The sequence below is a fragment of the Peribacillus faecalis genome, assembly GCF_014712675.1.
In the GTDB taxonomy this organism is placed as follows: Bacteria; Bacillota; Bacilli; order Bacillales; family DSM-1321; genus Bacillus_AD; species Bacillus_AD faecalis.
This window is the reverse complement of sequence record NZ_JACXSI010000069.1, coordinates 57,672-115,342: the sequence shown is the minus strand read 5'-3', so window position 1 is coordinate 115,342 and position 57,671 is coordinate 57,672. Positions and strand designations below refer to the sequence as shown.

The 57,671-nt window shown below is 39.6% G+C and carries 52 protein-coding genes, 1 other RNA gene, 1 pseudogene and 1 riboswitch (2 of these 55 cut by a window edge); of the genes and pseudogenes, 11 read left to right on the top strand and 43 right to left on the bottom strand.

Annotated elements, in window-relative coordinates:
- The 8 genes and pseudogenes from IEO70_RS19240 to IEO70_RS19205 form a co-directional block, all read right to left on the bottom strand.
- Window positions 1–189 (bottom strand): annotated as a pseudogene (locus IEO70_RS19240) (ABC transporter ATP-binding protein); its annotated part reaches 714 nt to the left of the window's first position; the annotation flags it as partial.
- Between the two features lie 297 nt (window positions 190–486).
- Window positions 487–1,014 (bottom strand): DUF2179 domain-containing protein, encoded by a 528-nt coding sequence (locus IEO70_RS19235; RefSeq protein WP_190999993.1) that lies wholly within the window; start codon window positions 1,012–1,014, stop codon window positions 487–489.
- Between the two features lie 117 nt (window positions 1,015–1,131).
- Window positions 1,132–2,394, bottom strand: a complete 1,263-nt coding sequence (locus IEO70_RS19230) for a D-serine ammonia-lyase (RefSeq protein ID WP_190999992.1) — start codon at window positions 2,392–2,394, stop codon at window positions 1,132–1,134.
- Window positions 2,395–2,470: 76 nt separating this feature from the next.
- Complete coding sequence (locus IEO70_RS19225) at window positions 2,471–3,640, bottom strand: serine hydrolase domain-containing protein (RefSeq protein WP_190999991.1); 1,170 nt, start codon at window positions 3,638–3,640, stop codon at window positions 2,471–2,473.
- A 46-nt stretch (window positions 3,641–3,686) separates the two neighbouring features.
- Window positions 3,687–4,790, bottom strand: a complete 1,104-nt coding sequence (locus IEO70_RS19220) for a nitric oxide synthase oxygenase (protein WP_190999990.1) — start codon at window positions 4,788–4,790, stop codon at window positions 3,687–3,689.
- 106 nt (window positions 4,791–4,896) lie between these two features.
- The gene (locus tag IEO70_RS19215) at window positions 4,897–7,122 is read right to left on the bottom strand and encodes a tetratricopeptide repeat protein (RefSeq protein WP_190999989.1); all 2,226 of its coding nucleotides are present in this window, start codon (window positions 7,120–7,122) and stop codon (window positions 4,897–4,899) included.
- A gap of 39 nt (window positions 7,123–7,161) precedes the next feature.
- The gene (locus IEO70_RS19210) at window positions 7,162–8,913 is read right to left on the bottom strand and encodes an Hsp70 family protein (protein WP_190999988.1); all 1,752 of its coding nucleotides are present in this window, start codon (window positions 8,911–8,913) and stop codon (window positions 7,162–7,164) included.
- A gap of 183 nt (window positions 8,914–9,096) precedes the next feature.
- The gene (locus IEO70_RS19205; RefSeq protein ID WP_190999987.1) at window positions 9,097–9,522 is read right to left on the bottom strand and encodes a PaaI family thioesterase; all 426 of its coding nucleotides are present in this window, start codon (window positions 9,520–9,522) and stop codon (window positions 9,097–9,099) included.
- A gap of 207 nt (window positions 9,523–9,729) precedes the next feature.
- Here IEO70_RS19205 and IEO70_RS19200 point away from each other — a divergent pair, with 207 nt between their 5' ends.
- The 4 genes from IEO70_RS19200 (at window position 9,730) to IEO70_RS19185 (ending at window position 15,077) form a co-directional block, all read left to right on the top strand.
- Window positions 9,730–10,629 carry a Ppx/GppA phosphatase family protein gene (locus tag IEO70_RS19200; protein WP_190999986.1) on the top strand — a complete coding sequence of 300 codons (900 nt, stop codon included), beginning with the start codon at window positions 9,730–9,732 and terminating at the stop codon, window positions 10,627–10,629.
- 4 nt (window positions 10,630–10,633) lie between these two features.
- Complete coding sequence (gene ppk1, locus IEO70_RS19195) at window positions 10,634–12,889, top strand: polyphosphate kinase 1 (RefSeq protein ID WP_190999985.1); 2,256 nt, start codon at window positions 10,634–10,636, stop codon at window positions 12,887–12,889.
- Window positions 12,890–13,125: 236 nt separating this feature from the next.
- On the top strand, window positions 13,126–13,650 hold the full coding sequence (locus IEO70_RS19190; protein WP_190999984.1) for an acyl-CoA thioesterase: 525 nt from the start codon (window positions 13,126–13,128) through the stop codon (window positions 13,648–13,650).
- 431 nt (window positions 13,651–14,081) lie between these two features.
- Complete coding sequence (locus IEO70_RS19185) at window positions 14,082–15,077, top strand: NADPH:quinone oxidoreductase family protein (protein WP_190999983.1); 996 nt, start codon at window positions 14,082–14,084, stop codon at window positions 15,075–15,077.
- 72 nt (window positions 15,078–15,149) lie between these two features.
- Here the strand turns inward: IEO70_RS19185 and IEO70_RS19180 are convergent, their stop codons facing one another.
- The 6 genes from IEO70_RS19180 to IEO70_RS19155 form a co-directional block, all read right to left on the bottom strand.
- Complete coding sequence (locus IEO70_RS19180; protein WP_190999982.1) at window positions 15,150–15,443, bottom strand: DUF2653 family protein; 294 nt, start codon at window positions 15,441–15,443, stop codon at window positions 15,150–15,152.
- The gene (locus IEO70_RS19175; protein WP_206711660.1) at window positions 15,431–15,889 is read right to left on the bottom strand and encodes a hypothetical protein; all 459 of its coding nucleotides are present in this window, start codon (window positions 15,887–15,889) and stop codon (window positions 15,431–15,433) included. Before IEO70_RS19175 ends, IEO70_RS19180 begins: the two co-directional genes overlap by 13 nt.
- Before the next feature lie 267 nt (window positions 15,890–16,156).
- Complete coding sequence (locus IEO70_RS19170; protein ID WP_190999981.1) at window positions 16,157–16,294, bottom strand: hypothetical protein; 138 nt, start codon at window positions 16,292–16,294, stop codon at window positions 16,157–16,159.
- Between the two features lie 160 nt (window positions 16,295–16,454).
- On the bottom strand, window positions 16,455–17,954 hold the full coding sequence (locus IEO70_RS19165; RefSeq protein WP_190999980.1) for a class I adenylate-forming enzyme family protein: 1,500 nt from the start codon (window positions 17,952–17,954) through the stop codon (window positions 16,455–16,457).
- A 142-nt stretch (window positions 17,955–18,096) separates the two neighbouring features.
- On the bottom strand, window positions 18,097–19,413 hold the full coding sequence (locus IEO70_RS19160) for a nucleobase:cation symporter-2 family protein (protein WP_190999979.1): 1,317 nt from the start codon (window positions 19,411–19,413) through the stop codon (window positions 18,097–18,099).
- Window positions 19,413–20,000: a xanthine phosphoribosyltransferase gene (locus tag IEO70_RS19155; protein ID WP_190999978.1), complete on the bottom strand. Its 588-nt coding sequence runs from the start codon at window positions 19,998–20,000 to the stop codon at window positions 19,413–19,415. Before IEO70_RS19155 ends, IEO70_RS19160 begins: the two co-directional genes overlap by 1 nt.
- 128 nt (window positions 20,001–20,128) lie before the next feature.
- Window positions 20,129–20,230, bottom strand: a riboswitch (purine riboswitch).
- Between the two features lie 328 nt (window positions 20,231–20,558).
- Between IEO70_RS19155 and IEO70_RS19150 the strand changes: the two genes are divergently transcribed.
- Genes IEO70_RS19150 through IEO70_RS19140 form a run of 3 tightly spaced genes read left to right on the top strand, consistent with a single transcriptional unit; the run spans window position 20,559 to window position 22,859 of the window.
- Window positions 20,559–20,708: a cytochrome c oxidase subunit 2A gene (locus IEO70_RS19150; RefSeq protein WP_190999977.1), complete on the top strand. Its 150-nt coding sequence runs from the start codon at window positions 20,559–20,561 to the stop codon at window positions 20,706–20,708.
- Between the two features lie 22 nt (window positions 20,709–20,730).
- Window positions 20,731–21,210, top strand: coding sequence for a cytochrome c oxidase subunit II (locus IEO70_RS19145; protein ID WP_190999976.1), 480 nt, complete (start codon window positions 20,731–20,733; stop codon window positions 21,208–21,210).
- Window positions 21,207–22,859: a b(o/a)3-type cytochrome-c oxidase subunit 1 gene (locus IEO70_RS19140; protein WP_190999975.1), complete on the top strand. Its 1,653-nt coding sequence runs from the start codon at window positions 21,207–21,209 to the stop codon at window positions 22,857–22,859. The genes IEO70_RS19145 and IEO70_RS19140 overlap by 4 nt, the downstream gene beginning before the upstream one ends.
- A 519-nt stretch (window positions 22,860–23,378) precedes the next feature.
- Here the strand turns inward: IEO70_RS19140 and IEO70_RS19135 are convergent.
- From IEO70_RS19135 to IEO70_RS19105, 7 genes are all read right to left on the bottom strand, one after another.
- Window positions 23,379–24,893, bottom strand: a complete 1,515-nt coding sequence (locus IEO70_RS19135; protein ID WP_190999974.1) for a carboxypeptidase M32 — start codon at window positions 24,891–24,893, stop codon at window positions 23,379–23,381.
- Between the two features lie 113 nt (window positions 24,894–25,006).
- On the bottom strand, window positions 25,007–26,944 hold the full coding sequence (locus IEO70_RS19130; protein ID WP_191000000.1) for an ATP-dependent DNA helicase: 1,938 nt from the start codon (window positions 26,942–26,944) through the stop codon (window positions 25,007–25,009).
- Between the two features lie 136 nt (window positions 26,945–27,080).
- A complete protein-coding gene (locus tag IEO70_RS19125) occupies window positions 27,081–28,232 on the bottom strand; it encodes a THUMP domain-containing class I SAM-dependent RNA methyltransferase (RefSeq protein ID WP_190999973.1) in 1,152 nt (383 codons plus the stop codon).
- A 366-nt stretch (window positions 28,233–28,598) separates the two neighbouring features.
- Window positions 28,599–28,992, bottom strand: an RNA gene (gene rnpB / locus IEO70_RS19120) — RNase P RNA component class B.
- Window positions 28,993–29,070: 78 nt separating this feature from the next.
- Window positions 29,071–29,385 (bottom strand): cell division regulator GpsB, encoded by a 315-nt coding sequence (gpsB, locus tag IEO70_RS19115; protein ID WP_190999999.1) that lies wholly within the window; start codon window positions 29,383–29,385, stop codon window positions 29,071–29,073.
- Between the two features lie 108 nt (window positions 29,386–29,493).
- Window positions 29,494–30,054 (bottom strand): DUF1273 domain-containing protein, encoded by a 561-nt coding sequence (locus tag IEO70_RS19110; protein WP_190999972.1) that lies wholly within the window; start codon window positions 30,052–30,054, stop codon window positions 29,494–29,496.
- A gap of 278 nt (window positions 30,055–30,332) precedes the next feature.
- Window positions 30,333–30,719 (bottom strand): CotD family spore coat protein, encoded by a 387-nt coding sequence (locus IEO70_RS19105; protein ID WP_190999971.1) that lies wholly within the window; start codon window positions 30,717–30,719, stop codon window positions 30,333–30,335.
- Between the two features lie 549 nt (window positions 30,720–31,268).
- On the opposite strand from IEO70_RS19105, the gene IEO70_RS19100 reads away from it, so the two are divergent.
- Entirely contained in the window at window positions 31,269–31,517 is a 249-nt protein-coding gene (locus tag IEO70_RS19100; RefSeq protein ID WP_190999970.1) for a hypothetical protein, read from the top strand.
- A gap of 50 nt (window positions 31,518–31,567) precedes the next feature.
- On the opposite strand, the gene IEO70_RS19095 is transcribed toward IEO70_RS19100, so the two are convergent.
- Entirely contained in the window at window positions 31,568–32,575 is a 1,008-nt protein-coding gene (locus IEO70_RS19095; protein WP_190999969.1) for an IS1595 family transposase, read from the bottom strand.
- 90 nt (window positions 32,576–32,665) lie between these two features.
- Here IEO70_RS19095 and IEO70_RS19090 point away from each other — a divergent pair, with 90 nt between their 5' ends.
- Window positions 32,666–33,121, top strand: a complete 456-nt coding sequence (locus IEO70_RS19090; RefSeq protein WP_190999968.1) for an Hsp20/alpha crystallin family protein — start codon at window positions 32,666–32,668, stop codon at window positions 33,119–33,121.
- Between the two features lie 39 nt (window positions 33,122–33,160).
- On the opposite strand, the gene IEO70_RS19085 is transcribed toward IEO70_RS19090, so the two are convergent.
- From IEO70_RS19085 to IEO70_RS19070, 4 genes are all read right to left on the bottom strand, one after another.
- Complete coding sequence (locus IEO70_RS19085; protein WP_190999967.1) at window positions 33,161–33,670, bottom strand: YppG family protein; 510 nt, start codon at window positions 33,668–33,670, stop codon at window positions 33,161–33,163.
- Window positions 33,671–33,769: 99 nt separating this feature from the next.
- On the bottom strand, window positions 33,770–34,135 hold the full coding sequence (locus tag IEO70_RS19080) for a DUF1798 family protein (protein ID WP_190999966.1): 366 nt from the start codon (window positions 34,133–34,135) through the stop codon (window positions 33,770–33,772).
- A 140-nt stretch (window positions 34,136–34,275) separates the two neighbouring features.
- Entirely contained in the window at window positions 34,276–34,530 is a 255-nt protein-coding gene (locus IEO70_RS19075; RefSeq protein ID WP_190999965.1) for a hypothetical protein, read from the bottom strand.
- A gap of 471 nt (window positions 34,531–35,001) precedes the next feature.
- Window positions 35,002–35,991, bottom strand: coding sequence for a DUF2515 family protein (locus tag IEO70_RS19070; RefSeq protein ID WP_190999964.1), 990 nt, complete (start codon window positions 35,989–35,991; stop codon window positions 35,002–35,004).
- A 134-nt stretch (window positions 35,992–36,125) separates the two neighbouring features.
- On the opposite strand from IEO70_RS19070, the gene recU reads away from it, so the two are divergent.
- Both recU and IEO70_RS19060 read left to right on the top strand, forming a co-directional pair.
- Window positions 36,126–36,734 (top strand): Holliday junction resolvase RecU, encoded by a 609-nt coding sequence (gene recU, locus IEO70_RS19065; protein ID WP_190999963.1) that lies wholly within the window; start codon window positions 36,126–36,128, stop codon window positions 36,732–36,734.
- 44 nt (window positions 36,735–36,778) lie between these two features.
- Window positions 36,779–39,472: a penicillin-binding protein 1A gene (locus IEO70_RS19060; protein WP_190999962.1), complete on the top strand. Its 2,694-nt coding sequence runs from the start codon at window positions 36,779–36,781 to the stop codon at window positions 39,470–39,472.
- Between the two features lie 101 nt (window positions 39,473–39,573).
- Here IEO70_RS19060 and IEO70_RS19055 read toward each other — a convergent pair whose 3' ends face one another.
- The 17 genes from IEO70_RS19055 to dapB form a co-directional block, all read right to left on the bottom strand.
- Window positions 39,574–40,107 (bottom strand): YpoC family protein, encoded by a 534-nt coding sequence (locus tag IEO70_RS19055; RefSeq protein ID WP_190999961.1) that lies wholly within the window; start codon window positions 40,105–40,107, stop codon window positions 39,574–39,576.
- On the bottom strand, window positions 40,104–40,769 hold the full coding sequence (nth, locus tag IEO70_RS19050; RefSeq protein ID WP_190999960.1) for an endonuclease III: 666 nt from the start codon (window positions 40,767–40,769) through the stop codon (window positions 40,104–40,106). The genes IEO70_RS19055 and nth overlap by 4 nt, the downstream gene beginning before the upstream one ends.
- A 122-nt stretch (window positions 40,770–40,891) precedes the next feature.
- Window positions 40,892–41,590, bottom strand: a complete 699-nt coding sequence (locus tag IEO70_RS19045; protein WP_190999959.1) for a DnaD domain-containing protein — start codon at window positions 41,588–41,590, stop codon at window positions 40,892–40,894.
- 283 nt (window positions 41,591–41,873) lie between these two features.
- Window positions 41,874–42,107 (bottom strand): hypothetical protein, encoded by a 234-nt coding sequence (locus IEO70_RS19040; protein WP_190999958.1) that lies wholly within the window; start codon window positions 42,105–42,107, stop codon window positions 41,874–41,876.
- A 185-nt stretch (window positions 42,108–42,292) separates the two neighbouring features.
- On the bottom strand, window positions 42,293–43,687 hold the full coding sequence (asnS, locus tag IEO70_RS19035) for an asparagine--tRNA ligase (protein WP_190999957.1): 1,395 nt from the start codon (window positions 43,685–43,687) through the stop codon (window positions 42,293–42,295).
- A 332-nt stretch (window positions 43,688–44,019) separates the two neighbouring features.
- Window positions 44,020–45,204: a pyridoxal phosphate-dependent aminotransferase gene (locus IEO70_RS19030; protein WP_190999956.1), complete on the bottom strand. Its 1,185-nt coding sequence runs from the start codon at window positions 45,202–45,204 to the stop codon at window positions 44,020–44,022.
- A 32-nt stretch (window positions 45,205–45,236) separates the two neighbouring features.
- Window positions 45,237–45,686: a cell wall elongation regulator TseB-like domain-containing protein gene (locus tag IEO70_RS19025; RefSeq protein WP_190999955.1), complete on the bottom strand. Its 450-nt coding sequence runs from the start codon at window positions 45,684–45,686 to the stop codon at window positions 45,237–45,239.
- 102 nt (window positions 45,687–45,788) lie between these two features.
- Window positions 45,789–48,578, bottom strand: a complete 2,790-nt coding sequence (gene dinG, locus IEO70_RS19020) for an ATP-dependent DNA helicase DinG (RefSeq protein ID WP_190999954.1) — start codon at window positions 48,576–48,578, stop codon at window positions 45,789–45,791.
- A 435-nt stretch (window positions 48,579–49,013) separates the two neighbouring features.
- Window positions 49,014–49,397 (bottom strand): aspartate 1-decarboxylase, encoded by a 384-nt coding sequence (panD, locus tag IEO70_RS19015; RefSeq protein WP_190999953.1) that lies wholly within the window; start codon window positions 49,395–49,397, stop codon window positions 49,014–49,016.
- 22 nt (window positions 49,398–49,419) lie between these two features.
- The gene (gene panC / locus IEO70_RS19010; protein ID WP_407949781.1) at window positions 49,420–50,265 is read right to left on the bottom strand and encodes a pantoate--beta-alanine ligase; all 846 of its coding nucleotides are present in this window, start codon (window positions 50,263–50,265) and stop codon (window positions 49,420–49,422) included.
- Window positions 50,266–50,282: 17 nt separating this feature from the next.
- Window positions 50,283–51,116, bottom strand: coding sequence for a 3-methyl-2-oxobutanoate hydroxymethyltransferase (gene panB / locus IEO70_RS19005; RefSeq protein ID WP_190999997.1), 834 nt, complete (start codon window positions 51,114–51,116; stop codon window positions 50,283–50,285).
- A gap of 1,514 nt (window positions 51,117–52,630) precedes the next feature.
- Window positions 52,631–53,608, bottom strand: a complete 978-nt coding sequence (locus IEO70_RS19000) for a biotin--[acetyl-CoA-carboxylase] ligase (RefSeq protein ID WP_190999952.1) — start codon at window positions 53,606–53,608, stop codon at window positions 52,631–52,633.
- On the bottom strand, window positions 53,593–54,792 hold the full coding sequence (locus IEO70_RS18995; RefSeq protein WP_190999951.1) for a CCA tRNA nucleotidyltransferase: 1,200 nt from the start codon (window positions 54,790–54,792) through the stop codon (window positions 53,593–53,595). The genes IEO70_RS19000 and IEO70_RS18995 overlap by 16 nt, the downstream gene beginning before the upstream one ends.
- Window positions 54,793–54,808: 16 nt before the next feature.
- Window positions 54,809–55,933, bottom strand: a complete 1,125-nt coding sequence (bshA, locus tag IEO70_RS18990) for an N-acetyl-alpha-D-glucosaminyl L-malate synthase BshA (RefSeq protein ID WP_190999950.1) — start codon at window positions 55,931–55,933, stop codon at window positions 54,809–54,811.
- Entirely contained in the window at window positions 55,930–56,643 is a 714-nt protein-coding gene (bshB1, locus tag IEO70_RS18985; RefSeq protein ID WP_190999949.1) for a bacillithiol biosynthesis deacetylase BshB1, read from the bottom strand. The genes bshA and bshB1 overlap by 4 nt, the downstream gene beginning before the upstream one ends.
- A gap of 19 nt (window positions 56,644–56,662) precedes the next feature.
- Window positions 56,663–57,052 (bottom strand): methylglyoxal synthase, encoded by a 390-nt coding sequence (gene mgsA / locus IEO70_RS18980; protein ID WP_190999948.1) that lies wholly within the window; start codon window positions 57,050–57,052, stop codon window positions 56,663–56,665.
- 13 nt (window positions 57,053–57,065) lie between these two features.
- A protein-coding gene (gene dapB, locus IEO70_RS18975) for a 4-hydroxy-tetrahydrodipicolinate reductase (protein ID WP_190999947.1) crosses the window boundary here: on the bottom strand, window positions 57,066–57,671 show its 3' portion. 195 nt of this gene lie beyond the right edge of the window; 606 of the gene's 801 nt are visible here — the last part of the coding sequence; the start codon falls outside the window, past its right edge — the gene reads right to left on this strand; the stop codon is at window positions 57,066–57,068.

The window sequence follows — 57,671 nt, the reverse complement described above, 5'->3', positions numbered from 1 at the left end:
TTTTTCTTTAAAATAAATTTTCCCTTCTGAGGGGCGATTCAGACGATTGATCATTTTCATCGTCGTTGTCTTTCCGCATCCGCTCGGTCCTATTAAACAAATAAACTCTCCCTCGTTAATCTCAAAATTCAGATTATCGACAGCTTTCTTTGACCCATATATTTTTGAAACATTTTCAAATCGAAGCATATATAATCCCTCCTTGATACATGCTCATTTTTTTAGTTGACATACATATGTAAAAACTAAAAGAACGAAATATGTAAAACATTCTAAAAGATGACATCTGTTATAGATACTTTTTTACCCTAACCGTTACGATATGAAACTATTTTTAGAAAAACCGCTGCTGTCCTTGATTTTTATGAAACTATTACATAGATTCACAGTGATGAAAAAGGACTAAATTCCAAAATCTCGCCTATCAAAAAAAGCTGCCCATTGCAGCAATACGATATGCATACATGGACAGCCCTAAAGACAAGGTCATTTTTTCATTTTATTTTTTCGCATATTTTTCAAAATATACCCTCCGCTGAATCTTCGAGGTTCATAGGAAATGATGAAAGCATTAGATTCGTAGCCTTTTATTAAAGTAAGCAGCTGCTCTTCAAGATTTCTCTTCGTCAATATTTCAAGTTTGTAACGTTCACTGTTCATGCCTTCCCCATGAAAGACGGTTACACCGTATCCTTCATTGCGGAGTCTTTTAATCAATTCTTCATTTTTGTGCGGGAGATTTACATTAAAGGTTGTATAGCCGATCGCCAGTTTTTGTTCAATCTTTGTGCCGATTAAAATCCCAAGCCCAAAACCGAATGCATACACTAGCATTCCAAGGAAGGTCTGATTACCGTTAAAAACTAATGATAAACCGAATACATAAATTAACGACTCGACAAATCCGAGTATGGATGCCGGCACGATTAAATGCTTCACAAGAAAAATCGTCCGCAAAGTAAAGCAAGGTACATAAATTAGCTGCAACAGCAAGATTATCAAAATTTCCTTCACAAATAGTACCCCCTTTATTCATATCGAAACAATATGAATCGCGCAAAATATCCATCTCCTACTCTATACCCGGAATTCTAAGCACTAAAAACAAAAGAGCTTACAGAGAATTAATCTCTAAAGCTCTTTTGCTTTCTGTAAATATTGTTTTTTTACATTATTCGGAATGATACTTCCTCCTGTCGCCCAAACAAGATGAATACCTTCTTTGCCAGTGACGCAAGGTCCTTTCGTGCCCGCTAGCGCAGACGGCTCTAAAAAGATCTCTTCCGTTTCATTCAAGGTTTTCATAAGTTGCAACAGTTCATAGTCGGAAACCGTATAAATACCGGCAAGCATTTTCTTGAGCAGTTTGCCGACAAATTTCGAAGGTCGCCCTACCGCTAGACCGTCTGCTTCTGTTTGGTTCGTTAAACCGATATCATAGACGCTAATACTGTCATGCTGCTTTGTCATTAAACCGAGAAGCATAGAAGGCGATTGGAGCGGCTCGGCAAAATAGCAATGAACATGCTTACCGAATACCTTTTTCAATCCGTATGTAATTCCACCCGGACCGCCGCCGACACCGCAAGGCAAGTAAACATATAAAGGATTATTGCAATTAACATCAATGTTTAAATCGGCAAGCTGCCGCTTCAGCTCCAACGCCGCAACCGCATAACCGGCGAACAAAAGCAGCGAATTTTCGTCATCGACAAAATAGGACTTTTCATCAGCCGAACAAATCGCTCTTGCCTGTTCAACCGCAACCGAGTAGTCAGATAAATGTTCGACTACCGTTACACCATTTTTTCTTAACAGGTCCTTCTTCCATTGCTTTGCATCATGAGACATATGTACCGAAACACGAAAACCAAGCGAAGAACCGATCATGCCAATACTCAGCCCTAAATTGCCGGTGGAGCCTACAACAATATGGTATTGATTGAAAAGCTGCCTCGCTTCCTCGCTTAAAATACAGCTATAATCCGATTCTCCGTCAGTAAGCAATCCATGTTCTCGTGCCAGTTTCTCAGCAAAAGCCAGTACTTCATGAAAGCCACCCCGTGCTTTAATCGAACCGGCAATAGGCAGCAAGTCGTCCCGCTTTAAAAGCACATTCCCTTTAACAGTTGTTTCATATACAGTTTCTAAACGTATTTTCATTTTGGATATGTCGGTAATCGGTGATTCAATGATTCCTTCGAAACTGGCAATTTCACCAAATATACTTTTTAAAACCGGCTGAAACCGATAAAAACGTTCACTTGCCTGTCTCAGCAGTTCATCGTCGAGCTGAAATACAAAATCAGCCTCATAATCGGGGTTAACCCAAAAAACAGGCTTCTCATCCGTCATATCCTGCATTAACGGAAATTGTTCCAACCAACCTTCCATACATTTATCCCCCATTTCACTCATGTTACCATACATAGAAAAGCAGGACCTATAAGATAGTCCCGCTTCCTTATCATTACAACAGATGCCTGTATACAGCTTTCTCAAACTGCGAAAACACATCTAGTACATCCTCATCTGCAAACGGCAAAATTTGTGTCATAAACACGGCAGCTATTCTCTCTACCGGATCAATCCAAAAGTACGTGTTCCCTAGCCCTGCCCATGCGAGGCTGCTGGCACGTCTGCCGCCCGGCACATCTTCCGTGTTAATCATGAACCCGTATCCCCATTTTTTAATCATTTCAGGAAAAAAGTTCACATTATTAGTCGATGATGGAATTGCTGTTATAAGCGGGTGCATATTCAAATCGCCTATTTGATTGGTCATCATCATCTTTACCGTTTGCGGTTGCAATATTTGCTTCTCATTCAAAGTGCCGTCATTAAGTAGCATTTGCATAAATTTCATGTAATCGCCAGCTGTCGAATAAAGTCCTCCGCCGCCCATGAAAAACTCCGGCTCTTGTGTCATTTCAAAGTCAATGGCATGAAAACGCCCATCTTCGTCTCGGACGTGCATTTTCGCAAGGCGGGCACGCTGCTCCTCGCTTAAGAGAAAATCCGTATCATTCATCCCGAGCGGCAATAAAATATGCTTTAGCATATAATCTCTCAATGATTGACCGCTGACCGCCTCGACAACCTTACCGACCCATTCTATATTAATGCCGTACTCCCAGCGTTTGCCGGCATTAAATACTGCCGGCGTTTTCTCCAATGTTTCATTTTTGCATTGAATAATTCCGGGAATGTTCCGTTCTTTTGTAAACGCAACAATGTCCTCATTCCACATATCGTATACAAAACCAGCTGTATGAGCCAGCAAATGATGAAGCGTAATTTGATTTTCAGCCTTTCGCAATATCGCATTGCCATCCTCATCAAAACCGGCAAGCACCGGAATTCGATTAATATCCGGCAATACTTTGCTTACGGGCTCATGAAGCTGCAGGAGACCTCTTTCGACAAGCTGCAAGGCTGCTGTAGTTGTGATAACTTTTGTCATCGAAGCAATCCAAAAAACGGTATCCATCGAAATCGGCTGCCGGCTTCCTTTGCCGATTTGTCCGAAAGATTCTTCATACAATATCTCTTCTTTATTTGCGACAATTGCTACAACGCTTGGTATACCCATATCAGCTATCGACTTTTGCAATATAAAATCAAGTTCCGCATAACTCATACAGCATTCCCCCTAACATAGTCATTTAGTATATACTATTCGATTTTTAACTATTTTTTCCTTCCGAACAATGATGACTGCATTCCCGCGGAAAGTAGTTAGGAGTTTTTATTTCATCGTTGTAATTTTTGTGATACATATGGGTACAAGCAGGAGCCATCGGCGGGATTAATGCTTGCCAATTCCCGGTCACCCCCCGCTGACACAAAGCTTCCTTTTTCTCGAAAATCCTGAATTGCTCTGCAGCTGTATGATGATCGACAATTGTTACACCTTGTTTTTTAAAGGAATATAAAACAGCTGCATTCAGTTCAACTAACGCTCTGTCTTTCCACAATGAGCTATTATGTCCCGAGTCGAGTCCCATCAATTCAGCAACTGCCGGCAGCATATTAAAACGGTCTTTGTCAGCAAAGTTTCGGGCACCGATTTCTGCCCCTGTATACCATCCATTAAATGGCGCAGCACAATACGAAATCCCGCCGATTTCAAGTCTCATATTGGAAATAAACGGAACGGCATACCATTTTAAATTCAGCTTCTTTATCGGCCATTCAGGATGTTCAATGGGTACTTCCTTCACTAATTCAGAGGGAATCGAAAACCATTCAGGCTTATTACCATCTATAGAGAAAACTACCGGCAGCACCTGAAAATTCTTCTTTTCGCCTTCCCACCCTGACTTCTCACAAAACGCAGTAAGTGAAACAGACTGTGCATCTCCTATTAATCCGCAATCTGTTTTATAGCCTGCATAACTAATTAGCTGCGGGTTGTAAATAATTATGTTGTCCTGCTCATTCCTGAATGGCTTAAAAATTGTAATTGCCGGACGAATTTTCCCTCCGTTTGTCGCATATTCAATATGATGGAGAATCCCCCTGTAGACACCCTCTACACCACTTGCTTTCCGAGCGTCTATTACATGGAGATTTTCCCAAAAAAGACGTCCGATACAGCAGTTGCTGTTTCGCCATGCCATCTTTGCGCCGTGAGCAAGTTCTTCATATTTATGCTCATAAAATCCGGTTTCCTCTATTTCTTTGCGGATCTCCTCTGTACGCCGAACAATTTCCTCCTCAATCGCCAACTCATAATAGCACTCTCTTATAAAATGAGCTGCTTTTCTAAACAAATCCTCACGTTCCACGACGATCTCCCCACTTCACATAGCTAACTCATAATTATTAGCCCATTTAAAGTAGGTTATTATATTCAAGTCTGCTAAAATCAGTTACTTCTTAAAACTGCTCCCCTTAATAAATATCACTTATTCTTCCACTCAATACAAAATAATAAGCGATCATTACTTGCACTATTGTAGTGGCTATTGGTATGTCGCCATAATTTTCTGCTACCGTCGCACATGTAAGAGCACCATACAATAAAAGAGCGGCCAATGTATACATGGCTGTTTTTCCGTTGAATATTTCTTTTATGATCTTAGGTAAGTTAAACAAATATGCAATGACAGAAATAAAGATAGTTATTCCTATATACTTCAACACACTAAACTCTGTTAAGACATTTGTCGCCGACCATTGCACAGCATAGTAAATACCAAATACGAATATACATGCACAGACAACTCCCTGAAGAACTGATTTGAAATTCACGTTTATACTGCCGAAAATCGTCAGCTTACACATATTTGTATTGATAATATTAATTAAAGGAAGCAATACGATTAACATTATTCCAGCAGTAACCCAGTTGACTCCATAATCTAATAAAAGACAAACTAATTCAGGAATCTCTCCATAATCCTCTTCTGTTAACCACGGTTTGATTATGCCCTTCGTATAGAGCCAATAAAAACAAACGCCTCCAAATAATAGAACCGCTGTACTGATAATCGCTTTTTTATGCGAATCAAAGAATCGTACAATTTTCACTATAGCTGTTGTCCCCTTAATTCCCTTCAATTGATTTAACCACGAATGCTTGATACTTAAAAACAGACCTGAATAAATCATCCAAGCAAATAAAATACTAAAATAGGTTAGTACATTTATACGATTGAAACTTGAAGAGAAAACCTTTTCTATATAATGCATGGACACTAAGCATAAAATGATGTAAGAAACAATATATAAACAAATCATTAAACTTGGTTTATAGGAAAGCTCTCTTTCAATCTTTTTAATTTGCTTTTTAGCTGCTGCACTGTATAGGTGATGGTAAGTATTTAATGCTAGTTTGTAATCTTTCGCAGTACCTCTGCCTTTATAATAGCACTCCGCCAAATCAAGTCTGGCCTGCTCATAATAATCGGACGTCGGCGAATTGTTTGAGGATATAAAACTCTTTAAATACGAAAATCCTAATTTTTCATCTTTTTTACAACCTTCCCCTTTGAAGGTCATCTGACTGAGACGATACAATGAATACCGATTATTGCAGGTATTTCTATTCTTCTCCTTAATCGCTTCCTGGTGTAATTTATAAGACTTATTTAGATCCTTAGGCAATTTTTCCGTACCAGAATAATATAATTCTGCCAGTTCATATAAGGCAAATCCAGGGTCAATGTTATTGGCCTCTTTAAAATGATAGTATGCTTCATCAAGATTCTCTGCTTTTAATGCGCTTCGACCAAGGGAATACTCAAATTCCTTTACAGAAGTACCTTTTAGTATTTCTTGTTGTTTATCATTCTTTTCATGCTTTATTTTTTCGAAATTCTTAATATAGTAGTCTGTAACAGGGGAAATCCCTTTAATGCCAAAGTACATATGATACTTCATCAGAAACAGAGTAAATTCTTGCTTTTCTATTCCGGCTTCCTCCGCTTTTTTCAACAAAATATCATTGAAATATATAGCCGTTATATCTTTTCCTCTTACTTTTATTAATAGCTGTATAAAGTTTGAATAGCGCAGTATTGTCTTGTAGTCCTCATAATGATTCTTAAACTCATCCGTCTTATACACTTCTTTTTGAAATTTCTTTAATATGCTTTTTAAGTTAATATATTTTTGGTACTTGCTATCAATTGGATGCGAGTCATATTGTTTTTGCAGTCTTTCCATTTTCTTCTTCATAGTCTTTTCAGTAGTTCCATAGCTGGCGTTTTCATCAAATCCAAAAGCGGTGAATAAATTCGATTCGTCCAACATTTCCGAATCCGAAAGATATTGCTTGTATTTCCGCTGTAAATGTCCGAAGTCTATTTCAGCTTCATTTGATTCGATTAATTCCGTTTTTAACTCGATTATCTTATCCTTTTTTATTTCCAAATAATAATTCTTCCGTTCTTCCGGATCTTTTAAAATATCGAATTCATGCGCTTTCAGTTTTTTTAAATTTTCCGCTGCCCCATCACTTACTTTTCCTAAGTTCTTCAGCTTTAATTGTTTCCAATTATTTTCTGAATCCTGAAAAGCTTTATTAATTTTTGCTTCAAACTCTCGTGTCGGATTGAAAATTAATGACTCATTCACTTCAATTTTAAATAATTCAAAGTACGTCTTTTCAGTCATGTATATCACCTCACGAATACACCACTAAATGGATCCCGATTAACTAAATGATTGTTTTTTGTTACGTTCAATAGCTTGTTCTGTTTCTTCTGAAGATAAAGAATTGGAAACATCAAAGGTACCATTATAAACACTATTTGTTTCCTTATGAAAAGCGCTAACTTCCAATAAACCTGAACTGTTCATTTTAAGTGTTACTTCGATCGGCGTTCCTTTTGGCATTGCGTGCGGAAAATCAAGTACGCCAAAACCAATTCTTGTTGCATCTTCGAGTTCCGTTTTAGCACTCATAGCAAATGATTCATACAATTCAATATCAACTCCGCTTTGCCCTTCTAATCTCGTATAAAAGGATAGAGTATGCGTTTTCGGCAGTTCATCATTTCTTTGAATAAAATTAAAAATTACTAGCTTATCTGTATTAGAAGCTTCATATGCAGACGTTCCGTACGTTCTCGGCGATACATTTGTAAAAATCATTCCCCGGGATTCTTGTTTTTGAACCATATGTCTTGGCAATACATTTTCATATTGTTTTATAATAGTTTTATTACCAGTTTGAAGTGCTTCTTTAACAACCTCATACTCCTGCTCGCCAACAGAATTTTTTACTACTTGCCAATCTTCTTCACTGAAATCAATAAACTCATTGCTAGCGCAAATGGCTGCTCCTTTTGCCACAGCCTCATCTAAATCCGCTTCCTTCGGTTCGATTCCATATCTATCGGAAATCAATTTTGATACTTGAGGCATTTTAGAAGAACCGCCAACTAAAAGAATATCGGTAATATTTTCATGTAAATATTTATTCATTTCCTCGTCTGTTATCGCTTCGAGTTCCTTTTTGAATTTTTTAGCAGCAGCTATTTTCAAACAAGTATCGGTATAACTTAAACTTCTTTCTAAGAGCTCTTTCGTTTTTTCTTCAAATTCGCTTCTTGTCATAGTAAAGTTCAATCTTCCCGCATCACCAATAATCATGATAGGTGCTGTTTCTCTGCTGCTTAATGTAATTTTTGTTTGTTCTGCTTTCAAGAACAATTCTTGTAAAATATCAAGATTTTCTCTAATGTCCTCGCCTTTTTCTTCTAAATATTTGTCGGCAAAATAATGAACCAGTATTTCATCCCAGTCCTTGCCGCCCAATGTATGACTGCCATCTGTACATATGACTCTCGGTTTGCCGTTGTTCATATCAATAATTGTGACATCAAACGTACCTCCGCCTAAATCATAAACCATAAAGTTTTTTTGCTTATCTTGACTCACATGTGCATAATTCAATGCTGCAGCAGTCGGTTCCGGAATAATATTCAGCACGTTTAGGCCGGCTATTTTACCAGCTGCTTTCGTTGCTTCTCTTTCAGCCATGCCAAAATATGCAGGACAAGTAATGACAACATCTTTCACATCCGGATCAGAATCACTTAATTTGCCTATTGCTCTTAGCTCTGCATTAGCATCTTTTACTAATTTCGTAAGTATTTTAGCCGATATTTCTTGGGGAGACATCTGCATTCCCTGAATGGTTCTCATAATTGGTTGCTTTGTATCTTCATCTACTTTTCCCATATCACGTTTAATAAAAGCGACTGTGTTATCCGGTTCTGATATCAGACTCTGTTTGGCAATCTCTCCGACAATAACATTTTTTTCTGTTTCGAAATAAACAACAGATGGTGTAGTCGTCTTGCCTTCTGAATTTTTCAACACAACAGCTTTTCCATTCTCATCAATATACGCAACACAAGAATACGTAGTTCCTAAGTCTATACCCAATCCTTTAACCATGTTTTCTCTCTCCTTATCAACTTGTTTCTTAATAAAAAACCCGCTATTTATCTATGTTCAAAGAAATAAAGAAATAAACCAATATTGAGAATAAATTTTCATAGAATTGCTTTTTGTACAAAAAAAGCCTGCCCGAATTGATCAGCAGACTCTTCCTGATTTCTTGAATTTTTAATACGGTTACTATTTCTTCTGCAAAATAACGAATGTACCTATACTATTAGCAAGCAAATTATTGTTTTCATCAAAAACTTCCGCTTCGACTGTCGCCATTTTTTTGCCCTTTGACTTCACATGCCCTTTCGCAGTCAGCTTTCCGCTGAAGCCCGGCTTCAAAAAATTAATCGACAGATTGACCGTCGCAATTGTCTCTGTTTCATCCAGCAATGTACGGACACTCATGCCGCTCGCTGTATCAAGAAGCGAGGCAGTCACACCGCCATGCAATGTTTGATTCGTATTCATATGCTTGTCCGGTTTAATCTCCATATAGAGAGTTGCTTGTCCGGGCTCTGCTTCCGTCCCGATAATGTTCAATGTTTCTGAAAAAGGAGCATTCAAAAAGAGCTCCTTTAAATATTGATAATAGCTTTGCTTCGTTGCATCCATGCCGCCATCCACCCCTCATTGTTCTCCATTTTAATTTACATACCATTAATTTGTTCAGTATTGCAATAAGTATTGATTAATTTTACACAAAATTTACATAATATTCACAATATTAATCTTCACAAAAGTAAATCTGTATATTAAAGTAGTAATAATATATTTTAGCACAATAGCCATATATTACCTATCAATAAGGAGGGAACACTAATGCTTTATGGCATAATCGATGTCGGCTCCAATACTATTCGCCTTAATATATATTCATATAACGAACAGCAAGTACAGTCATTACTTCACAAAAAAACAATGGCAGGTCTTGCCGGTTATGTAACAGATGGCTATTTATCAGTAAAAGGCATGAAAATCGCCTGCAAAACTTTAAAAGCCTACAAAGACATACTGCTAAACTTCAACATTAACAACATCCATGTTTTCGCAACTGCTTCTTTACGTAATATCATCAATACCGATGAGGTTGTCCGTACTATTTATGAAGAAACTGGCTTAAGTGTGGACGTTATTTCCGGAGAAGAGGAAGCAACACTCGGATATAACGGCGCAGCTGTTCACTCCAATATTAATACCGGTCTGTTCATTGATATCGGGGGCGGCTCCACTGAACTTGTCAGTTTTGAAGACCGCAAGATCACTAGAGCTGTCAGCTTGCCGATCGGATCTTTGAGTATGTACTCCAAACATGTCAAAAAGTTGTTTCCAAAAAAAGAAGAAGCAGAAGCTATTAAGCAAAACGTCTTGCAAGAATTACATAAACTGGGCTCACACTATAATCTTCAGTATGACGGCATATGCGGTGTCGGGGGCACAATTCGTGCTGCGAAAAAGCTGCATGATAATTTATTCCCAGAACAGTCAGAACAGCTTCTGCAAATACAAAATATTAAAACACTGCTCGAACATTTGCATAAAGCTGACAAAAAGATGCTTAGACGGGTGCTTCAAACCATCCCCGACAGGGTGCATACAATTATGCCCGGATTAATTATTCTCCAATTAATTGCCGAACATTACGGAAGCCAAACAATTACAGTAAGCCCTACCGGGGTGCGTGAAGGATACTTATATTCGAAAGTTTTAAAGGAGGGGTAATACAATGGCAAAATTAAAAAAGAAATACGATTTCAGCTACACACAAAACCGGGAATTGTCATGGCTGAAATTTAACGAACGCGTACTTGATGAGGCTTGTGACCCCACAGTGCCGCTTTATGAACGTTTAAAGTTCGTATCTATCTTTGAAAGCAACTTAGATGAATTTTTTATGATACGGGTCGGAAGTCTTCTTGATCTGTCGCTGCTAAAAGGCAACCGTATCGATAAAAAAAGTGGTATGACTGTCGCAGAACAGCTGAAAAAAATCTTTAAAGAAGTTGCGCCTCTTTATAAATATAAAGACAAAGCCTTCCAGGAAATTAAAGAAAAACTGAAACACTACGATATCCATCATGTCACGTTGAAGGAACTGGATGCAAAAGAGAAAAAATACGTTGAACAATATTTTCTTTCCTATGTGTTGCCGGTGCTGTCGCCGCAAATTGTTGATATACACCATCCTTTCCCCCACTTGCCTAATAAATCACTGAACGTCTTCATAATGATGAAAGAAAAGGATCAAACATCTTACGGCATTGTGCCGGTTCCACAGTCTTTGCCCGACGTTGTCTTTTTACCCGGAAGCAGCACCCGCTACATAAAAATCGAACAAATTATATATGAATATGTGCAGCGTGTCTTTGAGCATTTTTCATTATTGGACAAAACCATCATTTCCGTTACACGAAATGCCGACATAAGCCCTGAAGATGAAGTTTTCGCCGATGATGATGATTACCGCCATCATATGAAGAAAGTATTGAATAAGCGGAAACGTTTGGCACCGGTCCGATTGGAAGTTCAAAACGAAGCATCCGCGGAGCTCTTAACCTATTTAACTGCCCGTCTTAACATCACAAAGGAGCAAGTATACAAAAGCAAAGCGCCTCTTAGCATGAGCTATGTTTTTGCATTGCATGATAGATTGCCCTTGAATAAATTACGGGAACTTTCATATCCTGCATTCGAACCTCAAGTGCCGGCATCTGTTTCAAAGAAAGAAAGCATCATTAGTCAAGTTCATAAAAAAGATTTGCTGCTGCATTACCCTTATGAACAGATGGAGCCATTTTTGCGGCTCATTAAAGAAGCGGCTTACGATGATAACGTCATTTCGATTAAAATTACGATTTATCGATTATCCAGCAATTCCAAGCTGGTGGAATACTTAATTGAAGCAGCCGAAAACAATAAGGACGTCACTGTGTTGATGGAACTGCGAGCCCGCTTCGATGAGCAAAACAATATTGATTGGGCGGAGCGGCTTGAAGAAGCAGGCTGCAATATTATTTATGGCTTTGAAGGTTTCAAGGTCCACTCAAAAATTTGTTTAATAACACATTTGGAAAACAATAAAATTCAATACATTACACAAATCGGCACCGGCAATTATAGTGAAAAGTCGGCGAAAATGTACACCGATCTATCGTTTATTACAGCCAGCAACCGAATTGGAAATGATTCCGCTAATTTCTTCAAAAACATGGCCATTGCCAATTTGGACGGCCATTACGGGCACTTGCTTGTTGCACCGGCCGGCTTGAAGCCTTCATTGCTTGCTCGCATAGATGAAGAAATAATAAAAGCACAAAACGGCTATAACGGTTCCATCATTTTAAAGATGAACTCCTTAACCGATCGCGATTTGATTACAAAGTTATCTGAAGCATCATGTGCCGGCGTTAAAATCAATTTGATTATTCGAGGCATTTGCTGTCTTGTTCCAGGAATTACTAGCAAAACAGAAAACATTACAGTCGTGAGTATTTTAGGCAGATTTTTGGAGCATTCCCGAATATATTGCTTCGGCGAAGGAAAAGGTATGGACTTATACATCTCATCTGCAGATATTATGACTAGAAATATGGAAAAGAGGGTTGAGATTGCTTGCCCAATTTACGACCCCAACATTAAAGAAGCGATCCATAACATATTGCAAATCCAGCTGAACGATAATACAAAGGCGAGAATTTTACGGCCGGACAAGCAATTTATTAAAAAGACTGTCTCAGAGAATGAGCATCCGATGAACAGCCAATTGCATTTTATGGAGTTAGCCCTGCAAAATGCCAAACAACAATTAGTCGAGGAAGAAAGCGATGACTTTATACACCAAGACATAAGTGTCCCTTCATCTGAAAATCACCACGAACCGCACGATTTAAGCCTTTCGGTAACACCTAAACGACCGCGCATCGTCAAGCGCCCGCGCAAATCAAGATTGCAGCTTTCACACAGTAAAATGACTAAACAATAAATCTTTATCGAACAGCTTCCTAATAGTCTTTCAGGAGGCTGTTTTTCCTTATTATTCCATTAATTAACATCTCCCGATTCCCTCTCCTAATATTGGAAAAGCCAAAAATAATCAAAATAATAGAAATTTCTATATTAAAAGAGTAATATGTAGAATTGACAACAATGGAACACCTATATATTTAAAACTAAAGTAATCATCAATAAATCACTTCAATTGTATTAGGAGATGTAGCAATGAAACCAAAATATTGTAAAGAATCAAGAGTAAACAGAACAAGCCGCGTATTCCCGAATGACGTAAATAATCATCACACTTTATTCGGCGGCAAACTTATGAGCGATTTAGACCAAGTTGCATCAATCTCAGCAGCGCGCCACAGCCGTTGCGAATGTGTAACAGCTTCTACTGATTCAGTCGACTTCCTGCAACCAATCGGCATGTCCGATTCTGTTTGCTTTGAATCATATGTAACATGGACAGGTAATTCATCAATGGAAGTATTCGTTAAAATCGTAGCAGAAAACTTAAGAACCGGTGATCGAAAAATCGCTGCTACGGCATTTCTGACATTTGTAGCGTTGGATGAAAACAACCGTCCGACACAAGTGCCTAAAGTCATTCCTGAAACAGATGAAGAAAAGAAACTGCATGAAACAGCTGAAGAGCGTGCAATTATGCGTAAACAACGCAAAGTAAAAAGCAAAGAGCTCGCTTCCGTACTGACAACAAAACGCTTCTGGGATTTATATAACGGTTAGAAAAACCGTTACCGGTCCTTTTTCATTTTTGATTTCGCTCATTGAAATCACTTCAATGAAAAAGGAGACATGCGGCAGGACTAAGACAAACCGAACGAGAAACCTGGTTTTGGTTTCTTGTGTGGGATGGCTAGTAATGAACATCGGCTAAAGGCGTCCTGTCCGCATGCCTTCGCCGATGTGACCTACATCCTGTAGGCCTCAAGCATGTCAGGTATAAGGTTAGACAGCTATCAATTCAGAACTATACTTTATTAGCTAAGACATTCAAACAGCACTTCGTGAGTCCAATCATGAAGTGCTGTTTGAGTTAGTCGATTCCAAGAAAAAGTAAAATCTCCAAAAAGGTGAAATCAGTTATATACAGCATAAAAACCTTCTTTTATAATGAGGGGCAAGAGATACTTCCATTTTGGAAAGGAGAAATGAATATGACTGAACAATTCACTGCACTTGTAGTCGATAAAAATGAAGAACAGTTCACTGTAGAATTGGATAAGCTTTCAATCGAAGACCTTCCGAAAGGGGAAGTTTTAATTCGTGTCCACTACTCTAGTGTGAACTATAAAGATAGTCTGGCTTCAATTCCGAACGGCAATATCGTGAGAAATTACCCGTTCGTGCCGGGCATTGATTTAGCCGGTATTGTCGTGTCTTCCGATGATCCGCGTTTTAAAGAAGGAGACAAGGTGATCGCAACAAGCTATGGCATCGGTGTTTCACATTACGGTGGTTACAGCGAATATGCACGCATACCTTCTGAATGGATTGTGCCGCTTCCGGAAGGGCTGACATTAAAAGAAGCAATGATTATCGGAACAGCCGGCTTCACGGCCGCCCTTTCCGTACAAGCATTAGAAGAGCAGCAAATTACACCTAATCAAGGGAAAGTGCTTGTAACAGGGGCAACAGGCGGTGTCGGAAGCTTCGCAGTCGCAATTTTATCGACATTAGGCTATGCAGTTGAAGCAAGTACGGGCAAGCAATCAGCAACGGATTATTTAAAAAAGCTTGGTGCAGAGACTATTCTGTCTCGTGAAGAAGTGTATGACGGAAAAATCCGTGCACTCGGCAAGCAAAGATGGGCAGCAGCTGTCGATCCGGTCGGCGGGGAACAACTCGCATCAATATTGAGCCAAATTAACTATGGCGGCTCGGTTGCTGTCAGCGGTTTAACAGGCGGCGGCAATGTGCCGACTTCCGTTTTCCCTTTCATCTTGCGAGGCGTTAACTTGCTTGGCATTGATTCTGTTGAATGCCCGATGAAGAAACGCGAATACGTATGGCAAGCACTAGCTGCAAAATACAAACCTGCTAATCTTGAACAGCTTATTTCTGACGAAGTGACGCTAAAACAGCTCCCTGAGATCTTACCAGTCTTATTAAAAGGCGGAGCGACAGGTAGATATTTAGTTAAACTAGTTTAAACAAAAAGAGCATGAAATGACTTTTGATTCATTTCATGCTCTTCTTATTAAAAGGATCGGTGACGGCTTTTCTTATTGGCTGACGTAAGCTATAATGCCTTCTTCGTCATCAAGTACAAGTTCAATGCCGGCATAAGGGTTTTCTTGCAACGAGTGCTTAATCCAAAAACGCAATGCTTCAATCATATCTTTATGAGCAATGATTTGGTTTCTTCCGTTGAAAAACACTTCTGCAGAAAAGCCGTAAGCCTCATCATCAAACATAAGCTCTACTTCAATTTCTTCCGGCTCCATACGTTTTAAATCGGCCATATATAAACAAATAGCATTAATGATATCTTGTTCTGAAATCTTTAATTTCGCCATTGTCTTTCTTCCGCCTCTTTACGTCTGTTTTTATTTTTTATTAGCGTAACAATTTTCACAACAAGCATAACGACCACCATAATGGCAATCACATTAATCAGCAATCCTAAAATTGCTCCGAATGCTCCGAAGTTCCCTAATAGACCGCCTAATAATAAACCAGCTAATCCCCCGAACAGCATACCTTTCATAAAACCGCCGCTTTTGCTTTTTGCTGCTGTTGAATTCGTTGTTTTTGTGTCTGTTGTTTTCGAGCTGTTGGAGATGTTATCTGTTTTTTTATCACTATTATTTTGGATGTTTGATTTGTTTGTGTTAAAGCTTTTCTTTCCTGATTTGTAAGATTTGGCGCTAACATGGCTTGTCGCCTGATCGAAAATCAGATTTCCTGCTGGGGCTAATACTAGAGCCAAGGCCAATAATGATGCTAGTACTTTTTTAATCATTAATTGTGTTCCCTCATCTTTCTTGAATGATAATATGAACCATTGTTATTATCTTAACATATTTTCTATTATTACACTGTAAAACTTGCTTAAAAACCATAGCAATTATATGTATTTTTGATGTCTAACTGTAGGCTGATACTATCCACGGGGCATGTATCAAGCTAGGATAACATAAATAAACCCTGCTTCAATTAAACTAGTTAATTAAGCAGGGTCACGTTTTGGCATCCGTTAAGAGATCCGTAATCATCACGTCCTTTACTTTTAATCAATCATTTTACTATACGCAGTTAGCTGTTCTTCTGTTAAATGTGTAATAAAATAACGAAAGTCCATCACTTCCATCCCATAATTCTCACATGCGGTCGTGTAGCAATGATAAGCTTTGCGGTACAATTCCATTGTTACTCCTCCTTGTTATATAACAATTTATAATTTGTATAAATAATATATAACAGAAGGAGTTTTATGTCAATTACATTTTGGAAAAATGGGCTCATTTAATTTGTGCTAACATAAAATAACCGTTGAGAAAATTCTTTCTCAACGGTCCGTACATCCTTCATACATTAACATTAACCCTAAGCGCATTTTTCAATACTTTACCACTCGCATTACGAGGCAGTACTTGTATAAATTCAACCTCAACCGGGAGTTTATACGAAGCTAGTTTCGTTTGGCAATAAGCTGTGACTTCCTCCTTCGTTAAAGACTGCCCTTCCTTGCAGACAACATAAGCCTTAGGCACTTCCCCATAAATTTGATGCGGTATACCGACTACAGCTGCTTCTAAAATAGCCGGCATTTCATATAACACTTCCTCGACTTCAACCGGATAGACATTCTCACCACCTCGAATAATCATATCTTTCTTACGATCGACAATGTATAGAAGACCATCTTCATCAAACCGACCTAAATCACCGCTGTACAACCAACCATCCTTGATTGTTCGTTTCGTTTCTTCTTCATTTTTTAGATAGCCCTTCATTACTTGCGGTCCCTTTACTGCAATCTCACCGACAAGCCCTGTCGGTAACGGTTTCCCGAATTCATCGACTACTTGCACTTCTGTCATCGGCAACGGTTCTCCGACTGAACCTATCTTGTCCAACGCGTAATGATCTTTCAGTGTCGTTGCAGCCGGTGAGTTTTCCGTTTGCCCGTATAAGTTTTGCAACTTCACCTCCGGAAAAAGCGCTTTCAATTTCTTGACCAATTCATATGGCATCGGCGCTGCCCCATAGGCAAACAAACGCAAACTCGGCAGCTTTAATTCGCCCATCTTTCCTGTATTGAGCATTATATTGTACATCGCCGGCACACCGAAAAATATTGTTACATCTTCTGTTTCCATCGTCTTCATCGTTAGCTCCGGAGAAAATATCTCTTCTATTACAATTGTCCCCCCGCGATAAATGACAGGTATGCTGAACACATGGCTCGCTGCGCAATGGAAAAGCGGTGCTACAATATGCATACGGTCATTAGACGTAATATCCATTGCTGTAGCCCAAATCTCCGCGACAGCTTTCACATTGTTTCCCGATAACATCACGCCTTTCGGTTTACCTGTCGTACCAGAAGTATAAAAGATCACTGCTGTATCTTTAGGGTCAATAACAGGCTGTGTAAAATGACTTGTATCATTATTGAGTATTGAATGGAACTGTTCATCAATCGGTAAGGTGCATGAGAAAGTTTCCAGTGAGGACGGAAGTTGACTTAAAGTATCCGAAAAGCGGACATCATATAGAAGCGCTTTCGCTTCTGAATGTATGAAAATAAAGTCCAGCTCTGATGCAGTCAGTTTTGTGTTAACTGGTAAAACGACAAAACCTCCAAGCTGACAGGCGTAATAACATTTTAAGAAGTAATCGGAATTATGGAGGTAAACGGCGATAACATCGCCTTGCTCGAGGCCTTGCCTTTGGAAGTATGCAGCTAAATTTTTCGCTTGCCAGTAAAAATCCCGATATGTCGTTACTCTTCCTTGAAAAGATGTAATTGCTTGTTCCGGTTGCATTTCCGCGTGCTTCGCTAACTGTTCAAATACAAACACGATTACCAGCCCCTTATTTTACATTTTTATCCATTCAAATGAATTATAGCGACTAGCTTATATGATGTCTATTATTTTTAAAACTAGAAAACACCCTAATTTAATAAATTAGAGTGTTTTTCAAAGAATATTAAACTGTAAATTAAGAAGCTTGCCTTTGAGCTGTTGGGGCGATAGCTTCTGCTTCCTTCTTTTTGCCGATCATATTGAAGACAATGTTTAACACGATAGCTGTTACGCTGCCGGCAACGATTCCGTTACTTGTTAAAATTGTGATGCTGCCGGGAAGTTGAGCGAATAGATTAGGCACAACCGTTACCCCTAAACCAATCGCAACTGAGATCGCAACGATAAACATATTTTCTTGAGAAGCCAAGTTTACTTGACTTAAGATTTTAATACCTGCTGAAATAACCATGCCGAACATCGCAACCATCGCTCCGCCGATTACAGCTGAAGGAATGACTGTCGTTACCGCACCGATTTTTGGCACTAAACCGAATAGAATCAAGAAACCTGCTGCTACATAAATTACTTTTTTCGTTTTCACGCCGGACATTTGTAGCAAGCCAACATTTTGTGAGAACGTTGTATAAGGGAATGCGTTAAACAGACCACCAAGAATACTCGCGAAACCTTCCGCACGGTAACCTTTTTCCAAGTCTTCTTCTTTTAATTTTTTGCCTGTAATATCTGCAAGTGCAAAGTATGTGCCGGTTGATTCTACTAAGCTGACAATTGCCACTAAGGTCATCGTAACAATTGGCGCGATTTCGAATGTCGGCATCCCGAAGTAGAATGGTGTCGGAACACGGAAGAATGCCGCGTCTGTAATGTTTTGTGTATCAACCATTCCCATTAAGAATGCTGCAACTGTACCGATAATCAGACCTACTAATACGGAAATCGCACGAAGGAAACCTGTGCTGAATTTATATAATACAATAATAACTAATAATGTCCCGAAACCTAAAGCCAAGTTTGTCAAAGAACCGAAGTCTGCTGAACCTTGTCCGCCTGCTAAATTGTTAATAGCAACCGGAATTAATGTAATACCGATAATCGTAACTACTGAACCTGTTACAACAGGCGGGAAGAAACGAACAAGCTTTCCGAAAAACTTACTGATCAATACAACAATCAATCCGGAAGCAATGATTGAGCCAAAAATGCTGTTCATGCCATACTCTGTGCCGATTGCAATCATAGGCGCTACAGCTGTAAACGTACAGCCAAGCATGACCGGCAAGCCGATACCCATAAATTTATTACGATATAATTGCAGTAAAGTCGCAACCCCGCACATCATAATGTCAATTGAAACTAAATACGTTAATTGCTCAGCAGTAAGACCTAATGCCCCACCGACAATTAATGGAACGATAACTGCACCGGCATACATTGCCAATACATGCTGAATACCTAAGGAAGTAATTTTCATTGGCCCAATGTTTTTCATTATTGTTGATCCCCTTCGTTTACAAATTGTACTTTTCCATTTTCTAATGAAGCAATTTTTGCAAGAGATTCCAATTTAACGCCTGTTTCTTTCACCGTTCTATGTCCGTCCTGGAATGATTTCTCAATGACAATTCCGACTCCGACAGGATTTGCTCCAGCTTGTTTGACTATTTCAATCAAACCTAGAGCTGCTTGTCCGACTGCTAAAAAGTCATCAATGATTAATACATTGTCGCCTTCTGTAATGAAATCGCGTGAAATCGTTATTTCGTTAGTTTCCTGCTTTGTAAATGAACGCACAGTAGCTGTAATTAAGCCATCAGTCAATGTTAATGATTTGCGTTTTCTGGCAAAAATCATCGGAACGCCCATTTCAAGCGCAGTCATTAATGCCGGACCAATCCCTGAAGATTCAATCGTAAGAACTTTTGTGATGCCCATTCCTTTGAATCTTTCAGCAAATTCTTCCCCGATCTGCTTCATCAATACCGGATCCATTTGATGGTTAACAAATGAGTCTACTTTTAATACTGTATCCGAAAGAACTTTCCCTTCATCAATAATTTTTTGCTTCAACGCTTCCATACTATACCTCCAAAGCTTATCGTCTTCTCATTTGCAAGTATTTTTCCGTATAAACAAAAAAGCTCAGGCCTTTACTGCAACCTCATAAAATCAGAGTGCAGCAACTAAGCCTGAGCTGTATAAACTCAAGAAAAAAATTACTCACTCATAGTCAAGTTGTTTACGGTAACTTGGTAGAAACTCGCGAGCCATATTCTCGCTATTATATGAGAGACATCATATTTAATATTTTTGTATTATAACAATTACAGCATGCTTTGCATAGACTTTTTTGCATCATTGTAAAAATCTTTATATTCAGATATTTTTAACCGTTCAAATGTAAGCCCTTTCTAACTGTTTACAGCGCGCCATTTTGCTTCACATTTAATTCACATTTCTCCTCATTAAAAAAGTGAAAATCCGCTTGATTTATCAATTTTACACTATATAACCATTGTTAATGTTAGGAATGAACAATGTGTGAAAACAAGAAACCCATCTAGTAAATTTTGGATAGTTTTGTATGATAAAACTGTAATTATAGCAATTTCTAGAATATAGAAAGGAGTAAAAAAAATGGCACAAACACAATTAAAGAAAAAGCCAGATCCTCACAATGACGAACACGGGTCATTAAAGGGAACACTCGCTTCCGTTATTATACTTGGATTAGTAATTGTTATTACATGGGTAAGTGTATATTCATTATTTGTCAGCCGTTTATAGAACTTGAGGGGGGAAAAACGCCATGCATATGCATAAATTTGAGAAGTTATGGCTAACTTTCGGAGCAGCCGCGCTCTTAATATTTTTGACCGTACTCGGAGTGAGCGCGTTCTATCTCGGAAATCAGCCGCCAAGCTGTATGTTGACTATTGATCCGGCTAAAGTAGATGAAACGAAACCATTTACTGAGCCAGGTCTACATAAAGTAGAAGGAGAAGAGTGGGATTATGAATTGATTTTTGTCGCATCCGCATTCCAATACAATCCTGGCAAAATTGAAGTGCCTAATGGGGCGACAGTAAAAGTAAAGGCTACGACAAAAGACGTCATTCACGGCTTCAGTGTAGCTGGGACAAACATTAATATGATGCTTACACCTGGATTCATCAGTGAATATATTACAACATTTAATAAACCTGGTGAATTCCTTGTATTGTGCAACGAGTATTGCGGGGTAGGTCATCACATGATGAACTCAAGAATTGAGGTGGTTGAACAATGATGAAAACATCGATGTCTAAAGTTGATCCACGTGATGCTAAGTTGGTTATGGCTCACTTTTATGTGGCATTTATAGCGCTTTTCATTGGCGGATTTGCAGGTTTGCTTCAAGTATTGGTTCGTACAGGCAAGGTTGAACTTCCGTTCGGAATTGATTATTACCAAGTATTAACAGTACATGGTGTCTTACTTGGACTAATTCTCACAACATTCTTTATTATCGGCTTCCAGTTCGCGGCTGTCAGCAAAACAGCCGGTACATTATCCGATAAATTGCGTGTAACCGGTTGGGTGGGCTTTATTTTAATGACTATCGGTACAGCTATGGCTGCTGCGATGGTTCTATTGAAAGAAGCATCCGTTTTGTTCACTTTTTACGCTCCGCTGCAAGCGCATCCGATTTTTTATATCGGATTAACATTAGTCGTTGTCGGAAGCTGGTGCGCAAGCGGAAGTATGCTTACTCATTACGTAAAATGGAGAAAAGCTAATCCTGGCAAAAACAGTCCGTTGCTTACATATATGGTCGTTATTAATACATTGCTTTGGGTTATTGCATCTCTTGGTGTAGCCGCAACAGTATTAGGTCAATTGCTTCCATGGTCGCTAGGTTTAGTTGACACTGTGGATGTTTTAATCAGTCGTACGCTTTTCTGGTACTTCGGACATCCGCTTGTATATTTCTGGCTATTACCTGCCTATATGTGCTGGTATGTCGTTATTCCAAAAGTGTTGAATACACCTGTTTTCTCCGATTCATTAGCACGTATGTCATTCATTTTATTCTTAATCTTCTCAGTGCCGGTCGGATTCCACCATCAGTTGCTTGAACCGGGTATTGATCCAGCTTGGAAATTCTTACAGGTTATTCTGACATTCTTGGTTGTTGTCCCATCCTTGATGACTGCCTTCTCTTTATTCGGGACTTTTGAAACATACGGACGTTCTAAAGGGGCTACCGGCTTATTCGGCTGGTTCAAAAAACTGCCATGGGGCGATGCGCGCTTCCTAGTTCCATTCATCGGAATGGTTGCATTTATCCCTGCCGGCGCATCTGGTATGGTTAACGCTTCTAACCAATTGAACCAAGTTGTTCATAATTCAATTTGGGTAACAGGACACTTCCATTTGACGTTGGCTACTTCTGTTGTCTTAACATATTTCGGTATTTCATATTGGTTAGTGCCTCATTTAACAGGCCGTGTATTAACGAAAAAAATGAACAATCTAGCGATCATTCAGGCTGGTCTATGGGCAATCGGTATGGCGTTCATGTCCGGGGCAATGCACGCTGCCGGCTTACTGGGTGCACCGCGTCGTTCATCTTTCTCTACTTACGGAAATTCAGAGCAAGCTCTTGAATGGATTCCGTATCAATATGCACAGGCTATCGGCGGTTCAATTTTGTTCATCGGTATCATTTTGGTCGTTTATATTTTCATCAATCTTGCTTTCTTTGCACCGAAAGGCGATCAAGAATTTCCTGTTGGCGAAACATCTGAACATGCTGAAAAAACGCCTGCCGTATTCGAAAACTGGAAATTATGGCTTGGTGTTATGGTTGTCTTGATTCTTTTCGCTTACACGATACCGTTTGTCGATATGATTCAAAATGCACCACCAGGATCACCTGGTTATAAACTATGGTAAAGAACAAAAGCGCAAGCGCCCTCTAAAAAGCACCGTATGAACTGGAGGACGCCGACCGAGATAAAGGAAACACGACTTGCGGGCCGATTCCACATTTCAGCGTTGACTTATCGAAGGGGGGTTGCCGAAGGGCAATAGGTGCTGGACGCTGGAGCTGGACGTCAATACACCTTTTTCAACTTATACACAATGTAGATTTTTATAATTTCCTAAAGCATGAGAAAAACCGTCACCGGTCCTTTTTCATCACGAGAATGCTACTTAGATTTACCTCGATGAAAAAGGAACATCGGCTAAAAGTGCCACGTCCGCATGCCTTCGCCGATATGTCCTTCATCCTGTAGGCCTCCTTAGCATGGCAGGTATAAGATTAGACAGCTTTCCAAGTTCAAAAATTGCATACCTTCTTAGAAATTAAAAAGGATAGATGCAGCCCTTTTCCGCGGCTGCTCTATCCTTTTATTTTATTCATTCTATTAACTATTTAGCAAAGAAGTGCCTTGAAGACACCTCTTTTTATCAGCTAAGTTTATAAATATCACTGTACTTCTCTTGCAAATAACGAATTAAATAGTCGACATTTAGGCCTTCTCCCGTAATATCTTGAAGAAGTTCCAATGGCTTTTTCAACTTGCCGTATTGATGGATGTTCTCGCTAAGCCATTCTTTAACCGGCGCAACATTCCCTTCAGCCAATAACTCATCGTAATTCGGAAGGTCTTTTAGCATCGCATTTTTCCATTGTGCCGCATACATATAGCCTAGTGCATATGAAGGGAAGTAACCGAAGCTGCCACCTGCCCAGTGTACATCTTGGAGAACACCTTCGCCATCGTTCGTTGGCTCAATTCCTAAGTATTCTTTATACTTTTCATTCCATACTTTTGGAAGGTCTGCCACTTCAATTTCATTATTAATTAGAGCTTTTTCAATTTCATAACGTACCATTACATGCAATGGATACGTAAGTTCGTCTGCCTCAATGCGGATCAGTGATGGCTTCGATTCATTAATGGCACGGTAATAGTCTTCTAATTTCACATTACCGAATTGTTCCGGCGCCGTTTTTTGAAGTTCTGGATAATTGCTCTTCCAGAAGCTAAAACTGCGGCCGATAAAGTTTTCAAAGAATAATGATTGCGATTCATGAATACCCATTGAAGTTCCGGAAGCTAATGTTGTACCCATCAGTTCTTTTGAAATGTTTTGCTCATAAATGGCATGTCCGCATTCATGGATAGTACCGAAGACAGCAGTTCGGAAATCATTTTCATCATATTTCGTTGTAATTCGGACATCATTGGCATTAATGGTAATTTCAAATGGATGCACTGTTTCATCAAGACGTCCCGCATCAAAATCATATTGCAACTGTTCTAAGATCTTTAAGCTGAAGTCTTTTTGTTGCTCTTTTGGAAAATGATTAAATAAGAAATCGACTTCCGGTTTATGCTTGCTTTCCGCGATTTTTTTCACCATCGGTACAATTTCATTTCTGAGTTTTCCAAATACTGAATCTAAAATCTCAACTGTCATTCCAGGCTCATAAATGTCTAATAATGTATTATATTTATTGCCTTCATAACCCCAATATTCAATGAACTTACGATTGTAGTCGACGATTTTCTCCAAATACGGCTGGAACATTGCAAAGTCAGACTTTTCTTTCGCTTCTTCCCACACGCTTTCCGCTTTCGTTGTCAACATCGTATAATCTTTATATTCTTCTGCTGGAATCTTTTTATTACGATCATATTCTTTTTGACAATCTTCTACCAGTTTTTGTGTTGTCAGCGAAAGGTAGTTCCATGTGTCTTCTTCTGTTAATGCTTGTATGTAATATCCCATCTCACCGCTCACTGACATAGCAAATACTTCCGAAGAAAGCTGTCCGATAACAACAGAGCGCTGATCGACTCCTTTTTTAGGTGCTCCTGTGCGCAAATCCCAATATATTAATGCCAAAGCTTCATTGTAAGCTGTCATTTTTTGTACAAAATCCAGAAAATCTTTTTCAATAGTTTTCACTGTCATTTCCTCTACCTCCCATTTGATTCATTTTATCATATTTGTGGCAGAACTATGCCATAAAAAAGAGAAGACCCCTTAATGGCTGGTCTTCTCCTTTTATCCGGTGACGGTTTTTCTTATTTAATTTCCGGCTTTACTGGCAAGACATTTCCGATATGACGAAGAACTTCTTCACTAGTATAACTGTCTACGAATAAATGAATTGTACCGTGGTCGCTGCTTGTGCGAATCAGGCGTCCAATGCCTTGACGCAAACGAAGCAGCATGTACGGCAAGTCAACTTGTTCAAACGGATTGTCAAGCACTTCTCTCTTCGCTTGGAAGACCGGATCGTTCGGCGGATATGGCAAGTTGTAAATGACTACTTTTGTCAGCGCGTGTCCTGGTACGTCTAATCCTTCCCACAGATGGTATGAGCATAGAACCGAATGCTGTTCATTTTGGAATCTCTTGACTGTTTTACTCATTTCTTCGTCGCCCTCAAAATAAACCGGGAAGGCGAACTCTTCTGCAGAAACGACTTTCTTGAATTGCTCCATTTCCTCAAGAGACGGGAACAATACTAATGTACTTCCATTGTTTTCACGCATAAGCTCGATAACCGCTTGATCTTTGCTTGAAGTATCTTGCGCATCTGCCATGGACAGCTCTACCTTCATTACCTCTTCATAGTCAAAAGGTGAATCAACCGAGAAGCTTAAATAATCTTTAATGCCTAAGCTGTTAGCAATATAGTCGAATGAACCTTCTTCAGATAATGTTGCAGAAGAGAAGACATATGGCATTTTCTTCGAGAATACTTCTTGTCCAAGAATATCACTGACCAATCTCGGCATGATTACTAATACATTTTTTAAGTCCGCTTTTTCAAGCCACACAACAGCATTTTTGCCCGTTGAGAACAAAGATAGCGAGTAGGAGACTTGTTCAAGAAACTCTTCGCTTCCCTTTAATGTGTATTCATCGATCGTGTACATTTCCGCTTCAAATACCAGCGCTTCCAGAATTTCATCAATATGCTTTTGTAAACGCTCCGCTTTTTGCTGAATTAATTTCGGTACGGTAATTTCATAACGGTGCGAACCTTTAATGTGATGACTGCCGTCTTGCAACTGTTTAAAAAATTCTTCATTCTCATGAATGCAGTCTTCAATCAATAACAAAGTTTCTTCTCTCATATCATTCGCTTGCAACGCTGTCAGCACTTCGAACAATGTATCTTCTGCGATTCGGTATGTTAAACCTTTTTGCGCCGAAAACTCAAGCAAATGTCCTTCATCAAAAATAACCGTACTATATTCAGGCAATAACGGAAGCTGTCCTTCCCTTTTTCGTGCTTCTTTTGTCCAAATATGTTCCATGAAGAAGTCGTGCGAGCACACAATTAAATCTTGCGCCTTACGGTAATGGTCACGGGATAACGTTTGACCGCATCGGTGGCGTTTCTCGCATGAGAAGCAGTTTTGAAGCGAATCCCAACCGACTTTGCTCCATTCTTCATCCGTTAGGTAAGGATATTCTTTTCTGTCGCCATACACTTCAAATTTAGTCATTGAAGAAAAATCATTAATAAATTTCGGAAGGTCATCATACAGCTGATCAATGTTTTCGCTGTCTTCCTCCATATACGCTCTGTCCATTTTGTTCAAGCAGACGTATTGGTCTCTTGACTTCGCCAGTCGGACATCAATATTTAACCCTAAACTTTCCGATAGCTTGGCAATATCTCCTTCTTCCTTAACGAGCTGCTCAATCAATGTTTCATCAGCACAAGAAATAATTGCAGGTTTGTTTGTGTAGCGTGCATAGCAAATCGCATAGAGCAAGTAAACAATCGTTTTCCCGGTTCCTACTCCCGCTTCAGCGAATATTGTCTTCTTTTCTTTAAAGGCCTTTTCCAGCTGAAAAGCCATGAAAATTTGCTCATCTCTTTCTTCAAAGCCTTTTTCCGGCAAAATGTCATAAAACACATCACCGATCCATTCGGATAATTTGTCATAAAATGCATCGTTTTTTGAAATAGTAAACGGAAGTGTTTTCAGCATTGTAAAAATCCTTTCTTTGTTCGGTCCACAAGAAAAATTGGCAGAGAGTTGTTCTTCCTGCCAATTTTTTCGTCTTATATTTATTATACCTCTTTTAACATAATTCCTCTCTTTTTTCTATTCATACAAGGAGGACTTATGTATTTTACTGTTCTTTTCTAGGCGGTCTTTTGCCCCAGTATTGATAGAAGTCTGTTTTAATGAAGCCGTTGAACAGCTTACGCTTTTTCGTTGCCGGCTTTCCATAAAAACGTTCAAATCCTTCATGGGAAGTCAGCATATATACAGACCATGTTTCATATTGCCCGAATACTTTACCCATTTCCGTATACATCTTTTCCACAGCAGCTTGGTCGCTCAAACGCTCACCATATGGAGGATTTCCGATAATAACACCATACTGTTCATATTTTTCATTCACAGTAAAATCGCTGACCTGCATTTGCTTGAACGTAATTAAATCGCCAAAACCAGCTTCCAGAGCATTTTTCTTCGCGATTTCCACCATACGGTGATCGATATCGGAGCCTGTGATATTAAGCGGCTGATCGTAATTCGCTTTCTCATCAGCCTCATCACGAACCTTTTCCCATACAGATTCCGGCATCCAAGGCCAAGTTTCAGAGACAAATTCACGGTTAAAGCCGGGCGCGATATTCTGACCAATCATAGCGGCCTCAATCGCAATTGTTCCAGATCCGCAAAACGGGTCAACAAGCGGACGGTCTGGCTGCCAATTTGTCAGCATCACAAGAGCTGCCGCCAAAGTTTCTTTCAAAGGAGCTTCCCCCTGATCAACTCGATAACCGCGTTTATGCAGGCCGACGCCTGATGTATCTAATGTGATTGTTGCCACATCTTTCAGCATAGCGATTTCCAGCTTAAATAGCGGTCCGTTTTCCTCGAAGCGGGCAATACGGTTGTAAGCCCTTTTTAAACGTTCAACAATCGCTTTTTTCACGATAGCCTGACAGTCGGAAACACTGAAAAGTTTTGATTTGTGCGATTTGCCGGCAACAGGAAATTCGCCATTTTCAGGAATGAAGTTTTCCCATGGTATTGCCTTTGTATTTTCAAACAGCTCATCAAAAGTAAGTGCCTTGAATTGTGCTACTTGAATCTTCACTCGATCCGCAGTACGAAGCCACATATTGGCTCTCGCAATCGCAGTTTCATCTCCTTTAAAGATTACCTTGCCATTATCGACAGTACATTCGTAGCCTAGTGCTCTTACTTCTTTAGCGACAAGAGCTTCTAAACCCATTGCTGCTGTCGCAATAATTGTGTATTGTGCCATTTCATCACCTTTTAATTGTAATTGCTTTGTTTAATATATTATCAAAAGAATTTCTTATTTGCATTCGAACAATTTCCCGATAGTACAAGAAAAACCGTTACCGGTCCTGCACACAAGAAACCCGACCCGCATTTGGTTTATTGGGAGAGACAGGAAAAGGGAACATCGGCTAAAGGCACCACGTCCGCATGCCTTCACCGATATGACCAACATCCTGTAGGCATCCGAGCATGGCAGGTATAAGGTTAGACAGCTATCCAAGTTCAAAAAATATATTCTTTCTTAAGATACAATAAAGACTCTCCGCTTAAAAGGAGAGTCTTTTGTTTTAGCATCAAGTTATAAATTAATATGAATTTGACAACGCTCTATAAGCCATGTTTTGTTCCTTCGTATTGCAAACGACCGATTTTTTCAGTCTCATACAGAAGGCGGTAATCATCTATCTACAGGCATATGCCTGTCCTTTACCTCGTTCATTTCCAAGGTGTAAGGTGCCCCTACCTAAATTTGGGTTTCTCGCTCGTGGGGTTTACCCGTTCCACCCTTGCCATTTCTGACAAGGCTACGTCACTGTGGCACTTTTATAGGGTACTGGACCATATCCGAATGGACTTAGGTCGCTCCCCGGCCGTCAGCCGTCAAAGCTGCCCTAGCTTATTTTTTCACTAGGCACGAACACTACAAGCATCTCAGCTTGTGCGAGCATGGACTTTCCTCTACAATCTGCATAATGCAATTGCAGCAATTACCCGAACGTTATCAAACACAACATTACCTATTATAATCATTGATGTACATTTTTTCAATGGTAAAAACTTGAATAGAGTAATATTTTTTATTCGTATAGTTTATTGCCAAATACGTGTTTCTCTAGATTTGACAATCTTTTCAAAATATCAAAATTAGTTGTTCCTGGTGCAGCCTGCTGATACCCTTGTGGAGCTGTTCGGCTGCTTCCTTCTTCTATTTTCTTACGCAATTTCATGTTTTCTTGTTTTAATTCCTCAATCTCTTGCTGGAATGTTTCATAATCACGGATTACAATATCCAAGAATTGATCAACTTCTTCTGGCTTATAGCCGCGCATAGCTGTCTTAAATTCTTTTTCTAAAATATTTTGTGCAGTTAATTTAATTTTATCCGACATTATCTGATCACCTCAATACATGTCTCTATTCATGACTTTTATTATTATTTTTTCAAAAAGGACAGTCTTTGTCAATTTACTTCTGAAATATTATTAAAAATAAAGGAAACATTATTCATTATTATGTTCATATGCTGCTTCTTCTATAATTTGCTGAATATCGTAAAAACTGATTTGAAAAACTTCATAAGGGTGATTCTCAGCATATTCCCTGGCTTTTCTCCAAAAATATTGAGGCGATCCCTCATTTTCATCATCATAAAAAATGAGCGTGCCGTCTGTTTTGTTCAGTAAGAACTGATCGCGGTTCTTAAATTGAGCTGGACTGACATAAGGCTGATTAGACACAGCTTGGACAAAATCAGCCTGAGAAGCAATCGACTGATAATACTCCTGATTCTTCTCATTCCAATTGCTCTCGTGCTGCAAAAACGGAGTGATGATAGCCAAACGGAGTTGCGGATAGCTTTTCTTCAGTTCGAGAACGACTTCTCCGGCCCATAGCTCAACACCGAGTTGCCCTGAAATAATCACCCACTCTAAGCCTTCTTCAAGAAAATCTTCAAGCCGTTTACGAACCTCTTTTTTTATGAAAACGACTTCTTTTGCATTTTGATCAAAAATCCCTAATTCAAAATTTTTATAGCCTGTTATGTAAAGTACTTTCAGCATTTCAATCTCCTTAATTAGAAAAAACTGTCACCGATCCTTTTTCATTTTAGAATCAGCCTCTTGAATTCACTTCAATGAAAAAGGAGACATGCGGGAGGACTATGATGAATCACACAAGAAACCCGCCTTTGGTTTCTTGGGGGAGGCAGCTTAGGACCGAGCATGGCAGGTATAAGATTAGACAGCTATCCAAGTTCAACTTTAGAAGCTAGAAAAACCTTGAAGTTAAACTATACTGTTTTGTTAGAAAAGGGCTGTTCACCAGCCCTAGTCGTTTATCAGCACCATCCGCAAGGTCTTGTAGGAAGCGGACCACAAAATACATGCTGACTGCAGCATCTATTAGAGGTAGAACAAGTATTTGTTACATAATGCTGATGTTGGTATACATGCTCATTAACTGTATGATGGTGGCTCGGATGAACATGAGGTACTACATGCCTGAATACATTTCTGCTAACAGATTGTCGCGTTGGGTGAACGATTGGTGATGTTGTTTGAGTAGGCGCAAAGTTATTAGGTGATGCGGACCAACAATATCCTGGTGCCGGTGCAAAACCTTCGGCAACAAATCCTCCTGCCTGGACGCCACTGAAACCCCAATTTCCAACCGGGCCGGTATATGTTGGAGAAACAACCCCTTGATTAATATTTCTTACGTTCATTGTAGTGGCCCCTTTCTTCATAAATTTATTTCCTTAACAATCTATGAAAAATACAAGGCATTTGCACTAGTTAAATAACCCAATTTATAACAAAGCATAGGAGCTATTTTTCATTAACGTAAAAGCTACAACTGTTAAAAGCAATGCAATAAAAAAAGAAGCTAAAATTACTTTATGCATAAAAAATCACCGCTATTTCAAGATTTATTACGCTCTTCATTTTACACATTTCACATACAGCAAACAACGGTAAATTGAGCGTAACCATGCACATATCAAAAAAATTGGTCATATTTATATACAAGTTAATTGTCTACACTTATAGAAAGGAGAGCCATAATCAATGTCTGAACAACGTCTAAATAAAAGGCTGTTTTCGGAAAGATTGTTGCTAATGGATTAAAGTGCTCTTTGGAATGAGATACACTTGGCAGAATAGCGTGAGAAGGAAAATGAATGAAAAATTATAATTATATGGTAATATATTTAGAGAACAATCTCTTAACCAATTGGCATTAGAAATTACAATCTAAGATGGGAGGAACAACTTTGGGGAATTTATTCAGTAAACTATCTTTAATTTCAGTAACACTTGGCGTGTCCTTGTTGATTATTGGCATCGGCTATATTCAACAGCTATATGTTCTATATCCAGGTATCATACTTTACATCCTTTCACTAGTTGTAAGTATCATAGCCTTTTCAAAACGTGAAACTGGCTTTTCAAAATTTATACCTTTTCTATTTTTGATTCCAATAATTCCTTTTGTACTATTTATTTATTCAGGACAAATCTAATCATATATATAATAATGAATACAGCCGCTTCTTTTGAGAAGTGGTTGTTTTTATACTTCACGCAAAAATTTGACCGTAATCATATTAGATTTCTGACACGCACTTAAAAGCATTTGGTTTATTCGTTCCTTTTCCGACATCTTTTTGCTTTGTTGAAGGAAGTTGAACCAGTAGAGGTAGTTGTCCAAATACTTGGTTGCTACTCCTTGAAACCGTTGCATCCAATCTTTTAATCGCTTATGGTAACTGTTCACGTGTTGAAGATGGTATATTCCCTTCTTAACATAACCCTCTTTGCTCAGGTTGATTGTTTCGTGTTTAAGCTCCTTTAAAAGAGCAAACTTTCTATAATTTGTTGCAGTGTCTGTGCATAGCAAAGAAGAGGGGTCAATGTAATCCCCGATGACAGCATCAATTTCTTCTGCTTTTACTCGACCTGTTCCAGCTTTCTGTGCAATGACTTGACCATTACGGTCTTGTGCTACCACAACAGCGATTTTTAGGTTGCTAATCCCTCTCTTTTTATCTCTCCCTCCACGCTTCTTGGGCTTTCTATCAATCACGTTACGCCCTTTTAATGATTCTTTGAAAAAGGTCTCGTCACTTTCAATAATCCCCTTTAGTGTATTAAATCCTAATGAACGAAGGGCGAAAAGCACCTTATGTCTCCAATAAAATGCAGTAGATAAATGGATATTCAGTCTTTCAGCAATCTTCGGCAATGTATATCCCTCGACCATTAACTGAAAGAAGGTAGACCACTTCCCAAGGTAATGAGTTCCCGATATAGGGGTGTTAGTTAAATCATTGAAAGACTTGCCGCAATCACGGCAAAGATACCTTTGTCTATTTCTGTATTTACCGTTTCTTTTCACCTTAACACTGCCGCAGTGAACACAAGCTAGCCCTCCATTGAAGCGTGTTTCTCTGATTGTAGTGAATGCATCTTTCATTTCTTCTTCTGCATTTGAGAAAAATTCTTCTTTTATAATGTCAAATAGCATCTGTTGTTCGTGTTTTGGTAAATCCGTGAAATCAGCATAAACGTCTTTCCACATTCTAAAACCCCTCCTGTGGCAGTATTTTAACACCTATCAAGAGTCTGGTCAAAAGAGCAACATTTTATACGAAAACAGCCAAATAAAAATATGCCTTCTCAAAACAGACCTGATTTATTCTCTGATTTCATCACCAATATGAACCATCTTTTCGGAAATAAGACCCATAAAGGCAGCGGTTTGCTTCAATCTATTGATGATTTCTTCCTGCAATCCCCCCAAAACAGAAGCTTTCCTATTGAAACGGAAGAAAAAGAAAATATGTATATTGTCAGAGCCAAATTAGCTGGCATCAGCAAACAGCAAATTCAAATTGAAGCGTATAAACAAACTTTGGTCATTACAGTAGAAAATCAGGAAACATTTAAAAAAGAAGATACTAACAAGAAAACATATGAATACCGCCAATCGAAACAAACCGTTCAACGCAGTGTGACATTTGTCAAACCGATTGATGAAAAAGCAGTGACAGCCGGACATAATGACGGACTGTTAGAAATAAAGGTACCGAAATTAAAAGGAACAGCCATAAAAATAAAAGCCTAAAAAGGATCGTCTTTAAATTGACGATCCTTTTTTCATTAGTTATGGCGTTGTTTTAAATAAGCCTCCTAACCCTTTAAACATACTCTGCACCTGACTTACCGTTCCCATCATTTGCCCTGCCGTATTCATCATTTTATTGATATCGAAAGATCCATCCTGCGTTTTAAATTGTTTCAGGACAGACTGAAATCCGGAAGTCTGCGGCTTCTGCATAAAACTCTGCTTCGGATAAGGATTCGGATATGGCATTTGGGGAGACTGTTGCTGGTTTTTTTTCATTTGCAGAGGGTTGGCAAATGGAGAAAGGGTTGGATTTGGCCTTGGAGGTGCAGTCTGATTGTAATAGTTCTGTCCCAAGGGCATCCCTTGCTCTGGTGCATATTGATTTTGAGACATCGCGCTATATGGATAAAACCCGCCTGTTGCCATAAAGGGCGCCTGCTGCGGATAAGCTGGAGGCGCTTGCTGATAGCCAGGAGGACCATACGCATTTTGAAAGTTACCCATCATCGGATATATCGGCTGATTATATGATTCATACCGGACCATTTGGCGGTTTGGTCTCCTCATGAGAAATTTCAGCTCCCTTCAAATAAGGCAAAAATATTTGTTATAGTATATGTATGAAGGGCATTTTGTGTAACTCGCTTATTCGCTCTCTTTCAATTGCCTTTCCATCGTTTTCAGCAGAAATTGCGTCGACTGCAAATACCCCTTAAAACGGCTGTAGCTTGTACTCCAATAAAAGGCTTGCACACTTAACTGACGAATATTTTCAACGACTTGCCCAACATGTCTTTCACCGGTAAAGTGACCCTGTTCATTTTGGATGACTGCTTCTATGCGCTGCTGCCAACTGTCTGTCAGTTCATCCGCTTTTTTAGCAAATGGCTCTACCTCATTTGTAAAATCACATTCCTTCTTCGTTGCCCTTACCTCTTCATATAAGTCATTTATTTCATCCAATAGTTTGAGCATCTGCTCAGTAAGTGCTAATGCTTCAGTTTTTGACACTATGCCATAACCTCCTGATTTTCGTGACTAGTATTGCTATTATACCCTTCAAAAGAAAAACCGTCACCGGTCCTTTTTCAACATGAATACGCTACTTGGATTCTCCTTGATGAAAAAGGAAACAAAAAAAAGCGTCTAATCTAGACGCTGTATTTCGGATGAATGATGATGGCAGGCTGCTTTGTTTTCACACTGCGCTGGCGGTTTATATTATCGTTTAATTGATTGATTTGGTTTTGCACATTTTCAATCTGCTGCATCTTTTCATTAACAAAACCGGAACGCTCTCTCTCAGCTATATTCGATACTTGCACTTCCAATGCATCCAATCGCTCATTCATCTCACTAATCAGCATCTCCAGTTCTTCAGTCGGTATTAATTGATTTTGCATCATTTTACCTCCTCAAAAAGCATTCTTTTCCCGTAATTATTCTAAAAATAAATATGAATCCCTTCACCGTTGACAAAACTAGAAGGAAATCGTCAAAGAAAATAACTTCCGGCAGACTTTCGACAAATTCTTATACATATTTCGCTATAGTTTTGAGAAGAATGTTTTTAGGAGGTGTGACATAATGGGAAGAAATGATTCAAAAGAGCAAGAGTTGAAAGAACATAAAAGCAAAACAACAAAAGCTGGAAAAGGAAATCCAAAACTGGATAAACCGGATCGTCCAGCGACATAAAAAGAACAAAAGCAAAAGTGCCCGGTCAGCACCGTATGAACTGAGGCTCTCAGGATAAGAGTCACAAAGACATAGACAAAGACATGCGGCCGTGGCGGTTTTAGTCTTTGTTCCACCCTTATAAGGCACGAAACAGCCAACATCGAAATGTCAACGCCATCTCGATGTTGGCTCTTTTTTTAGCGAGTAGTTTTCATGAACCGGTATAAATAAATAAACCGCTCAAGTTGTTGCCTTTTCTTTTTATGTAATTGTGTCATATTGTTCACTTTGTTCGGCAGATTCGATTGAGAAAACCACTTTTTTTGCACTCTTCGCTTATCATCCCAATTTTCCAATTCATAGTCAGGGTGCTGAATAACAGGATAAACGGCTCTTAAAAAAGGAGTTTCTCTTCGCTTTCTATTTGAAAAGTATTGTTCATAATCAATTCTGGAGCCGGTGTGTTCCGTCAAATAAGCAAATTGATAAAAATGCTGAAAAAGCTGATCATCAAATAATATTTTCGCCAACCCTTTCCCAAGAACAATCCGCTTGTCCAACTTTCTGAAATGATGAACCGGCAATCCGTATAACTCCCCTTTGATAGTTGGGAAAAGGACCGCATTCAGTCTTAAAGCATCTTGTAACCAAAACAGTTTTGATTGAAAAACGTTCTTCTGAAAGAAAGGATCTTCAATCACCGGCTTTTGAATAACATTTTGTTCATTAATAATGAGTGCAGTCATCAACCGTTTACGGTCGCTATACTCCCAAAAATACTCCCATTCACTCTCCATAAAGGCTGTCACAAAAAAATACCGCAAACAGTGAAACATTTTTTCATTTAATAACGTCGAATAATGATAAAGAAGCAACTGAGGGAAAACATCCTTAAAAATTAAATAATTGGCCTTTTCGTAAGTAAGAAATAAATAGTTTCGATATTGTGGGGATAAAGTATCTTTTAAAGGGCTTCCTTCAAGATCGCACATATTGTAACCGGCATTCCTGGAGACCATACTTGCGAGAAATGACCACTCTATTTCCGGATGAGTTTGAAAATATCGAAAATAAGCATTAGTCCTTGAAATATTATCTATATTCCATTTTTTAGTGAGACACTGAATCGTGCTTAAAATGTCATGTATACTATAATCTTTGTCAATCGGTGGCAATAAAAAGTACATGAAAGCAACCTCTTTCTAATTTATGAAAAAATAGTGTATCATTTTGTAGTTAGGTTGAAATGATTCCATTTATTTTATACTAGATTTCATTTCCATATCTGATATCATTAAAGGTGGTCTGGAGGTTTTGATGAATGGTCTTTCACTATCCAAACGGAAAGAAATTCGTTGCCCCTGTTCAGATGGATGAAAAGAAGAACATAAAAAATGGCAACGCAATCAGCTATAGTAATCGCGGAATGACATTAGAGGATAATCTGAATGAATCAAATGCCTATTATTTATCAAGGAACATCGCCGTGATTCATAAAAAACCCACTCCCGTACAAATTGTGGATGTCCATTATCCGAAGAGAAGCGCTGCGGTCATTAAGGAAGCCTACTTTAAACAAGCTTCCACAACAGACTATAATGGCGTGTACCGAGGCAGATACATAGATTTTGAAGCAAAAGAAACAAAAAATAAAACGTCCTTTCCACTTCAAAATTTTCACGCTCACCAAATTCAACACATGGAGCAAGTTCTGACTCATCATGGAATGGCATTTGTGATTTTAAGTTTCTCCAGCAACGATGAAATTTATCTGATGGAAGCCCAGAAGATTATCGGATATTGGAATCGAATGCTTGAAGGCGGGAGAAAATCTATAACAAAAAAAGAAGTTGAACTGACTTCATATAGGATACCAATCGGCTTTCAGCCAAGAATTGACTATTTAAAAATAGTTGATCAATTGCTTTAGAAAGCGGTAAAAAGGTATAGAAGAAAGGCAGGTTAGCTGTTTAAATGACTGACAAAACTCGATCAAGAGAAGAACGTAGAAAACAGTTACAGAATGAAAAGTCAAAAAAGACAAAGAAGAAAAAAGGCGGCTGGTTCAAAAAAACTATGCTTGCATTTTTAATTTTAATAATTGCCGGTTTAGTCAGCGGAATTGGATTATTTGCTTACTATGTGAGTTCTGCACCTGAACTGGATGAGACACTATTAAAAGATCCGGTGTCATCAAAGATTTATGACAAAGACAAAAACCTGATCACAGAGGTTGGGATAGAAAACCGGGATTACGTCACCTTCGATGAAATACCTGATACAGTTGTTAATGCTGTTCTAGCAACTGAAGACTCAAGGTTTTATGAACATCACGGGGTAGATGTTTTACGTTTGGCAAGTGCGGTAGTCGCAAACTTTACAGACGGATTTGGTTCGCAAGGCGCAAGTACCATTACTCAGCAGCTTGTAAAACGATCATTTTTAACAGATGAGAAATCTTTGAAGCGAAAAGCACAAGAATTATGGCTCTCTTTCCAGATTGAAAGAAAGTATTCTAAAGAAGAAATCTTTGAAATGTATATTAATAAAATTTTCTACGGAGAAAGAGCGAATGGTGTAGCAACAGCTGCGGAAACGTATTTCGGCAAATCGTTAGATGAGTTAGATTTAGCAGAGGCAGCAACATTGGCCGGGCTTCCGCAAAGTCCGTCACGCTATAATCCTTTCAACAATCCTGAAGGAGCCGAAACAAGAAGAAATGTAGTATTAACATTAATGAACAGACATGGCTATATTTCAGAACAAGAAATGAAAGAAGCGCAAAGTGAATCACTTGTAGCTGCTTTATTGCCTGAAGAAGAGCGTAAGTCTAATACAGACTCATCATACTACAACTCTTTTATCGATTTAGTTGTTGAAGAGGTTAAAGAAAAGACGAATCACAATATTTACACAGACGGGCTTGAAGTGTATACAACGTTGGATGCAGATGCGCAAAGCTATGTTTATGATTTACTGAACAGCGATGACTCTGCAGTTAACTTCCCTGACGATGAATTACAAGCCGGCGTTGTTCTGCTTGATACAACTTCCGGGGAGATTAGAGCTGTCGGCGGCGGCCGAAATCAAACAGGTGCCCGCACATATAACTATGCAACCGATATCGAAAGACAACCCGGTTCGACCATTAAACCGATCTTGGATTACGGTCCGGCAATTGAGTATTTACAATGGTCAACATATGAGCAAGTAGTCGATGAGAAGTATTCGTACAGCAATGGCACACCAATCAACAACTACAACAACAAATATCACGGTCAAATGTCGATCCGCCAAGCTTTGGCAAAATCGTATAACATTCCGGCTTTAAAAGCTTTCCAAGCTGTCGGAACTGAGAATGCCCGCAAATTTGGCGAAAGTCTTGGATTAACTTTAAATAAAGAAGAATTTTTCGAATCAGCCAGTATCGGCGGTATGAAAACAGGCGTATCTCCTCTTGTAATGGCAGGTGCATATTCAGCATTTGGCAACGAAGGGGTATATAACAAACCTCATACCGTAACAAAAGTTGTTCTTCAAGATAAGACAACGACTCTAAACTTGAAACCTGAATCAAAGGTTGTAATGAAAGATTACACAGCCTTCATGGTCTCTGACATGCTGAAAAGCGTAATGACTGAAGGTACAGGTACAGCAGCGAATGTTCCTGGTCTGCCTGTCGCAGGTAAAACAGGTACTACTAACTACTCAGAAGATGAATTGAAGAAATATGGATTCCCTTCAAGCGGTGTTCCTGATTCATGGATGGTCGGCTATACGACACAATATACAACAGCTGTTTGGACCGGATATTCCAAAAAATCAAGTGACTATTTAAGTACTGATAGCCAGCAATTGGCGAAGAAGATCTTTAAATACGTTATGACTGAAGCATCTAAAGACGTAAAAACATCTGATTTCAAACAACCGAACAGCGTTGTAAAATCAGCGGTAGAAATCGGCTCTAATCCGGCTGCTCTGCCTAGCAAAAATACACCTTCTGACCAAGTCACTTATGAATACTTTGTTAAGGGCACGGAGCCAAAAACTGTTTCTGAATCATATAAAGCCATTGATGCTCCAACTAATTTGCAAGTTCAATACAATGAAGTTGCTAATGAGTTGTACTTAACATGGGATTACCCAACAGACGATGAAGAAAGTAAGCCATCATTTAAAGTAAGTGCAACAACCGATAGTGGAGGAGAAGTATCGGTTTCTCAATCTGGAGAGATGGAAGCACGCGTAAGCAATCCTACACCTGGGACCATCTATAATTTCTCTGTTGTTGCTGTGGTAGGAAATGTAAGCAGTAGCGCTGCGACTATTAGTATTCAAGTACCTGCGGACAGCGGAGAAGAGGAAGAAGAAGAAGAATTAGATGATACTTTAACAGATGATGATTCAGGTACTCAAGATTCATCTGGAGATAACACAGATAGCGATCAGTCCGATGATTCCAATAATAGTAATCCATCAGATACCAACGGTAACAATAGTGATACAAACGAAAATAATAACGGAGCAAATAGTGGTAATAATAACACAAGCTCAAACGATGCAGGTTTACCTGGAACACTGGGTGTAAACCAAGAAACCCCTTCTGGTACATCTAGATTGTTTAAGTTTACAACTATCTTTCAAAACATAAAGCTTTTATTCCACTAATTTGAACACACAAAAAGAGCATTCATGAAGTCAGTATAAATGACTTTCCGAATGCTCTTTGCTCTATATCATAAAAAACTAGCTCTGTCCGAGAAACAAAGCTAGTTTTTTTGCATTCTTTTTCTTTTAATTTGATCAATGGCAATCATTTTCTTCAATTCAATCATTATTTGCGAAAGTACCTTATACGACGCATACAAACCCGGACGGGTCATAATGAAGCTCATTCTCTCAGCAAAATTCACCGGTACAGATGCACAAATGTCACTTAAATCGTCCCACTTTAACGTGATCGGCTTTCCATTATGCCAAAATAGAGAAGCGATACATAGCTTGATTCCCTTACTCATTAACGGGGCAGCTTCCTTAACTGCTCTTCGCTTAAACATCTCTTCTAATTCTTCTTCTAACTGTACCCACTCTTTACTTAATTGAGGAATGATTTCTTCACTGTGCAACCATGGTTGATAGCACACTTTTCCACCCTCTGTCAGCAACTCATAACTTAGGTTTTCAACTGCGGAAGCATTCCATCCTTGATAATCGGACACTTCAATTTCCACAGTGTTTATATTTGAAAAATATAAGGGATGTTGTAATGTGCCCGGTATTTCAATAACTATTCTTTCACTCATGATTTTTTAACTACTTCCTTTGCTTTTAATCGTTTCTTCCCTTCACGGCATAGATCATTTAACGGACAAACGGAGCATTGCGGATTTTGCGCTTTGCAATGATAACGGCCGAAGAAAATCATCGTGTGATGCGCAACCGACCACTCCTCTTTCGGAAACTTCTTCATTAATGTTTCCTCTACTTGCAAAACGTTATCCTTCCAGCGACAAATCCCTAATCGTTTACTTACTCGCTCAACGTGTGTATCGACTGCGATAGCCGGGACGCCATATGCGACTGATACGACAACATTGGCTGTCTTCCGTCCTACTCCAGGTAGCTTCGTCAGTTCATCGCGGTCATTAGGTACAACGCCATCATAATCACGCAACAACATTTCCGAGAGCTTTTGTATATTTTTTGCTTTATTGCGAAATAGCCCTATTGAGCGAATATCGTTCTGCAGCTCCTCCAACGATACGTTCAAGTAATCTTGGGGTGTTTTATATTTTTGAAAAAGAGAAGCTGTAACTTTATTGACAAGCACATCTGTGCATTGAGCAGATAATGCCACAGCAATCACCAATTCAAACGGATTGTCATGCACCAGCTCACAATGTGCGTTCGGATACATTTCTTTCATTTTTTCCAAACAGTACAATGACTGACTTTTATTCAACATCTCAATTTAATCCCCTTTATCATATCTTTAGATGCCCGGTCCGACAAATTGAAGAGGCTTCTCCTAAGCGGAAATATCCCTATGGAGAAGCCTCTTTGTATTTTCCGAGTCAGATGCAAATCTTAGTTCTCAAGCCAATTGTAAAATGGAACTTCCTTCGCTTCAGCTCTCACAGGCTGTCTGTCGCGCGACTGGTGAGAACGGAACTTTTCACCGTAAGATCTTGCTTGTTCCTCAGTCTTAATGCCGTTCTTCTTCCATTCAAATAAAATACGGTCGATATAGCGGAAATTTAGCTTCCCTGAAACAACCGCTTCTCGCAATGCAGCCTTTATAATTTGTGTATTCTCATGGTCATCCATCCACATTCCTAATGTTTCGCATTCAAAAGGTGATAACGGACGCCCGAACTCCTGTTCAAATATGCTGTACAGACTGCTTTCCTCTTCCTGCTTCGTTTCCACTGCTTGTACTTGATTTTTGCTCAAAAAATGGTCGATCATTTTTTGCTGAAAAGGAACTAAAGAATATGCTTCACTCCGTACACGATCAACCGTTAATTCTTCTTCGATAATCTCCAAATATCCTCTTTGAATTAACTTTCTTAATATATTGGCACATTCTATGGTTGAAATAGACATTCTACCACTTAGCTCTTCAAAGGTCGGAAAGGCATTGCCTTCCTTTTGAAACTGCTGCAAATGTAAAAGTAAGATTAATTCTTGTTCGTTCAGCCCCATTTCGACATAATGTACGAAAAGAAAAGAAGGAATCGTCAAGTTTCCTTCCTGAAGCCATGTTAACATTTGTTCTCTTGTCATAACCGTACACCTCTTCTGCTAGTATATCATGAAATTCGAGTCAAGAAGAACAGGTTAAACTTACTTTTTGTTTGTATATTTCTTTCCTTTCCTGCCGAAATTTAATCAGATCGACTTTTTTATTATATGGAATTTGTCTGTAAATAAAAGAAGGTGAAGTTAATTTCCGTTCCGGACGGACGCTTTCCGCTCATCATGAGCCGAGCCTCCTCGTCGCTTAAAGCTCCTGTGGGGTCTCGGCTGTCATGCTCATCTAAGCAGGAGTCGCCATCCTCCACTCCAATTAACAAGAGTTTACTGCAAAATTGGTGTCGTATGAGTCAACATGACAAAAAAGTGAAAAAATAGACTCTTTTCTACCAAAGTTCAGTACAAAATCAGATATCAGCTCTTCAATCTCACTGTCTGCCATCAAAATGATATAGCTTGCTAAGTATAATTCTTCCACTTTTATCAACAATTCGTCTATCACTTGAAACAATTCACCCCAATTCACAAGTGATTTTTTTCTTTTCAAATTAATTCTTCCCATTTTGTGAATAATTCGTCCGTCACGTGTCTCCTATCACTTAATGCACGAAAAGCCACTATTTGCAAGCGAACATTCCAAGAGCTCCACACCGAATCACTAACTTTCGAACACCAAAAAAGACCTATTCACTAATTGGAATAGGTCTTCTTATTTAACGATATCAATTTATATTAGAAATCAGCTTGTCCAGTTGTTCTTGGGAACGGGATTACGTCACGGATGTTTGACATACCTGTGATATACATAATCAAACGCTCAAAGCCTAACCCGAATCCGGCGTGTTTTGTTTCTCCATATTTACGAAGCTCCAAGTACCACCAGTAGTCTTCTTCTGCTAATCCGACTTCAGCCATTCTTTTCAGAAGTACGTCCATACGTTCTTCCCTTTGGCTTCCTCCGATGATTTCACCAATACCAGGCACTAGGCAGTCCATAGCCGCAACTGTCTTACCGTCGTCATTTAAGCGCATGTAGAATGCTTTAATGTCCTTCGGATAGTCAGTTACGAATACAGGCATTTTAAAATGCTCTTCTGTTAAGTATCTTTCATGCTCTGTTTGAAGATCAATTCCCCATTCAACCGGGTATTCGAATTTCTTATCAGCAGCTAATAAAATTTCTACTGCTTCTGTGTACGTTACTTTACCGAAATCAGAAGAAACAACATGGTTTAAGCGGTCAAGCAAGCCTTTATCGACAAATTGGTTGAAGAATTGCATTTCTTCCGGGCATTCATCCATTACATATTTAATCACATATTTCAGCATTTCTTCTGCCAGCTCCATGTCGTCTTGAAGATCAGCAAAAGAAATCTCCGGCTCTACCATCCAAAACTCTGCAGCATGACGGGCTGTATTTGAATTTTCAGCACGGAAAGTCGGTCCAAATGTATAAATGTTACGGAATGCTAACGCGAATGCTTCACCATTTAACTGACCGGATACTGTTAAGTTTGTTTCTTTTCCAAAGAAATCTTCTTTGAAATCAACTGTACCTTCTTCTGTACGAGGTGTGCTATCGAAAGGAAGAGTTGAAACGCGGAACATTTCACCTGCTCCTTCTGCATCGCTTCCTGTAATAATCGGCGAATGTGTGTATACAAAGCCTTGATCTTGGAAGAACTTATGAAGCGCATATGCAGCTACTGAACGCACACGGAATACTGCAGAGAATGCATTACTTCTTGGACGAAGGTGCGCGATTGTGCGAAGGTATTCAAATGAGTGGCGTTTCTTTTGAAGCGGATAATCAGAATCTGACATCCCTTCCACAATTACTTCTTTGGCTTGAATTTCAAATGGTTGTTTCGCATCAGGTGTTTCAACAAGCGTTCCGATTACAGAGATTGATGAACTGATTGGCAGCTTCGAAATCTCTTTGAAATTCTCAAGTTCTGATGAAAATACAACTTGAATATTTTTAAAGAAGGAACCGTCGTTCACTTCGATGAAGCCGAATGTATTTGATGCACGCAATGTGCGAATCCAACCTGAAATTGTTACTTCCTTAGAAGCATATTCTTTAGTGTTTCTATAAATTGATTTTACTAACACGTTCTCTTGCATAAGAACCTCCTGCTATTTACGTTACTGTTTTTTAAAAATCTACACGTACTTTTAATTGTACAAATAAACCAGTAAAAAAACAAAAAAAAGCCTTTATACTTCCCTCATTGCCGGGACGAAAGGACATTTTTCTTAGGTATATCCAATTCACCTTAAAACTTGGTTCGTTCAACTGAAACTTCATAATATCCCTAAGTCTACAACTATCAATATAATAACAAACTTAACTAACCGTAACAAGTCGTTTTTTAATGGGCGATACTTAAATTCAAAGGTAAATAAAAAAGCCCGGTAAAGGACTTGAGCTTTCCTAAACCGGGCATTACATTTCATTATTTCATTTTAGAAGCTACAAATGAGCCGATACGATCAACAGCCTTTTCAAGCTGTTCTAATGAAGTGGCATATGATAGACGGATATTGTCGTCCGAACCAAAGCCTGACCCGGGGATAACTGCAACTAGCGCTTCTTCTAATAACGCCTTCGTAAATTCATCCACATTGCTGTAGCCTGTAGCCAGTGCAGCTTCCTTCACGTTCGGGAATAAGTAGAACGCACCTTGAGGCTTAATGCAGCTGATGCCAGGAATCGCTACTAGTTTATCGTAAATGATATTTAGACGGCTTTCAAACGCTTGTCTCATTTCTTCTACAGGTTCTTGCGTTCCTTCATAAGCAGCAATCGCTCCGTACTGAGCAGTCGTTGTCGGGTTGGATGTGCTGTGACTTGCCAAGTTTGACATTGCTTTAATAAGTGCTTCTTCACCGACTGCATAACCAATTCTCCAGCCAGTCATACTGTGCGATTTGGAAACACCATTAATGATAACCGTTTGTTTCTTCAATTCCGGAGAAAGTTGTGCAATTGACACATGCTTATTGTCTCCATATACCAGTTTCTCATAAATTTCATCAGAGACAATGATAATATCATGCTTTAAGCAAATCTCACCAAGTTGACGCAATTCCTCAGCTGTATACAGCATACCAGTCGGGTTACTTGGCGAATTAATGATGACTGCTTTCGTTTTTTCTGTGACAGCAGATTCTAATTGTTCAGGCGTAATTTTGAAGGAATTGCTTTCTTTCCCCTCAACATAAACAGGAACACCGTCAGCCAGTTTTACCTGTTCAGGATAGCTTACCCAATAAGGTGTCGGAATGATTACTTCATCACCTTCATCCAAAATCGCTTGGAACAACGTATATAATGCATGCTTCGCGCCGGAAGCAACAATAATTTCTGATGGTTTGTATACAAGCTGTTGATCTCTTAACAGCTTAGCAGCTATTGCTTCCTTTAGCTTAGGCAGCCCTGCTGCAGGCGTATACTTTGTTTGACCCTCGTTCATAGACGCTGTCGCTTCATCAATAATGTGTTGAGGCGTATTAAAGTCAGGTTCACCAGCACCAAGACCGATAATATCCAAACCTTGGGCTTTTAACTCCTTCGCCTTTGCCGTAATAGCCAATGTAGTTGATGGTGTAAGAGCTTGAACGCGTTTTGCAAGTTTCATCCTTTAAATCCCCCTAATTGTCTGCACTTTGATTATTTTTTAAAATCGAAATCCGCAAAAACTAAGTTATCTTCGCTATCTTTATAAGTAACTTCCCAAATCGGGCTGGAATTTTTTATCCCGATCTTAACGGAAACGATTTGTTTCGGATTGTACTTCTCATTAACAATAGCCACTATTTCACTTTCTGAAACTCCATCTTTATACTTCATTTTCTTTACAGAAGCTTTTTTCAGGTCTTTCGGAATCCAAATCACATATTCTGTGCCTTCGTCATCCTTTCCTACAACGACAGAGTACGTTTCTTGACCGTGATACAGATAATAATCGCTCACACTGACAAGACCGCCTTTATTCAAAGCGATGGCCACCGCTTTTTCCTCTTCTGTCTTCTTATAGTTCATTCCAATATAAAAACTGGCTATTACGTAGCCAACAAATACTAAAAGCAAAATACTAATGCCTATAATCCATTTTTTCAAATAAACCACTCGCTTTATGTTCGGTAAATTGTAATAAGTGATCTCAGCCATCTACCATTATAACAGCTTTTTTATCGTAAAAATAAAGTTTTTGGAAAAATATTATTTTAGCCACTGTTTTATAGAATTTTGAACATCGTGCAAATTCACTTCGTTCACTGCCACATCCGGAATAGACAGTAAAAAGTCTTTTCCGTATTGAGTCGTGACAATTCTGCGGTCGCACACGATGAAAATACCTTTGTCATCATTCGTACGAATCAGTCGACCAAATCCTTGTCTGAAACGCATGATTGCTTCAGGCAAAGCATATTCCGTAAAGGGATTTCTGCCCTCTGCTCTTATTTGATCGCATCGTGCCTCCGTTAAAGGCTCATTAGGCGGCGAAAACGGCAGTCTGACGATCATCAGGCATTGCAGTGTTTCTCCCGGCAAATCGAGTCCGTCCCAAAAACTCGACGTTCCAAGCAAAATCGACTTATCGAAGTTTTGGAAGTACTTAATCAGCCTTGTTTTACTGTTGCTCGAAATACCTTGGGACAACAGATTGAAATCTTCCAATGAAGAAAGCTCGCGAAGCGACTCGTGCACATCCCGCAGCATCTCCTGCGATGTAAACAATACAAGCATTCTTCCTTTGCAGGCCAGTGCTGATTGCTCGATATATTCGGCAATCTGTTTGACATATTGCGCTTGGCTTACCTTATTCACTTCCGCTATATCGCTTGCTACAAGCAGTTTCACCTTTTCCTTATAACGGAACGGAGAAGGGAAAGAATACGTCTCGATATCGTGATGATGAAGTCCGAGCTTATTTTTTATATATTCGAAAGAACCTTTTACCGTCAATGTCGACGATGTTAAAATCACGCTGTTTTGCTGCGCAAAAAAACGATGCCACAGCTCTTGTCCTCCTGAAATAGGCTGCGAATACAAGTAAACGTACTGCCCTGGGCTGTTTTTATGCCATTCGACCCAATAAAGAAATGAGTCTTTATTGCGCAGAAAGTATTCAAGAAAATTGCCGGCACGGCTTTTGAAAAATTCAGCAATACTTTCAATCTCCGATAAATGGAATAATTGTGTCTTACCGGGCTGTCCATGCTCCGTTACGTAAGCTGCATTCTCCAATAAATAAGATGATAGAGTTTGCAGCTGCTTATGAAGGCGTTCAGCCAGATGTGTCAATGGCTGGCTGTTTCCGTGGCTTTTCAATATGGTATGTAGGGCAACAGCATTTTTGTTATGCATATTCTTTTGAAAATCCTCACATGCTTTAGACAGCAACTGAAAGAATTGCTCAATTTCATAAATGGCATCGTGAAGCAGATTGTCAGCTTCGCGATTACTGATGTTACCGCCAAGATTGCCGACCATATTCAGCAGCTTATACAGTAGCTGTTTTTGATCATAGAAACCGAGTTTATTAATCATCATTTTTAAGCTCACGTAGTCAATGCTGGAGCCTAAGTGCTTTAACGCCGCATTTTCGAGCTGATGCGCTTCATCAATAATTAATAAGCTATTACTCATGCCCTTTCCGTTATTCGAAAAGAAATCAGACATTAAAAATGCGTGATTAGTGACAATCAGATCAGCATCTTTCGCATTTTCTTTCGCTCTTTCATAAAAATCAAAATTTTGCCAGGAGCGTTCATGCTCATTCGATGTGCTTTTGACACTTTGTAATCTTTCCCAAAACAATTCTCCGCCCGCTGTCATGTTAAGCTCATCTTTATCACCTGTTTCGGTTTCCAGCAGCCATACAAGAATTTGCATTTTAATGAGCGCTGTCTCGTAATTATCATCTTTCGTCCGTAAAGCTCGGTCAAATTGCGCTAAGCTGATGTAATTCGGACGCCCCTTCAAAACAGCGGTCTTTAATTCGAACGGCAGCATTTTGTGAAGGTTGGCAAGTTCCTTATGGATTAACTGATTTTGCAGTTCGATTGTATACGTGCTTACAATAATCGGCTCATGATGCTCTAAGGCACAGAAAGCTGCCGGTACTAAATAACCTAATGTTTTACCGAGACCTGTTCCAGCCTCTATAATAGCGATTTTTTCGTCGTTAAAAATATGATAAGCGGCATCCATCATTTTCAGCTGATCATTTCGAAGCTCAAAATGCGGAAAAGCTTGATTTAATAAAGCAATCTTTTCTTCTGCTGACTGCGGGTAGGACGCTTCACCGTCGTATGACGTTTTACTCACAGTCTCCGGTTTGCGAATAGCAATCCCTTTATGTATTTGCAAATGCGGATAGTGAATCGGACTAACCGACATACGCTCTTTCAGTATCAACGCCAGCAGTTCTGATATTTCGCTTTTTAATGAATAGGACAAACGGTACAACTGTTTTAACGTAACGAGAGGCAGCTTTCGTAATTCTTCGCAGAAATTAATAAACAACTGCGCCGTCACCTCGGCATCACTGTCCGCCTGATGCGGCCGGTCGTGTGCAAGGCCCTCTTCTTCCGCGAGATGGGACAGTTTAAAGCTTGTCGCCTGCGGACGAATGATCTTCGCAAGCTCTACCGTATCTATTGTTGAACAATAAAAGGGCTCAAACCCATTGTGTAAGAATTCATCTTGCAAAAATGTCAAATCAAATAAGACGTTATGCGCGACAAAACAACCGTCTTGCAAAACCTCTGCAATTTTGGGTGCCACTTCTGAAAAGCGCGGAGCATCCACCAGCTGCGATGATTGAATTCCTGTTAATTCTTCTATAAATGGAGATAATGGTTGCTCTGGATTAATAAACGTCGAGTAGGCATCGACAATTTGATTATTCTCTACAACTACTGCCGCAAACTGAATAATCCTATCGCCCTTTTTCACTGAATTCCCTGTCGTCTCTAAATCCACTACAACATAACGTTGAGTCATTCTAGTACACCTCAAAATTTTAATAAAAATAGAAAAACCGTCACCGGTCCTTTTTACTTAAGCACGTTCCATATAAAATGACGAAAACTAAAAATAATTACTAACCTTATTGTTTTGCCATTCTAAAATGAGACGGAACAGCGATTAAGAGCGCTACGTCCGCATATTTTCGTCGCTGTGACTCTTATCCTGAAGAGCCCCACACAAGACACAAGAAATCCGATTTTGGTTTCTTGAGCGAGGCATATAGAAGGAACATCGGTTATGAGCGCCACGTCGTGTGGCAACGCCGATGTAACCTACATCCTGTAGGCCTCCAAGCATGGCAGGTGTATGGTTAGACAATAAAAAAGCTGACTTCACTTCATCAAAAGTCCATAATCACATCTTACATGATTATAGGCTTCTAATTCAATGACGTCAGCTGTTTAATTATTATAAAATCGTCGCTTCAGGTTCGTGAGCAATGATTTCTTTTATATTATTATTTTCATCCATTATCGCTACACGAGGAGCATGGTCTTTCACTTTCTCTTCGGCAACAAGCGCATATGAAATGATAATAACGATATCACCAGGCTGAACTAAACGTGCAGCCGCACCGTTCAAGCAAACAACCCCACTTCCTCTTTCACCGGCAATAATGTATGTCTCTAAACGGGCACCATTATTGTTGTTCACGATTGCCACTTTCTCGTTAGGCAGCATATCGACCGCATCTAGAAGGTCGGCGTCGATTGTAATGCTTCCCACATAGTTTAAGTTCGCCTCTGTTACAGTGGCACGGTGAATTTTCCCCTTCATCATCGTTCTAAACACAGATATTCCCCCGTTATTCGATTTATAATGTGATAATGCAATTGTCTATTAACCTGGCAGATTTAAAAGCTACCGCAAGTGCAATGATTATTTCCCCTTCAAGACTATCCAGTTTCTGCAACTCAGGATATGAATAAATCTCAATATAATCGATTGTCCCGCTCGTATATTTTACTAAATGAGACTCAATAGCTGAAATAATACGCTCGCGATTTCTTTCACCTGCTGCGATTAAGTCTTGCGCAATTTGAAGACTCGCATATAATTGCTTCGCTTCATTTCTTTCTTCAGCCGTCAAATACACGTTGCGGGAGCTTTTCGCCAACCCGTCTTGTTCCCGGACAATCGGCACGCGAACAATGTTCACCGGCATGTTGAAATCGGCAACCATTCCTTCAATAACCGCAACTTGCTGTGCATCTTTCAAGCCGAAATAAGCGTTGTGAGGACCGACAATATTGAAAAGCTTCGTCACAACTGTCGCAACCCCGTCAAAGTGACCCGGTCTAGACTTGCCGCACAGCACATCGGTTCTCTTCTCGACCTTCACTGTTACGGACGGACCTTCTTTGTACATCTCTTCTACAGTAGGATAAAAAATATAATCAACTTGCTGCTTCAATGCTACTTGCTCATCGCGTTCAATATCACGCGGATATTTATCCAAATCTTCATTTTCACCGAACTGCAATGGATTAACGAATATGCTTAATACGACAATATCATTTTCCTGGCGCGCTTCTTTCATAAGCTGCTCATGCCCTTCATGCAAATAACCCATCGTTGGCACAAATCCAATTGTTTTCCCGCTCAGTTTTAGCTGTTGTAATACTTGTTGAAGTTCATTAGCCTTCTTATAAATTTTCAAGTTAGTTGAAATCATCATTATTTTCCTCCGTATAATGCCGTAACTTCTTCTTCTTTCATCGTAAACGAGTGCTTTTCATCCGGAAAAGAACCGTCTTTTACTTCATGTACGTAAGAAGAGATAGCAGAAGAGATACTCTCATTGACATTACCGTATGCTTTCACGAATTTCGGAAGTCGTTTCACACCGTATTGAATAACATCGTGGAATACTAAAACTTGTCCGTCTGTGCCATTTCCGGCACCGATACCGATTGTAGGTATGCTCAGCTTTTCCGTAATTAATGACGCAACTTGGTGAGGAACACATTCAAGCACTAACGCAATGGCACCTGCTTCTTGGCATTTAATCGAATCTTCAATTAATTTTTCTGCCGCTTCAACGCTTTTCCCCTGCACTTTGTAGCCCCCAAGGACGCCAACCGATTGCGGTGTCAAACCCAGGTGGGCAACAACCGGAATGCCCGCTTTTGTAAGTGCTGAAATTTTATAAAGAACTTCATCCGCGCCCTCTACTTTAACCGCATCAGCTTGCCCTTCCTGCATAATACGGGCAGCATTTTTTAATGTTTCATCTATTGATAAGTGATAACTCATAAACGGCATATCCGTTACGGTGAATGTATCCTTTGCTCCACGTTTAACAGCTTTTGAGTGGTGAATCATATCGTCCACTGTTACCGGTATAGTAGATTCATAGCCGAGCACAACCATACCAAGGGAATCACCTACTAAAATCATATCCACATTCGCCTCTTCAGCCAGCTTTGCAGAAGGATAATCATATGCCGTAAGCATCACAATCTTCTCTTTTTCTTGTTTCATTTTCAGAAAATGGCCTGAAAGTTTCATCACTTTATTCCTCCTTTAATTTAGAGGAGATAAATTACACACTTAGTTAATCGCATTAAAAAAACCCTTCAAATGCGCAGAAGGATCCCGTAACGATTACATTGTGTTTTCACCCCTCTGTCCTTGTCCAACGCGGATCTAGGCAGACTATTTTATTGATACTTCTTCACTGTCCTGCAAGGTGCAGTTCTGTAGTCGATACTGCCCAAGGTCATTATAACAGAGTACCGAAGAAGTATGCCACAAAAAAATAAACCGTTTTCATAATTATTCTACAAATTGCTTTTGTTTCAGTATTTTATGTGTAGTTTTTTCTATTTAATCAGTCATTATTACTTGGTTAATCCAGCGCCTAAGTAGGAGTCGCCCTCCTCTAAATAATGGTGTAGTTTATGTTGATTTCCGCTTCCGCTGCGGACGGACACTTTCCTCGAGTGGGCGCCACGCTTATCTCATAGGAATCGCCGCCCTCCGCTCCAATCAATTAAAAGTTGTTCTACCCTAGAATAATTGTCATCCGTAAGAAAGAAACAATAAGATTATTGGGTATTCCACAAGAGTGCGAACGAATTTAGCTCTTTTCCAAACTTAAAACAGAATTTCGGGCATATCTTTTTATAAATGGGGGTGATTCACTATGCAAAATATTCAAGAACTATGTAAACAATTCGCTAAAGAAGTTAACGGTAAGGCAGATGTGAAAAATGGTGTTTGTTCTGTTGAGTTTCATCGTAATCTTAATGTAATGAATATGCTACTTAGATTCACCTCGATGAAAAAGGAGACATGCGGGAGGACTAAGCCAGCCGCGCCGTGAAACCCGCTTTTGGTTTCACGGCGCGGACGGCTTAGGACCGAGCATGGCAGGTATAAGGTTAGACAGCTAACTAAGTTCAAAAATATACTTTCTTATCTTTTAGAAAAACCATTACCGGTCCTTTTTCATCATGAATATGCTATTTAGATTCACCTCGATGAAAAAGGAGACATGCGGAAATCGAAAAGCGGAAGCGGCCCGCTTAGCCCCGACCTGCATAAGACAAATCACGTAGGAAATTGTAAAATTTCCAGAGTGGTTTGGCTTAGACCATAGAGCTGTCAAATTCATCACTTATCAGTCATGAATTTGACAAGATACTCTAGGAAGATTCTCTAAGATGAAAACTGGCTGGCCGCTGCAGCTAGACAAAGACTAGTAAGGAACAGCGACTAAAAGCGCTACGTCCGCATATCTTCGTCGTTGTGACTCTCATAGTGAGAGCCCCACATGAGAAACCCGGTTTTAGTTTCTTGGGGGAGGCAGCAAGTAATGAACGTCGGCTAAAGACGCCACATCCGCATGTCTTCACTGATATGACCTACATCCTATAGGCCTCCGAGCATGGCAAGTGTAAGGTTAGACAGCTGTCTAAGTTCAAAAAGGTTCATTCAAAACTATAACTTTCTTAACTTGTTAAAAAACAAGGTCCCTGATAAGTCATAAAAACTTTTCAAAGACCCTGTTATTAATAAACTTATATTTCAATATCTGCCGAGTAGATATTATGAATTTGTCCGTGTTCGTCCCTGATTAACAGTACACCTTGATCCGTAATGCCAAGAGCAATACCGACAATCTTTTCATTAATGGTTGTAGCGGTAATCGTTTTGCCGACGCTGATGGCGTAGCTTTCCCATAGTTCTTTCACGACAGCAAATCCATCTTTTTGATAAACCATGTACAAGTTTTCAAAGTGTCGCAAAAATGAGCTAATGATGGCTTCACGGGCAAATGTTTGCCCTGTTTCAATATGCAATGACGTTGCGATGTCCTGCAGCTCTTCAGGAAAATCTGTTTGCTCCTGATTAACATTAATGCCGATACCAATAACAATAGAGTGAATGGAATCAGCTTCAGCTTGCATTTCCGTCAATATCCCCGTAATTTTCTTGTTGTTCAACAAAAGATCATTCGGCCACTTAATATATGGGGCAACGGCAATATGTTCTTCAATCGCTTTTGCAGCTGCCACAGCTGTTAAGAGCGTCAATTGCGGCGCCTGGTAGATTGGGATATTCGGTTTAATGATTAAACTCATCCAAATTCCGGTGTTTTGCGGAGAATACCATTTTCTCGCTAATCTCCCTCTCCCCCCGGTTTGCTGATCTGCGACTACAATTGTGCCTTCTGCAGCGCCATTACCGGCCAATTCATTTGCTATTTTTTGTGTAGAATCAACCGAATCATAATAGTAAATATTTTCTCCAAACGTTGTTCCGTTTAAAGCCATTCTAATGCTGTCTGCTGACATTTTCCCTGGAAAACCGGTAATCCGATAGCCCTTGCGGCGGACAGCTTCTACCGTATATCCGTCCTTGCGAAGCGCTTCGATATGCTTCCATACAGCCGTTCTTGATGAGCCGGTAATTTCAGCGATCGATTGCCCGGATATGAAGTCATCTCCGGCATTTGCAAAGGCATCCAACAATTGCTTTCTTATATGAGATTGCATCGTTTTGCCTCCTCGAATATTTGCTCTTTATTATTCTTGATTTCTCCATTAATTACTTTCTCAGAAATAACTGTCAACGCTTCAGAAATCCACGGACCGCTTTTTCTTCCTTCTGCCCATACCACAAAATCAGAACCCTTTACCACCAGATCTGAAGGTGAATGAATGGTCAAAGATTGCCACTGTTCCAATAACGCCTCGTCCTCCATAACCGCATCATAACCTAAAACCGACAGGACATGATTGGCGCTTACCACGTATTCCAAGCCGTTTTGGTAAAGCAGCCACTTTAAGTTCGGCTGTTCAGGCAGTTCTTTTACCAGCTTCATAATCGTACGGATTGTACGGATTCGCTTTACCGATAAGCGCCATTTCCTCAGTGTTTTTTCCACGTTTTCCAGAGTATCTGTACAATGCATCGCCAATGCCCATTTCTCATCTTCACTCTTCAGTTTATTGATTGGATAGCCGGCCAACTGAAGCATCCCGTCTCGCTTGCCGTCTAACTCAGGCAAATACGCAAGCAGGTCCGTCTCAACCAACAGTCGGAGAGCTTCTTGGACATTCGAGCCATCCAGCAGTTTGCCGAATTCAGAGGTAATTCGTTCAACAGAAATAGTTGCTAACAGCTCTTTATTGAAAATAAGTGCTTCAAGTGTTTTCGGCGCGCAAGTAAAGGAAAGCTGACTGACAAACCGGAGTGCGCGCATCATTCGGAGCGCATCTTCCTGAAAGCGTTCATTGGCATTTCCGACAGTTTCAATCAAATGATTTTTTATAGCTTGTTGCCCATGGAATGGATCAATTAATTCCCCGTTTTTATTCATCGCGATAGCATTCATCGTAAAATCGCGGCGCTGCAAATCATCATGAAGGGAACGAATAAATTTTACTTCCTTCGGTTTTCGGTGATCGACATATTCGCTTTCTGCCCGATACGTTGTGATTTCATAGCTTTCCCCGAAAGCAAGCACCATCACAGTTCCGTGTTCGATGCCGACATCGACCGTCTTTGGAAAAATCGCCTTTATTTCTTCAGGCGTTGCCGACGTGGCGATGTCGACATCATGAATCACCCGATTCAATAAATAATCGCGGACGCTGCCACCGACAAACACAGCTTCATACCCGTTTTGCTCAATTTTATTCAATAAAGGTATTGCTCTTTGAAAGTACTCGTTCATATTTCCTTCCTCTCACTTAACTTTGCAGAAGCTTATTATAAATTTCTTCATATTGTGAAATAATGGTTGCCGATTGAAACTTCGTCTGAACAATATCCGTACAGTTTTTGACGAAATCTGCATGCAAACTCTCATTTTCAAGCAGTCTCAGCGCATATTCCGCTCCACTCTCGATGTCTCCAAGTTCGCAAATGTAGCCTGCTTTACCATGATCAATCACTTCAGGAATTCCGCCTATATTCGTGCCGATACATGGAACACCGCAAGCCATCGCTTCGAGCAATACAAGACCAAAGCTTTCCTGCTCCGAAAGCAGCAGCATTAAATCACTAATATTGTACAGTTCTTCGACGTTTTCCTGTTTACCTAAAAACAGCACGTCATTTCGAAGCTGCAAAGAATCGACAAGATCACAAACATTGCTCATTTCCGGTCCATCTCCGACCATTAATAGCTTCGCCGGCATTTTTTGCTTCACCTTCTCAAACACTCGAACAATGTCCTTCACTCTTTTCACTTCTCTGAAATTAGAGACGTGGATTAATACTTTCTCTTCGTTTATTCCTAATTCCTGTTTCAAGTTACTTTCCGATTGCTTCTTGTATACTCTTTCATCAATAAAGTTATAAACCGTGTGAATTTCCTTATCAGGCTTAACGATTGACAACGTCTGCTCAGCAAGCGCGTTTGATACAGCCGTCACATAATCGGATTTTTCAATGCCGAATTTAATCAGCTCCTGCATGGAATGGTCATTTCCCAGTATAGAAATGTCTGTTCCATGTAAAGTTGTGACTACCTTCACATCGCGGTCAATCATTTGTTTAGCCAAAATCGCACAAACAGCATGCGGCATTGCATAATGGGCGTGCAAAATGTCCAGTTTTTCTCTTTTAGCCACTTCTGCAATTTTGCTTGCCAATGATAAATCATAGGGCGGATATTGGAAAACCGAATAATGATTTACTTCGACACTATGGAAGCATATTCTCGGATGAACTTTTTTTAATCGAAACGGCATAGAGCTTGAAATAAAGTGGATATTATGGCCTTTATCCGCCAATAGCCTTCCTAACTCTGTTGCAACTACTCCTGATCCGCCTACTGAGGGATAACAAATAATCCCAATATTTAAACTCATGCCTTTCCTCCTAATAAATCTTGTGACAGCAGCAATGGCTTTTTGCTGAAAAATCCTTCTGCATACCGAACGCCGACTTCTTTGCCAATCATTTTGTCTCTGGAGATAATACTTTCAATATAATCGTCCACAAGCGGCGTTTGAAAGCTTGACTCGGTCTTCTCGAATTGACTTTTATACGCCTTCAAGCCATCTGTTTTTGCCTCGATAAATTCAGTGACATCAACAGCAAAATCCGGTTTATGAAAACCATTTATCATATAGTAATACATATTCTCAACACGATGTGGGGGTTGATCTTGCTCATCTACATACTTTCTAACGCCTGCAGAAAAGCAAGCTTCCTCGACTAGTTTCGCACAATTACCGTGATCCGGGTGACGGTCGATTTCATAAGGTACGAATACTAGCTTCGGACGATACAATCTGATGATCGATGCAACGCGCGATATGTATTCTTCCTTTAAAAATAAGCCGCGATCCGGCAAATAAGCATTTATCCTATGCAAGATACCTAAAACTTCTCCGGCGTTCTTCGCTTCATCCATCCGTGTATGAATGGTGCCGTTCGAAGACATTTCCGCTTGAGTCAAATCGCATATGACGATGCGTTTACCGGCAGACGCAAATTTTGCGATTGTTCCTCCCATACCGATTTCAACATCATCGGCATGTGCCCCGATGGCAAGGATGTCTATTTCTCTCTGCATGTCTCTCTCACCTTAATTTTTATAAATTTCTCCACTCTATATAGCCCGATTCTAAACCACGAATAAGAACTTCACCTGTTCCGATATTCGTCGCAATCGGAATTTTGTAAACATCGCACAATCGTACGAGTGCATTTATGTCCGGGTCATGAGGTTGAGCCGTCAATGGATCGCGAAAGAAAAATACGACATCCATTTCATTTTCAGCGATTTTCGCACCGATTTGCTGGTCTCCTCCTAATGGTCCAGATTGAAAGCGATGGATGGAAAGGCCTGTTGCTTCACTGATTTTCTGTCCTGTCGTACCGGTTGCAAATAACGTGTGTTTTTGAAATATAGGTAAATACGCTGTAACAAAACCAATTAAATTTTCTTTTTCCTCATCATGAGCAATAAGCGCAATATTCATCGGACGTTCGCTCCTATTCAATAATGTTTTCCAATCCGTACACTAACATATCAATCTTCATGATATTTTCAACTGCCAGTTTAACACCTGACATAAATGATTCGCGGTTATATGAATCATGGCGTATCGTTAACGATTGACCATCTGCTCCGAACATCACTTGCTGATGAGCAATCAAACCTGGCAAACGCACACTGTGAATGCGCATACCGTCAATATTCGCTCCGCGAGCTCCAGGAATCGTTTCTTTCTCGTCCGGATGCCCTTGTTGCTTGCTCTCGCGAACTTCTTGAATAAGTTGAGCTGTTTTTACAGCTGTACCAGAGGGCGCATCAAGCTTTTGGTCATGGTGCATTTCGATGATTTCTACATCTGTGAAATATTTAGCAGCCATTTGCGAGAACTTCATCATTAGAATAGCTCCAAGTGCAAAGTTAGGAGCTATAATACAGCCTAATTCTTTCTCTTCACACATTTCTTGCAGTTTTTGCAAGTCTTCTTTCGTGAAACCTGTCGTTCCAACTACTGGACGAACACCATGTTCTAATGCTGTTACTGTGTGCAGCATACCGAATTCAGGCGTTGTCAAATCAATCAGCACATCTGCCTGTACTGTCTC

Excerpts from the sequence above, each read along its gene's own strand:
- IEO70_RS19055 (WP_190999961.1), bottom strand. The coding sequence starts at position 40,107 with ATGAGTGAAAGAATAGTTATTGAAATACCGGGCACATTACAACATCCC.
- IEO70_RS19085 (WP_190999967.1), bottom strand. The coding sequence starts at position 33,670 with ATGGTCCGGTATGAATCATATAATCAGCCGATATATCCGATGATGGGT.
- IEO70_RS19205 (WP_190999987.1), bottom strand. The coding sequence starts at position 9,522 with ATGGATGCAACGAAGCAAAGCTATTATCAATATTTAAAGGAGCTCTTT.
- IEO70_RS19180 (WP_190999982.1), bottom strand. The coding sequence starts at position 15,443 with ATGGCGAAATTAAAGATTTCAGAACAAGATATCATTAATGCTATTTGT.
- dinG (WP_190999954.1), bottom strand. The coding sequence starts at position 48,578 with ATGACTCAACGTTATGTTGTAGTGGATTTAGAGACGACAGGGAATTCA.
- nth (WP_190999960.1), bottom strand. The coding sequence starts at position 40,769 with ATGTTGAATAAAAGTCAGTCATTGTACTGTTTGGAAAAAATGAAAGAA.
- bshA (WP_190999950.1), bottom strand. The coding sequence starts at position 55,933 with ATGAGTTTAAATATTGGGATTATTTGTTATCCCTCAGTAGGCGGATCA.
- IEO70_RS19045 (WP_190999959.1), bottom strand. The coding sequence starts at position 41,590 with ATGACAAGAGAACAAATGTTAACATGGCTTCAGGAAGGAAACTTGACG.
- panB (WP_190999997.1), bottom strand. The coding sequence starts at position 51,116 with ATGAAACTTTCAGGCCATTTTCTGAAAATGAAACAAGAAAAAGAGAAG.
- IEO70_RS19105 (WP_190999971.1), bottom strand. The coding sequence starts at position 30,719 with ATGAACGTAAGAAATATTAATCAAGGGGTTGTTTCTCCAACATATACC.
- IEO70_RS19215 (WP_190999989.1), bottom strand. The coding sequence starts at position 7,122 with ATGACTGAAAAGACGTACTTTGAATTATTTAAAATTGAAGTGAATGAG.
- IEO70_RS19060 (WP_190999962.1), top strand. The coding sequence starts at position 36,779 with ATGACTGACAAAACTCGATCAAGAGAAGAACGTAGAAAACAGTTACAG.
- IEO70_RS19090 (WP_190999968.1), top strand. The coding sequence starts at position 32,666 with ATGCCTTCTCAAAACAGACCTGATTTATTCTCTGATTTCATCACCAAT.
- IEO70_RS19225 (WP_190999991.1), bottom strand. The coding sequence starts at position 3,640 with ATGAGTTATGCGGAACTTGATTTTATATTGCAAAAGTCGATAGCTGAT.
- IEO70_RS19155 (WP_190999978.1), bottom strand. The coding sequence starts at position 20,000 with ATGGAAGCGTTGAAGCAAAAAATTATTGATGAAGGGAAAGTTCTTTCG.
- IEO70_RS18995 (WP_190999951.1), bottom strand. The coding sequence starts at position 54,792 with ATGAACGAGTACTTTCAAAGAGCAATACCTTTATTGAATAAAATTGAG.
- IEO70_RS19190 (WP_190999984.1), top strand. The coding sequence starts at position 13,126 with ATGAAACCAAAATATTGTAAAGAATCAAGAGTAAACAGAACAAGCCGC.
- IEO70_RS19145 (WP_190999976.1), top strand. The coding sequence starts at position 20,731 with ATGCATATGCATAAATTTGAGAAGTTATGGCTAACTTTCGGAGCAGCC.
- IEO70_RS19200 (WP_190999986.1), top strand. The coding sequence starts at position 9,730 with ATGCTTTATGGCATAATCGATGTCGGCTCCAATACTATTCGCCTTAAT.
- IEO70_RS19210 (WP_190999988.1), bottom strand. The coding sequence starts at position 8,913 with ATGGTTAAAGGATTGGGTATAGACTTAGGAACTACGTATTCTTGTGTT.
- mgsA (WP_190999948.1), bottom strand. The coding sequence starts at position 57,052 with ATGAATATTGCGCTTATTGCTCATGATGAGGAAAAAGAAAATTTAATT.
- IEO70_RS19170 (WP_190999981.1), bottom strand. The coding sequence starts at position 16,294 with ATGGAATTGTACCGCAAAGCTTATCATTGCTACACGACCGCATGTGAG.
- IEO70_RS19110 (WP_190999972.1), bottom strand. The coding sequence starts at position 30,054 with ATGCTGAAAGTACTTTACATAACAGGCTATAAAAATTTTGAATTAGGG.
- IEO70_RS19075 (WP_190999965.1), bottom strand. The coding sequence starts at position 34,530 with ATGATGCAAAATCAATTAATACCGACTGAAGAACTGGAGATGCTGATT.
- IEO70_RS19230 (WP_190999992.1), bottom strand. The coding sequence starts at position 2,394 with ATGGAAGGTTGGTTGGAACAATTTCCGTTAATGCAGGATATGACGGAT.
- IEO70_RS19150 (WP_190999977.1), top strand. The coding sequence starts at position 20,559 with ATGGCACAAACACAATTAAAGAAAAAGCCAGATCCTCACAATGACGAA.
- IEO70_RS19125 (WP_190999973.1), bottom strand. The coding sequence starts at position 28,232 with ATGGCACAATACACAATTATTGCGACAGCAGCAATGGGTTTAGAAGCT.
- IEO70_RS19175 (WP_206711660.1), bottom strand. The coding sequence starts at position 15,889 with ATGATTAAAAAAGTACTAGCATCATTATTGGCCTTGGCTCTAGTATTA.
- ppk1 (WP_190999985.1), top strand. The coding sequence starts at position 10,634 with ATGGCAAAATTAAAAAAGAAATACGATTTCAGCTACACACAAAACCGG.
- IEO70_RS19030 (WP_190999956.1), bottom strand. The coding sequence starts at position 45,204 with ATGAAACTTGCAAAACGCGTTCAAGCTCTTACACCATCAACTACATTG.
- IEO70_RS19140 (WP_190999975.1), top strand. The coding sequence starts at position 21,207 with ATGATGAAAACATCGATGTCTAAAGTTGATCCACGTGATGCTAAGTTG.
- IEO70_RS19185 (WP_190999983.1), top strand. The coding sequence starts at position 14,082 with ATGACTGAACAATTCACTGCACTTGTAGTCGATAAAAATGAAGAACAG.
- IEO70_RS19070 (WP_190999964.1), bottom strand. The coding sequence starts at position 35,991 with ATGTACTTTTTATTGCCACCGATTGACAAAGATTATAGTATACATGAC.
- IEO70_RS19160 (WP_190999979.1), bottom strand. The coding sequence starts at position 19,413 with ATGAAAAACATTGGGCCAATGAAAATTACTTCCTTAGGTATTCAGCAT.
- asnS (WP_190999957.1), bottom strand. The coding sequence starts at position 43,687 with ATGCAAGAGAACGTGTTAGTAAAATCAATTTATAGAAACACTAAAGAA.
- bshB1 (WP_190999949.1), bottom strand. The coding sequence starts at position 56,643 with ATGCAGAGAGAAATAGACATCCTTGCCATCGGGGCACATGCCGATGAT.
- IEO70_RS19095 (WP_190999969.1), bottom strand. The coding sequence starts at position 32,575 with ATGTGGAAAGACGTTTATGCTGATTTCACGGATTTACCAAAACACGAA.
- recU (WP_190999963.1), top strand. The coding sequence starts at position 36,126 with ATGGTCTTTCACTATCCAAACGGAAAGAAATTCGTTGCCCCTGTTCAG.
- IEO70_RS19135 (WP_190999974.1), bottom strand. The coding sequence starts at position 24,893 with ATGACAGTGAAAACTATTGAAAAAGATTTTCTGGATTTTGTACAAAAA.
- IEO70_RS19000 (WP_190999952.1), bottom strand. The coding sequence starts at position 53,608 with ATGCAATCTCATATAAGAAAGCAATTGTTGGATGCCTTTGCAAATGCC.